Annotated in this window: 34 protein-coding genes, 1 tRNA gene and 2 pseudogenes (1 of these 37 running past the window's edge); 20 read left to right on the forward strand and 17 right to left on the reverse strand. The window is 44.8% G+C overall.

Annotated features, from left to right (window positions below):
• Positions 1-146 (reverse strand): annotated as a pseudogene (locus tag QUB52_RS14780) (photosystem II q(b) protein); the annotation flags it as partial.
• Positions 147-510: 364 nt separating this feature from the next.
• Here QUB52_RS14780 and cofG point away from each other — a divergent pair.
• Complete coding sequence (gene cofG / locus QUB52_RS14785) at positions 511-1,476, forward strand: 7,8-didemethyl-8-hydroxy-5-deazariboflavin synthase subunit CofG (RefSeq protein WP_332973403.1); 966 nt, start codon at positions 511-513, stop codon at positions 1,474-1,476.
• A 68-nt stretch (positions 1,477-1,544) separates the two neighbouring features.
• On the opposite strand, the gene QUB52_RS14790 is transcribed toward cofG, so the two are convergent.
• The 3 genes from QUB52_RS14790 to cpdA all read right to left on the reverse strand — a co-directional run bounded on the left by QUB52_RS14790 (position 1,545) and on the right by cpdA (position 5,383).
• Positions 1,545-2,321 carry an SDR family oxidoreductase gene (locus QUB52_RS14790; protein WP_332973404.1) on the reverse strand — a complete coding sequence of 259 codons (777 nt, stop codon included), beginning with the start codon at positions 2,319-2,321 and terminating at the stop codon, positions 1,545-1,547.
• A gap of 199 nt (positions 2,322-2,520) precedes the next feature.
• Complete coding sequence (locus QUB52_RS14795; protein ID WP_332970519.1) at positions 2,521-3,999, reverse strand: alpha-amylase; 1,479 nt, start codon at positions 3,997-3,999, stop codon at positions 2,521-2,523.
• A 433-nt stretch (positions 4,000-4,432) separates the two neighbouring features.
• Positions 4,433-5,383 carry a 3',5'-cyclic-AMP phosphodiesterase gene (cpdA, locus tag QUB52_RS14800; RefSeq protein ID WP_332973405.1) on the reverse strand — a complete coding sequence of 317 codons (951 nt, stop codon included), beginning with the start codon at positions 5,381-5,383 and terminating at the stop codon, positions 4,433-4,435.
• 14 nt (positions 5,384-5,397) lie between these two features.
• Between cpdA and QUB52_RS14805 the strand changes: the two genes are divergently transcribed.
• The 5 genes from QUB52_RS14805 (at position 5,398) to QUB52_RS14825 (ending at position 12,934) form a co-directional block, all read left to right on the forward strand.
• A tRNA-Cys gene (locus QUB52_RS14805) sits at positions 5,398-5,468 on the forward strand.
• A 151-nt stretch (positions 5,469-5,619) separates the two neighbouring features.
• Positions 5,620-8,241: a site-specific DNA-methyltransferase gene (locus QUB52_RS14810; protein ID WP_332973407.1), complete on the forward strand. Its 2,622-nt coding sequence runs from the start codon at positions 5,620-5,622 to the stop codon at positions 8,239-8,241.
• 111 nt (positions 8,242-8,352) lie between these two features.
• Positions 8,353-9,501 carry an AAA family ATPase gene (locus QUB52_RS14815; protein WP_332973408.1) on the forward strand — a complete coding sequence of 383 codons (1,149 nt, stop codon included), beginning with the start codon at positions 8,353-8,355 and terminating at the stop codon, positions 9,499-9,501.
• Positions 9,498-10,109: a hypothetical protein gene (locus QUB52_RS14820; protein ID WP_332973409.1), complete on the forward strand. Its 612-nt coding sequence runs from the start codon at positions 9,498-9,500 to the stop codon at positions 10,107-10,109. The genes QUB52_RS14815 and QUB52_RS14820 overlap by 4 nt, the downstream gene beginning before the upstream one ends.
• A gap of 20 nt (positions 10,110-10,129) precedes the next feature.
• Entirely contained in the window at positions 10,130-12,934 is a 2,805-nt protein-coding gene (locus QUB52_RS14825) for a BPTD_3080 family restriction endonuclease (protein ID WP_332973410.1), read from the forward strand.
• Between the two features lie 77 nt (positions 12,935-13,011).
• On the opposite strand, the gene QUB52_RS14830 is transcribed toward QUB52_RS14825, so the two are convergent.
• From QUB52_RS14830 to QUB52_RS14840, 3 genes are all read right to left on the reverse strand, one after another.
• Positions 13,012-13,626, reverse strand: coding sequence for a type II toxin-antitoxin system PemK/MazF family toxin (locus tag QUB52_RS14830; RefSeq protein ID WP_332973411.1), 615 nt, complete (start codon positions 13,624-13,626; stop codon positions 13,012-13,014).
• A gap of 4 nt (positions 13,627-13,630) precedes the next feature.
• Positions 13,631-14,113 (reverse strand): type II toxin-antitoxin system antitoxin SocA domain-containing protein, encoded by a 483-nt coding sequence (locus QUB52_RS14835; protein WP_332973412.1) that lies wholly within the window; start codon positions 14,111-14,113, stop codon positions 13,631-13,633.
• Positions 14,114-14,421: 308 nt separating this feature from the next.
• Positions 14,422-14,892, reverse strand: coding sequence for a DUF4079 domain-containing protein (locus QUB52_RS14840; protein ID WP_265234209.1), 471 nt, complete (start codon positions 14,890-14,892; stop codon positions 14,422-14,424).
• A 96-nt stretch (positions 14,893-14,988) separates the two neighbouring features.
• Between QUB52_RS14840 and QUB52_RS14845 the strand changes: the two genes are divergently transcribed.
• Entirely contained in the window at positions 14,989-16,470 is a 1,482-nt protein-coding gene (locus QUB52_RS14845) for an ankyrin repeat domain-containing protein (RefSeq protein ID WP_332973413.1), read from the forward strand.
• A gap of 237 nt (positions 16,471-16,707) precedes the next feature.
• On the opposite strand, the gene QUB52_RS14850 is transcribed toward QUB52_RS14845, so the two are convergent.
• Both QUB52_RS14850 and purH read right to left on the reverse strand, forming a co-directional pair.
• The gene (locus QUB52_RS14850; RefSeq protein WP_265234211.1) at positions 16,708-17,658 is read right to left on the reverse strand and encodes a 2OG-Fe(II) oxygenase; all 951 of its coding nucleotides are present in this window, start codon (positions 17,656-17,658) and stop codon (positions 16,708-16,710) included.
• A gap of 78 nt (positions 17,659-17,736) precedes the next feature.
• Positions 17,737-19,281 (reverse strand): bifunctional phosphoribosylaminoimidazolecarboxamide formyltransferase/IMP cyclohydrolase, encoded by a 1,545-nt coding sequence (gene purH, locus QUB52_RS14855; protein WP_332973414.1) that lies wholly within the window; start codon positions 19,279-19,281, stop codon positions 17,737-17,739.
• A 451-nt stretch (positions 19,282-19,732) separates the two neighbouring features.
• Between purH and QUB52_RS14860 the strand changes: the two genes are divergently transcribed.
• Positions 19,733-21,643, forward strand: coding sequence for a PAS domain S-box protein (locus QUB52_RS14860; protein ID WP_332973415.1), 1,911 nt, complete (start codon positions 19,733-19,735; stop codon positions 21,641-21,643).
• A 59-nt stretch (positions 21,644-21,702) separates the two neighbouring features.
• On the opposite strand, the gene glcD is transcribed toward QUB52_RS14860, so the two are convergent.
• The 3 genes from glcD to QUB52_RS14875 all read right to left on the reverse strand — a co-directional run bounded on the left by glcD (position 21,703) and on the right by QUB52_RS14875 (position 24,535).
• Positions 21,703-23,178, reverse strand: coding sequence for a glycolate oxidase subunit GlcD (gene glcD / locus QUB52_RS14865; RefSeq protein WP_265234214.1), 1,476 nt, complete (start codon positions 23,176-23,178; stop codon positions 21,703-21,705).
• 13 nt (positions 23,179-23,191) lie between these two features.
• Positions 23,192-24,076 carry a DUF6671 family protein gene (locus tag QUB52_RS14870; RefSeq protein ID WP_265234215.1) on the reverse strand — a complete coding sequence of 295 codons (885 nt, stop codon included), beginning with the start codon at positions 24,074-24,076 and terminating at the stop codon, positions 23,192-23,194.
• Between the two features lie 66 nt (positions 24,077-24,142).
• A complete protein-coding gene (locus tag QUB52_RS14875; protein ID WP_265234216.1) occupies positions 24,143-24,535 on the reverse strand; it encodes a transporter in 393 nt (130 codons plus the stop codon).
• A gap of 159 nt (positions 24,536-24,694) precedes the next feature.
• On the opposite strand from QUB52_RS14875, the gene QUB52_RS14880 reads away from it, so the two are divergent.
• Positions 24,695-25,873 (forward strand): glycosyltransferase family 2 protein, encoded by a 1,179-nt coding sequence (locus QUB52_RS14880; RefSeq protein ID WP_332973416.1) that lies wholly within the window; start codon positions 24,695-24,697, stop codon positions 25,871-25,873.
• 129 nt (positions 25,874-26,002) lie between these two features.
• Complete coding sequence (locus QUB52_RS14885; protein WP_332969848.1) at positions 26,003-26,683, forward strand: class I SAM-dependent methyltransferase; 681 nt, start codon at positions 26,003-26,005, stop codon at positions 26,681-26,683.
• A 260-nt stretch (positions 26,684-26,943) separates the two neighbouring features.
• On the opposite strand, the gene QUB52_RS14890 is transcribed toward QUB52_RS14885, so the two are convergent.
• Positions 26,944-28,893, reverse strand: coding sequence for a hypothetical protein (locus QUB52_RS14890; protein ID WP_332973417.1), 1,950 nt, complete (start codon positions 28,891-28,893; stop codon positions 26,944-26,946).
• 776 nt (positions 28,894-29,669) lie between these two features.
• Here QUB52_RS14890 and QUB52_RS14895 point away from each other — a divergent pair.
• Positions 29,670-29,939 (forward strand): hypothetical protein, encoded by a 270-nt coding sequence (locus QUB52_RS14895; protein ID WP_265234221.1) that lies wholly within the window; start codon positions 29,670-29,672, stop codon positions 29,937-29,939.
• A gap of 380 nt (positions 29,940-30,319) precedes the next feature.
• On the opposite strand, the gene QUB52_RS14900 is transcribed toward QUB52_RS14895, so the two are convergent.
• Together QUB52_RS14900 and QUB52_RS14905 are read right to left on the reverse strand one after the other, a co-directional pair.
• Positions 30,320-31,015, reverse strand: coding sequence for a potassium channel family protein (locus QUB52_RS14900; protein ID WP_265234222.1), 696 nt, complete (start codon positions 31,013-31,015; stop codon positions 30,320-30,322).
• Between the two features lie 138 nt (positions 31,016-31,153).
• Complete coding sequence (locus tag QUB52_RS14905) at positions 31,154-32,488, reverse strand: TrkH family potassium uptake protein (RefSeq protein WP_265234223.1); 1,335 nt, start codon at positions 32,486-32,488, stop codon at positions 31,154-31,156.
• 217 nt (positions 32,489-32,705) lie between these two features.
• Here QUB52_RS14905 and QUB52_RS14910 point away from each other — a divergent pair, with 217 nt between their 5' ends.
• The 3 genes from QUB52_RS14910 (at position 32,706) to QUB52_RS14920 (ending at position 44,712) form a co-directional block, all read left to right on the forward strand.
• Entirely contained in the window at positions 32,706-33,617 is a 912-nt protein-coding gene (locus tag QUB52_RS14910) for a methyltransferase domain-containing protein (protein WP_265234225.1), read from the forward strand.
• A 140-nt stretch (positions 33,618-33,757) separates the two neighbouring features.
• On the forward strand, positions 33,758-34,759 hold the full coding sequence (locus QUB52_RS14915) for a homogentisate phytyltransferase (protein ID WP_332973418.1): 1,002 nt from the start codon (positions 33,758-33,760) through the stop codon (positions 34,757-34,759).
• A 194-nt stretch (positions 34,760-34,953) separates the two neighbouring features.
• On the forward strand, positions 34,954-44,712 hold the full coding sequence (locus QUB52_RS14920; protein ID WP_332973420.1) for a tetratricopeptide repeat protein: 9,759 nt from the start codon (positions 34,954-34,956) through the stop codon (positions 44,710-44,712).
• Between the two features lie 87 nt (positions 44,713-44,799).
• Here QUB52_RS14920 and QUB52_RS14925 read toward each other — a convergent pair whose 3' ends face one another.
• Complete coding sequence (locus QUB52_RS14925) at positions 44,800-48,021, reverse strand: glycosyltransferase (protein ID WP_332976207.1); 3,222 nt, start codon at positions 48,019-48,021, stop codon at positions 44,800-44,802.
• Positions 48,022-48,200: 179 nt separating this feature from the next.
• Here QUB52_RS14925 and cobA point away from each other — a divergent pair, with 179 nt between their 5' ends.
• From cobA to QUB52_RS14955, 6 genes and pseudogenes are all read left to right on the forward strand, one after another.
• Positions 48,201-49,766, forward strand: a complete 1,566-nt coding sequence (gene cobA, locus QUB52_RS14930; protein ID WP_332973423.1) for a uroporphyrinogen-III C-methyltransferase — start codon at positions 48,201-48,203, stop codon at positions 49,764-49,766.
• Between the two features lie 145 nt (positions 49,767-49,911).
• Positions 49,912-50,100, forward strand: coding sequence for a DUF2281 domain-containing protein (locus tag QUB52_RS14935; RefSeq protein ID WP_332973424.1), 189 nt, complete (start codon positions 49,912-49,914; stop codon positions 50,098-50,100).
• A gap of 16 nt (positions 50,101-50,116) precedes the next feature.
• The gene (locus QUB52_RS14940; protein ID WP_332973425.1) at positions 50,117-50,479 is read left to right on the forward strand and encodes a type II toxin-antitoxin system death-on-curing family toxin; all 363 of its coding nucleotides are present in this window, start codon (positions 50,117-50,119) and stop codon (positions 50,477-50,479) included.
• Positions 50,480-50,623: 144 nt separating this feature from the next.
• Positions 50,624-51,814: a tetratricopeptide repeat-containing serine protease family protein gene (locus QUB52_RS14945; protein ID WP_332969858.1), complete on the forward strand. Its 1,191-nt coding sequence runs from the start codon at positions 50,624-50,626 to the stop codon at positions 51,812-51,814.
• A 297-nt stretch (positions 51,815-52,111) separates the two neighbouring features.
• Positions 52,112-52,315 (forward strand): annotated as a pseudogene (locus QUB52_RS14950) (Uma2 family endonuclease); the annotation flags it as partial.
• On the forward strand, positions 52,279-52,911 hold the full coding sequence (locus tag QUB52_RS14955) for a restriction endonuclease subunit R (protein WP_332973426.1): 633 nt from the start codon (positions 52,279-52,281) through the stop codon (positions 52,909-52,911). The pseudogene QUB52_RS14950 and the gene QUB52_RS14955, both read left to right, overlap by 37 nt.
• 203 nt (positions 52,912-53,114) lie before the next feature.
• Here the strand turns inward: QUB52_RS14955 and QUB52_RS14960 are convergent, their stop codons facing one another.
• Positions 53,115-57,671 carry the 3' portion of a CHAT domain-containing protein gene (locus tag QUB52_RS14960; RefSeq protein WP_332973427.1) on the reverse strand. Its footprint extends 570 nt past the window's final position, so 4,557 of the gene's 5,127 nt are visible here — the last part of the coding sequence; the start codon falls outside the window, past its right edge; its stop codon occupies positions 53,115-53,117.

Genomic DNA, 57,671 nt, shown 5'->3' on the forward strand with positions numbered 1-57,671 from the left:
ACGTAACAGATTGTTGCAGTTAGCAAGGTAGGAATCATCAAGACGCCGAACCAACCTACATAGAGGCGGTTGTCGGTCGAAGTGACCCAGTTGCAAAACTGCGACCACAGATTGGCGCTTTCGCGCTGCTGTAAGGTTGCTGTCATTGTTTTATGATTGCTTTATTTGGTTTTCAACGTTCGTGACGGATTTGTGTTCCGCCATGTAAATAAACATAAACCTTTTATTTCAATTTGTAAAGGCCCTTTAAGCACATTTTTTGTAATGAGTGTTATAAGCATAGCTAATATAACGCTGTGATGGTTGCTGTATAAGGAAAATAAAAGCAGGCTGGAGAATTTGCGGGCGATCGCACCAACAAAAAAAATGCTCATAATTTAGCTGGTAACCAGATTCGGGACAGGCATGAGTGTTAAGATACATGAAGTAGTGCGATCGCCAACCGCAAAACTCACATTGAGAGATACATATATGTTGTTGGTCAAGTTCGATCGATAAAAGTCCCAACCAATGTCCCGCACCATCACCTACAGCCCCGCTTATACTCTGGTTCCCACCTACGAGTGTTTCAACCGCTGCACCTATTGCAATTTTCGTGCCCAACCGCTGCAAAGTCCTTGGCTGACACTCCCAGAAGCAGAAACACAGCTTAAGTTGCTGCTTCCTCAAGGTGTAATTGAAATTCTGATCCTCAGCGGCGAAGTACATCCCCAGAGTCAACGGCGCAAAGCTTGGTTTCAGCGGATTTACGATTTGTGCGAACTGGCACTTAGTCTCGGATTTTTGCCCCATACTAATGTAGGGCCGCTCAGCTTTGAGGAGATGGCGCAGTTAAAACAGGTGAATGTCTCGATGGGGCTGATGCTAGAACAGTTGTCGCCCGATTTGTTACAAACTGTTCACCGACACGCACCGAGTAAAGTGCCGGCGCTGCGGCTACAACAGCTAGAATTGGCCGGGGAATTACAGATTCCGTTTACAACAGGTTTGCTGTTGGGAATTGGCGAAAGTGAGGCTGATTGGATTGAGACTCTGGAGGCGATCGCCCGGATTCATTCGCGCTACAATCACATTCAAGAAGTTATCTTGCAGCCTCACAGTCCGGGAAATCAGCAAAGTTGGGACGGTGAAGTTTTTGATGCTACAAAAATGCCACAAGTAATTGCGATCGCCCGCAGCATTTTACCGGCTGAAATTTCCCTACAAATCCCGCCAAATTTAGTTGCAAAACCGGAGATATTGCTGGGTTGTTTAGAAGCAGGTGCGACAGATTTAGGCGGAATCGGGCCATTGGATGAAGTGAATCCCGATTATCCTCACCTGCAACACCAAACTCTAACAGAAATTTTAGCAGCAGCCGGATGGCAGCTCGTGCAGCGTTTGCCTGTTTATCCTCAGTACGATAACTGGCTGCCGCAAACATTACAAACTGCTGTCAAACAATGGAGAGTTAGTCGGTTAACGGTTAACGGTTAACGGTTAACGGTTAACTGTCAACTGTTAACTGTTAACTGTCAACTATTAACTGTCAACTGATTGAGCTTTTAAATCAAAGAACCGCCGCCATCAATCCAGACTTCAGTACCCGTGATAAAACTGGAAGTATCCGATACCAGAAATAACACTAATTTCGCGATATCTAGGCTAGAACCAGCGATATTATCAGTCAAAGGAATCATATCTTGAAGGCAATCGCGATCAACTGGAATGCGATCGAGATGGCGCTTAACAGTGCTTTCATTGATCCCAGTTAGCACCCCGCCCGGACAGATAACATTGACTCTGATGTGACTCGGAGAAAGTTCTAGCGCCAGCATTTTTGCTAAAGCTACTTGGGCAGCTTTGCTGCAAGCGTAAGCTGTAGCGCCAACTTTTTTGAAGCTTCTTGTACCATTAATCGATGAGGTAATCACAATCGAACCTCCTTGTTTTTTTAAATAAGGAACTGCATATTTTACAGTCAAAAATGTTCCCGTCAGATTGGTGTTAATTGTCTGTTCCCACTCATCGAGTGCTATCTCTTCTACCGGCGACCAGATACCGTTAATCCCCGCATTGGCGAACACAATATCAATTCTTTGATATTCGTCAAAAATTGTTTGAAATGCCTGCTGCATTTGCCCAGAATGCCCCACATCTGCGGCAATTGCCAGCCCGCTGCCTCCTTCATTGATTAGTTGGCGGACTGTTTCTTGCGCCGTTTCTAAAGTTAAATCGATAATCGCAACTTTTGCGCCTTCCTTGGCCATTAACATTGCTGTTGCACGACCAATTCCCGACCCGCCGCCGGTAATAACGGCAACTTTTTCTGCAAGTTTCATATTTTTTTATGTAAATATTTTTGGGGCGACGCCTATAAATATAAGTATAGAGAGAGAGGACTGAAGTCATCACTACGAATAGGCTTGACTCATCAAAAACAGCTAAGTAAAAATTTGTTTGATGCGATAATTATAGCGGTAAGGTGCGCCTCGCGCACCCTACTTTAGACAGAGGATTCCGTCAAGATTACCGTCATATTTACTGCTGCGGAACCCAGACAGAAACTGAACCGGCGTTACACCTAAAATCTGCCCAACCATCGTCATTAGTTACGATGGGTTCTTTGACGTGCTCCATGATGTCAATATAAGTTCGATTAGGCTGTCCGACTTCCATAAACTTAGTGCCATCGCCTCCGTTACTTAGTACCACAGCCATGCCACCAGGGTGTTCTTCATTTCCGAGTCGCGTCCAGCCAATTGTGTTAGCGTGGTCGAAGTAATCGTATTGATTGCCGTAGGAATAAGTTTGGCGCGCCCACAACAATTTATCCAAAATCCACTGATGTTTGTCTAACCAAATCTCGTATTCATTGCCATCGTTTGCTGTATCTTTATAGTGATCGCCGTAATAATCCGGGTAAAAAATACAGGGATATCCTTCACGCCGCAGCAGGATTAAAGCGTAAGCAAGCGGTTTAAACCAAGACTCGACAACTGATTCTAACGATTGCAAGGGTTGAGAATCGTGGTTGTCAACCAAAGTAACGGCTAGAGTTGGTTGCTGTTGAACGAGGGTGCCGTCAAAAATTGTTCGCAAGTCGTAGCTGTTGCCGGCTTTGCTAGCAGCGTGGAAGTTATAGTGGAGTGGCGCATCAAATAAGGATACTTTACCGTCCGTTGCTTGGATGAAGTAGTGCAAAGCTTCCACTTCATAAGACCAATATTCGCCGACGGCAAATAGGTCGCGTTTGGCATAGTTACGGACGTGTTCCAACCACTCTTGAAAAAATCCTGCTGCTACGTGTTTGACGGCATCAAAACGAAATCCGTCAACGTTTGTTGTATCCACATACCACTCGCCCCAGTATTTTAATTCCCCGGTGACTTCTGGGTTGTCCATATCTAAGTCGCAACCCATGAGGTAGTCAAAGTTGCCTTTTTCTAGGTCTACTCCCTCATCAAATTCTTTGCCTTTTAGCAGGTAAACTGCATGGGTATCAGTGTCGTAAGCGTTGTAATCAATGGCGTCAAAATGCCACCAATGCCACTCCATACTAGAATATTTTTTGTCGCGGCCGGGGAAAGTAAAATGCGTCCAAGCCTTGATTTTTTGATATTCGCCTATTGGGGCATTCCGGTTATCCATATCGAAGGGTGTGGCTTCAGCTTCTTCTTCTTCATCGGCACCTAATTTGTGGTTGAAGACGACATCGGCATAAATCCGAATTCCTGCATCTTGGGCAGCTTTGATTGCACGCAAATACTCATCTTTTGTACCGTATTTAGTGCGTACTGACCCTTTTTGGTCGAATTCGCCTAAATCGAATAAGTCGTAGACACCATAGCCGACATCCATACCGCCGCCCGTTCCTTTATAAGCGGGTGGCAACCACAGAGATGTAACGCCAATTTTAGCTAAATCTTTTGCTGATTCTGCTAGCTGATTCCACAGGTTTCCGTCGTCGGGGGTGTACCAGTGGAAATACTGCATCATGACGCCATTGACTTCAGACATATTAAGTTTTTCCTGTTTTTTAAAGTTGCCCGATTTATTGTTGTTAGTTGCCGATCGCTCTAGCTATTTCTGCAATCTACGGTCATTACAAATGATAAAATATATGAATGAATAATAAAATATATCTTTTGACAGATTGACAATTTTGTACATTGTATAGAAATATTTTTTAGCATATGTAACAGCGCAAAAAATATGTTCTAGGGCTTGTGATTATGCGATCGCAAACCTGCTTGATATGATGTCAGCTTGAACGCAGACAATTAAATCGGTTTTTACTGAGGATAAATTGGTTTGTAGTGAGGACTTCAGTCTTCTGAGTTTTGAGGCGGACACAAGTCCGAACGATCGAACTTGGTAACGGTTATTTTACGGAAAATAAGATGATTCTTCGATTGGGTCGATCGCACAATCACCTCTTAAGTGTCAAATATCAAGATGTTGCAGGTTCTCCGGCTACTCGCTCAATCTTAGTATCCCAAGTACCGTCGATCGCCAATTCGAGCAATCTAAATCCGGGCCCGATGGTGTCGAGGACAATCGGAGAGGTTTTGGGTAACAGTTGGATGCAGGTACTGGGCGTGCCCAAGTAGGAAACTTCGCCTCGCTGTTGGTGAAATTCTTGGTGAATGTGGCCGCAAAGGACTATTTTGATTTGAGGGTATCGATCGACAATTGCGAAAAATTCATCGGCATTGTGCAACATCATGCCATCCATGATTTCACAGTCGATCGCCAATGGATGATGGTGCAAGGCAATCATAACAGAGCGATCGCCCGTTTGTTGCAGTTGAGAATCCAGCCAATTCAAACTCTCTGGGGAAAGCCGCCCGCCGTCGCATCCGGCTTCGACACTCGAAAGCAGCAGAAATTGCCAGTTTCCCAAGTGAAATGATTTTTCTGGGGAAATTGGCGGCTTATCTAATATTTGGGCCATAACTGGAATGTTGTCGTGGTTTCCCGGTATCCAGTAGGCGGGAATTCCCAGCGGGGCGATGAGGGAGGCGAGGCGCTGGTAAGATTCGGCTGTTTCGTCTTGGGATAAGTCGCCTGTCAGCAAAAGTAAGTCGGGCGGCGGCTGGATCTGTTGGAGGCGATCGAGAACTGTTTCGAGGGTGCGGGCTGTCGATATCCCTTTCCATTGTCGATCGATCTGTGCAAATAAGTGAGTGTCGGTGATTTGGGCGACTCGGAGGGGAGAATCTGGTGTCATGGCTGCTGTTGCGGGCGAAGCGGAGGCGATCGAGCTATTTCTACTGTAGCCTGGGATGGGGTTGTGGGGGCGATCCTCTTCGAGGGCTTCGCTAACGAACTTTGGGCGATGGAAATTTTTGAGATATATGTTGAAATAATCAGGATTTGGTGTATTATCGTATAACGTCAATTTTCTGACGTAACGGCGGCATAGCCAAGTGGTAAGGCAGAGGTCTGCAAAACCTCCACCCCCAGTTCAAATCTGGGTGCCGCCTTTTTTAATTTCAGCCTTGGTAAGTCTCATGGTTGTTATAGCAGTTTTCAATTCGATGCAATACAGCAGGGAAACGGCACTACCGTGTCCTACCCAATATTTGTACTTCATTCAATTGAAAACCGCTATTATCGCCGCTGGGGAAAAGTTTTATGCCAAGACAAAAGAAACCAGACCAAAAAGCGATCGCCCAATATAATCACGAAGACAAGCAACGAGTCAATAACCCACCAGTCGGACTCGTTACGCCAGAAACCGATCCCGATGGCGATCGCAAAAATTATAGCTACGATCCGCACCTCGATCCGCAGTTAGTTTGGGCGGGTAAGGCAGAACATACTAATTTTGCAGTACCAACAGTTTCGCTGCACGTTCACGAACGCATCGATCCTCGGACTATTATAGAAGCAGTTCGCAAGGAAAATCAAAGTCAGGGTGTGCAGTTATCTCTGTTTGAGATACCAGAAGAAAATCCGCCTATTCGACAGGCGATCGAGTTTTACAAGCATCAGCATAATTGGAGTAACCGTTTGGTTGCTGGAGACTCGCTGTTAGTAATGAATTCCCTGTTAGAAAAAGAGGGAATGGCGGGACAAGTGCAGATGATTTATTTCGATCCGCCTTATGGGATTAAATATGGTTCAAATTTTCAGCCGTTTGTGAATAAGCGGGATGTGAAAGATGGGAAAGATGAGGATTTGACTCAAGAACCGGAAATGATTAAGGCGTTTCGGGATACTTGGGAGTTGGGGATTCATTCTTATTTGACTTATTTACGCGATCGATTGTTATTGGCTAGGGAGTTATTGTCCGAAAGTGGTAGTATTTTTGTGCAGATTTCTGATGAAAATTTGCATCATGTTCGGGAAATTATGGATGAGGTTTTTGGAGCAAATAATTTTATCTCTATAATTCCATTTGTAACAACAAGCAGCCAAACTAGCAAGCTTCTAGCAACGATCTGTGACTTCGTTGTTTGGTATGGAAAAGATAAAGATAAAACGAAATTTTATCAAATTTACGATGACAAATTAGCTGGAGAAACGGGAGGAACCAAGTATAATAAAGTTGAGTTATTTAATGGCAATATATTGTCATTAAATCAAGCGTTAGATAAATTCAAGGGAAATCTTCCAGATGGTTCACTAATATTTAGAGCTAGTCCGCTAGTGTCTCAAAATGGAGGAGATAATAGCCGTTTTGAGGTTGAATATCAAGGTAAAAGTTTTAAACCAAGGACAGGTTTTTGGAAAACGAATCAAATTGGAATGCAGAATTTAATTTCTGCTAACCGGATTATTGTTGAAGGTAATAGTCTCGCCTTTATTCGTTATTTGAGTGATTTTCCTGTATATCCTTTTGGAAACTTATGGAGTGATACATGGGGAGTACAAAGTCGCAGTAACCCCAAGGTTTATGTAGTTCAAACTGATACCAAAATTATCCAACGCTGCCTCATCATGACAACTGATCCAGGCGATTTAGTCCTCGACATCACCTGCGGAAGCGGCACAACTGCCTACGTTGCCGAACAATGGGGACGCAGATGGATAACCTGCGATACCTCAAGAGTAGCAATAACCCTAGCCAAACAACGGTTAATGACCGCCACCTTTGACTATTACCAACTGGCAAAACCCCAGGAAGGCGTAGGTAGTGGTTTCAAATATAAAACCGTCCCTCACATCACCCTCAAATCTATCGCCAATAACCCCGAAATCCGGGAAGGCATGAACCGCATAGAAATAGAACAAGCAATTAATAAATACGCCGACCAAGAAACCCTCTACGACCAACCTTTACTCGATAAATCAAAAGCCAGAGTCACCGGCCCCTTCACCGTAGAAGCCGTCCCCGCCCCCACAGTCAAACCCATTGATGACATTATCAATCCCCCCGTAGCTGACAATTCAATCACCCGTTCTGGCGAAACATTGCGACAATCAGAATGGCGCGATGAAATGCTAAAAACAGGGATTCGCGGTAAAAACGGACAATACATTTTATTCTCGCGAGTCGAACCTTTACCAGGCACTCGTTGGCTTCATGCCGATGCCGAAACCAAACCCAATGACCTCGGCGCTAATACCGTAAAAGAAGCTAGTGGTACCTATGATAAACCCACGCGAGTCGTTATTTCCTTCGGGCAAGAACACGCACCCCTAGAACAACGCCAAGTTTCCCAAGCCATCGAAGAAGCCCAAACTTTAGTCCCCAAACCCAAATTAATCATCTTTGCGGCCTTTCAATTTGACCCCGAAGCATCCAAAGACATCGACGAAACTAACTGGCCCGGTGTCACGCTTCTGAAAGCACAAATGAACGCCGATTTACTAACAGAAGACCTCAAGAAAAAACGCGCTAGTAACGATAGTTTCTGGCTGATGGGTCAACCAGATGTTGCACTGCGCCGCATCGATAAAGGGGAAAATCAAGGTAAGTGGGAAGTCGAAGTTTTTGGCTTCGATTATTATAATACCAAAACCGGAAATATTGAATCGGGCAGCGTCGAAAAAATTGCCATGTGGATGTTAGATATTGATTATGATGGTAGAAGTGTTTTCCCCCGTCAGGTTTTCTTCCCAATGGCAGGGGAAAAAGATGCTTGGTCACGTCTAGCCCGCAATCTTAAAGCCGAAATTGACGAGGATTTAATTGAGTCTTATCAGGGTACTGTTTCCTTGCCTTTTGAAATGGGAGAGTATCAGCGGGTTGCTGTAAAGATTGTAGATGATAGAGGGATTGAAAGTTTGAAGATTATTCGGTTAACCTAAGAAACCCGGTTTCTGGAAGGGTGCTATAATGGGTTAAAATTTTTAATTTTAAGAGGGTTTAACTATGACTCTGGCTATCAATAAAAAAGATGTAATTTTTAGGTTAGTGTAATGATTATCTCTCATATTGTTCTCAAGAATTGGAGAAACTTTCGGTTAACAGACGTAGATTTGCGCGATCGCGTCTTTTTAGTTGGCCCAAATGCTTGCGGTAAATCTAACTTTCTCGATGCTTTAAGATTTCTACGCGATCTCGCTAAACCAGGTGGAGGTTTACAAAAAGCTGTCAGCGATCGCGGTGGCGTGTCAAAAATTCGCAGTCTTTACGCGCGTCGATATTCAGATGTTGAAATAGAAATTCATCTTTCAGAGTCGAATGCTGAACAGCCATCATGGAAATATAGTCTGGGAATTAAACAGAGAAAAGGTGGAAAAAATGAGCCCATTGTGGCTTACGAACGAGTCTGGCGAAAGGATGAACAAATTATCGCTCGCCCTAATGAAGATGATATCAAAGATGACTTAAGACTAACTCAGACTTATTTAGAGCAAATTAATACTAATGCTGAATTTAGAGAAATTAGTAAATTTTTAGAACCGATTTTATATTTACATTTAATACCTCAATTGGTTCGCCATCCCGAAGCTTTTGCTATCCCTGGACTTGCGGAAGATCCTTTTGGCAGAACTTTTTTAGAACGCATCGCTAAAACTTCGGAAAAAACCAGAAAATCGAGATTAAAAAAAATAGAGGAAGCTTTAAGATTTGCGGTTCCACAGTTAAAAAATCTCACAGATATGAAAGATGAAATGGGAGTTCCTCATTTGGAAGCAATTTATGAACATTGGCGACCAGGAGCAGGAAAGCAACGAGAAGACCAATTTTCTGACGGCACTTTACGCTTAATTGGTTTGCTTTGGTCACTATTAGAAACCGATTCATTATTGTTGCTAGAAGAACCCGAACTTTCTTTAAATGCGGCTATTGTTAGTAAGCTACCTGCTCTAATTTATCGTTTGCAACGTCAGAAAAAACGGCAGGTTATTATCAGTACCCATAGTGCCGATATACTATCCGACAAAGGTATTGGCGGTGAAGAAGTTTTACTAATGACTCCTAGTGCAGAAGGTACAAAAGTAGAATTAGCTTCTTCAATTGCAGAAATTAAACAACTATTAGAAGTCGGTTTGAGCGTGGCTGATGCTGCGCTACCCCATACGGTTCCCCCAAATATTGAGCAACTAACTTTGTTTAAATGACTGATATTCCCATCAATTTAGCAGTTGAAGATGCCCTCAGTGAAGCAGTTCTTAAAGAAATGTTGAAACAAACCGATCGCCCTTTTTCAATAGGAACTTGTTTGAGTCGTGGAGGATATGGCTATCTCAAAAAAATTACACCCGGACTAAATCAGGCGGCTGCTGGAATGCCATACTTAATCTTGACTGATTTAGATAATGCAGAATGTCCTCTCGCCATAATTTCAAGCTGGCTAACTCAACCCAAGCATCCAAATTTGATTTTTAGAGTGGCGATTAAAGAAGTAGAATCCTGGTTACTTGCTCATAGAGAAGCTTTTGCCGAGTTTTTAGGTATTACCGTTAGTTTAATTCCAGCTAATGTTGATGAAATTGCAGATCCAAAACAACTTTTAATCAATCTAGCTCGTAAATCGAGAAAGCGAAAGTTGCGGGAGGCGATCGTGCCAGAACGTAACAGCACTGCTAAAATAGGGAAAGATTATAACGGTCAACTCATCGATTTTGTTCAAAATTATTGGCAAGTTGAATCAGCACAAGTCAATTCCCGCAGTCTGCAACGAGCGATGAATGCACTGATAAATTTTCAGCCAACCTGGGAAGCATAAGCAAATCAAAATAAAATAATATGTCATCAAAAAACATCGACCAACTTATCATCAATTCTCCCTACGAAGAACCCAAACAATATTGGCATTACGATCGCACTTCTCGCCTATTTAACCTTACAGATGGGAGAAGACCCGCAGGCTATATCATTGCTTCCGAAAACTCCAAAACCTTCGACGACCCCGGTAAATTCGTTGAAATACCTTTAGTTAACCAAATCCGTCCCCGCGTCAAAGCTTGGAGTAGTCAAGGATACCCAGGAGTTACAGGCGTTACCAAGCGTCTCCTAGAACACTGGAACAACCGAGAAGAACGCAATAATCCTTTCTTTTTCTGTCAGTTAGAAGCCATAGAAACCTTGATCTGGCTAACTGAATCTCCACCGTCCGAAAAAGTTGGCATTGATATTCCTTCAGATGGTGGAAACTTCAAACGTCTTTGCTCGAAAATGGCAACAGGTTCGGGGAAAACGATCGTCATGGCGATGTTAATTGCATGGCAAATATTAAATAAAATTACTTATCCCCAAGATACCCGTTTTTCTAAAGCTATTTTTATTGTTGCACCGGGACTAACAGTTAAGAGTCGTCTGCAAGTTCTAATTCCATCTGCGGAAAATAACTACTACGAAGTTTTCAATGTTGTTCCGATTGGTTTGTTCGACAAACTCCGTCAGGGTAAAGTTATCATCTGCAATTGGCACGCCCTGAATTGGGAAACAGAGGAACAAATTAAAAAGAGAAAGGGCGTTGATAAACGCGGTGCTAAAAGTAATGAAGCTTACGCCCGCGAAGTGTTAGGAGAAATGGCAAATTCTCACAATATTGTTGTCCTTAATGATGAAGCGCACCACGCATGGCGGATTTCTGCGGAATCTAAAGTTAAAGGTGTTAGTAAAGAAGAATTAGACGAGGCGACAAAATGGGTAGGTGGACTCGATCGCATTCACCAAGCTAGAAAAATCATCACCTGTTTCGATTTCTCGGCTACACCCTTCGCCCCTTCTGGCAAGAAAAGCTCAGAAGAAGCCCTATTTAGCTGGATTGTCAGTGATTTTGGCTTAAATGATGCGATCGAATCAGGGTTAGTCAAAACCCCTCGCGTCGTAATTCGCGACGATGGTAAACTCACAAAAGATTACAAATCTCGTCTCTACCATCTCTATCGAGATCCCGAAGTAAACGATGATGTGAATCGTAAAGCCAAACCCAACGAATCTCTCCCAGATTTGCTTAACAACGGCTACCTTTTACTCGGAAAAGACTGGCTAGAAACTGCTCAAGCATGGAAAGAAGCTGGGCATAAAGTTCCACCCGTAATGATTTCTATTGCCAACCGCACTGAAACGGCTGCCCGAATCAAGTATGCTTTTGACCATAACAAGATTCATATTGAAGAACTTTGTATTTCAGAACGTACTCTGCACATAGACTCTAACGTGATGAAAATGGCAGAATCTCAGGAAGAAACTAGCGAAATACAAGACCAAACATCAGACGATAACGAAGATGATACCTCTGATGATGAACCAATCCGCAAACTTTCCAAGAAAGAACAAGCAGAATATTTAAGAAAAACCGTTGATACAGTTGGTCAAATTGGAAAACCAGGGGAACAGATTCAAAATGTGATCTCAGTGGGGATGCTTTCTGAAGGATGGGATGCCAAAACAGTCACTCACATTATGGGGATTCGCGCATTTTCTAGTCAACTTCTCTGCGAACAAGTGGTAGGGCGAGGTTTGCGAAGAACAGCTTATGAAATCAACCCGGAAACTAATTTATTAGAAGCAGAATATGTGAATATTTTTGGTGTTCCCTTTACCTTTCTTCCCCACGAATCCGATGAAGGAACACCACCCCCACCACCTAAACCTAAAACGGAAATTAAACCCGATTCTGACAAGCAGCAGTTTGAAATTAACTTTCCCAATATTGTCCGCATTGATTACATTTATCAACCCGAACTAAAGCTGAATATGAGTCAAATTGAGACTTTAGAATTAGATGCCTTTGATAATAGCACACTGGCAGACTTAGCACCGATTGTTGATGGCAAACCAGATGTGACTAAAATTAGGGCAATTGACTTAGAAGATTTAGGGCGCAAACAGCGGATGCAAAAAATTGCCTTTGAGGTTGCGATAGATATTTTTGAGGAGATGAAACCCGGTTGGAAAGGTAATCGAGAATACTTACTAGGCAAATTAATTCGATTAGTTGAAGAAGTTATCCATTCAGATTTAATTAAAATTACACCGCCATTATTTGGTGTAGATGAAATCAGGCGACGCATTCTGATCACCCTGAATTTGAAAAAGATAGTGCAGCATATTTGGCAGGCAATTTACTTAGAAAACACAGAAAAACTTGAGCCTATATTTGATACAGAACATCCCATCCGTTCAACAGGTGATATGCGTCCTTGGTACACCGGAAAACCCTGCGAATACACCCAAAAATCCCACATTAACTGTAGCACCTTTGATAGTACATGGGAAGCGAGCGAAGCATTTGAACTCGATCGAAATAAAAATGTTGATGCTTGGGTAAAAAATGACCATCTGGGATTTGAGATTCTCTATATTTTTGATGGTATTGTCCGCAAATATCGACCTGATTTCATAATCAGATTGAGCACGGGAAATTTTTTAATCTTAGAAACTAAAGGACAACCAAATCGCCAAGATAAGGCAAAATGGGGATTTCTGGATCAGTGGATTGAATCTGTTAATCAGCATGGGGGATTTGGTCATTGGCAACGGGATGTATCAACTAATCCGGCTGATGTTAGGATGATTTTAGATCAAGCTGCTTATCGCTAAAGGGGAAACTGTCAGCTTTTAATACTGCCCAATTTCGGTGGGTGAGGCGAGTCGTAATATTAACGCTATTCATTCACTCACCATAATTCTAGATCACTTATGACTTTTTCTAAATCAATATTTTTAGTCATATCCTTCGGCAAATAATCAAAAACTTTCTCTAAAACTTCCATAGACACATTGTTTATCAACCAATCATCACTAGAATCATCCCCAAGATTCAAAAAATACTTTAAACGTTCCTCTATCGAATCCTTATCTCCTTTATCCACTTGTCCAACTCGCTCAAACCAATTCCCTTGGGAGTCTTTAAAGGAATTAGCATCAATACTACATATCTGATGCACTAAAGCCAATGAATTATGATCGAGACCATTTTTGCTAGTCGAGTTAATCGGATAGGCTGTTGGCAAACCTTTACAGGTTTCTTGGAAGGTTAAGGGAATCACCGTAAAAGTTTGTAGGCATTCAGCGTCATCTTGAAATTGGTCAATTTCCCAAAACAGATAATGATGCTCTCCCCGCAAAAATCTACTAGAATTAATTATCATGGTGCAATGAACAGTCTTGCATTCAATCTCCCCTGGTTCACTTAAATCATAAATGTGATTGTGATTGTGTAGGCAACGAAGAGATACTTTCTGGGGATCTACTAAATAAATCCAACCTTGACGAGGTGTTTTTCCAGCCACGTTATCACCCTAATTCATCGATTAACTTTTGTCTTTCTGTCTCAAGATTCAGCCTCACCACTTGCTCTAGTTGATGGCTATCTTTAACCTCAATCATTGGCGCAGTGCTGTACACATACTTTAGTAACTTCTGGATTTTATCCTGTCCTGATCCTGCCCATTCTCTGCGAATGTTGTCCAGCATTAGTTTTAGTCCTACAGGTAATTCTAAATCATCGACATTACCTGCTTCGGCACCAAGTCGGATAAATATGGTTTCTCCGACAGATTCTTGCACAATTGTTTTGCCATTCATTTGATTTAAGGCAACAATGATGTCTTCGTTCCAAGGGCTATAGTGATAATAACGCCAATTTAGCTCCGTAAGCTGTTTGTTTGTCCATTTGACAGAATAAAGGTCGGCCAAATACAAAAACTTGATTAATTGCGTTTTTGTAATGTGGCCTTTTGTGGCGAAAACAAAATACTTGATGAGGGTTTCTAGCATGGCTTTGATTGTTTGTAGGGTGCGTCGCTATAAAAATTCATGAATTCCATCGATAATCTCATTGCGACGCACTTTGCGACTGTTGGGAAAGAGTAAAAGAGAGGGTTGTTTATTCAACCGTTGAATAACCAAGGTGCGTCGCTGTGAGATTGTGGATTTTTATCGAGGGATTGTCGATCGCGACGCACCCTACGCACTGCGATTAAAGAAACCGGGTTTTTTGCAGAATTTACGTCTACAATGCGTCTTTTCGTGAAAAACCCGGTTTCTGGACACCCGCGCGCAAGTCCTGAATCGTACTTTAACGGTTACATCTTGCTGATAATTCTTTGCACGATTTCGACGCCTGTTACCGCTTGCCAGCCAAACAGCCCTAAGAGCCCCACATTCAGAAAGATGTGAGTGTATCTGGCAACATTGTTACCTTTTTGCATCAACGGAGTCAGAGAGGCTGAAATGGCAATTATTGCGGTCATTCCCAAGCCGGCTAGCAAGTGGGCTCCCACAAATAGTTTGCCGTTGTTGATGTAGGTGACGGCCATTCCGCCGATCGCCCCTGTTACCATCAAGGCTAGCAGCAAAGATCCCATCTGGTGATGCTTAATGTTGAATTTGCCCTTAATTAACTCTTTTTTGACCTCACCTTCGGCACTTCTGGTACGGCGGATTTGAACGCCGAGATACAAAGCATACAATGAGATTGCCAGCAATACCCACATTAAAACTGGGTGGAAGAATTGGCTCCAAACTTTTACTGACTCAGGAATTTCAAGATTCATGGTGTTCTCAGGATTTTTCAACTTACTTCATAAAACTTAGCATACCAGTCATGCCGTCTCATGCGACGGTAAAAATATACGGTATGAGAGACTATTATGCCTGCCACTAAACAAAACGCTGTATTGATTCAAGCTGCCAAGACTGGTAACATTATTCACGTCCAAGCTTTACTCGCTAAGGGTGTTGACGCTAACGCCAAAGACTCTGAGGGGACGACGGCTTTGATGTTTGCGGCCCAAAAGGGCTATACGGAAATTGTGCGTATTTTACTAAAAAATGACGCTAATGTCAACCTCGCGAGCAGGCGTTTTGGCCTGACGGCTTTGATGTTGGCTGCGGCTCACAAACAGGCTGATGTTATGCGGCTGTTGTTGGCTGCGGGTGCTGATGTTGACGCTAAAAATGATGATGGGAGTACGGCTTTGATGGCGGCTTCTCTCAAAGGCGATATCAATGTTGTGCGGCTTTTACTTGCTGCTAATGCTGATGTGAATGTGCGAGATCAAGATGGAGATTCGGCTCTGAAAATAGCTGCTTTGTCCGGGTACGAAGCTGTTGTTCAAGCTTTGGCTGATGCGGGTGCTATTGCTGATAATTCTATGTTGTTTTCAGCTATTAGTCAAGGTAGCGCGCAAATTCTCAGAATTTTGCTGAACTGCGCTGCGGATGTTAATCTTAAAAATCTACAGAGCAAAACTCCTTTAATGCAGGCTGCTACGGCGGACAATTTGGCTGTTGTTGAGGCGCTGCTAGCCGCTGGTGCTGATTTGGAAATTCGCGACAAAGAGGGCGAAACTGCTTTAACTTTGGCTGCGGATTGTGGCAATGTTGATGCGGTGCGAGCTTTGCTGGCTGCGGGTGCTAATCCGAATGTGAAAAGTGGAGATGGGGGCACGGCTTTGATGGCGGCGGCTGCTGGGGGAAATTTCGCGATCGCACATATATTACTAGATGCTGGCGCGGATATCAACGCTAAGGACAGAGATGACGAAACTGCGTTGAATTTTGCCGTGGTTGAAGGCTGCGAAGATGTGGTGGAATTGCTGTTAAACCGAGGTGCTAGTGTGGGTGCGAGAAATCGGTTGGGCGATACGCCTTTGCTGGTGGCGGCTGTTCACGGTCATAGTGCGATCGTATCAGCTTTGCTGCAAAAAGTAAACTCTAATCAGGCTGATTTCCTGAATGCTAAAAACTTTGGGGAGACGGCTTTGACTCTGGCTGCGTTTCACGGACATACTGAGACGGTGAAAGCCTTACTTGACGGCGGTGCAGATCCGAATATCCCGGCGGATTTGGGGAAAACTGCTTTAATGAAGGCGTGCGATCGCGGTTATTTGGCGATCGTCCAAATATTAGTCGAAAAAGGCGCAGATGTCAACTTGCTCGATGAGTCCGGCGCAACCGCTGTGATGTGGGCCGCCCATCGCGGTTATACTGATTTAGTCAAGATTTTAATCGCTGCTGGTGCAGAATTAAATCACAAAAATCCGGGCAATTATACAGCTTTAATGTTAGCTGAGTTTAAAGGTTATTCCACTGTGGTGAAATTGCTCAAAAATGCCGGAGCACAAGAGTAAATATAGCATCGCGGGAGACGTAAACGGCGGTTGAAACCGTACGTCCTATCTGAGGAAAATGCGGTGTCAATAAAAAAAATCATGTTAACCGTCCATTCTTCAACCCACGGAGGCGGGTTTTGTTTTTGTAGGCGCGGTTTCAACCGCCGTTTTATCTTGAAATTATCTGCGTTTATCTCCGTTTATCTGCCTTAAATCTGCGGTTGGGCTATTCATAAAATATTTATGCAACAAGTCTCAATCAGCTTTACGCACCCAGCCATTAATAGTAAAACGACTATCAGCAAAAGCTTTCGAGGGACAGCTAACTGTCAAAACTTCGTGCATATAGCGGCTTAGGAAAAATACGATGCTATTATTGCGAGGTTCCACGGTTCTGAATGTCTCATCTGCAACATAAAAATTGTTCTCGACTTTGCTATCGTAAATCAGCAATTCGCCACCTGAAAAAGCCTTCGGTTCTCGATTGAAATAATAAACGTAAGTAAAAAATCGGGTGGCGGTATCTGGTGAACCGCTATCGTTGTGAAGTTTATAAAAGTTGTTGTCATTGTGCAGAGTTAGCTGAGCTTCTATGTCACCAAGCGTAAATGATGGTAGATTTAATTTACGCAGCACATCGGGGAGAATTGCTTTGATGCGATTTACCATCAATTGCGAAAATTCGGGGAAGGAGTGGAGTACCATCGAACGTCGGTAATCTTCGGCATTTGTTGAGGTGCTGGTACTCACAAATTCCGATTCTTTTGCTAAAACATATTTGATGAGTTTGTTCTTTTCGGCGGCGGTGAGAAAGTTGTCAATTTGGGCGTATCGAGATATTAAGTCATCATTTACAGGCGCAGGGGCGGGAATTTTTGCGGGAATTTCTACAGGAATTTCTACAGGAATTTCTACGGGAATTGCTAGCTGCTGCGGCTGTATTTGCTGCAATAAAATTGGGGGTTCTGTGACTAATCCGACTAGGTGTTCGGCGGGAAAGGAAAGGCTGGAACGCCCGTCGTCTATGGGGATTTGGAATAAGGTTGAAAACCCTACTGTCTGTTGCGTGCGATCGACTAATGTTTTGACTAGGCTGTGCAATAATGGTGTGTCGGATTTGAGAATGACGGTGCACTGATGTCCGCCGGTGAGCAGGATTTTAACTTTTACGTCTTGGGGTTGAATTTGCTGTTGACTGTAAGTCATAATTTTTAAAGGACGCAATTTGGGAAGCAATTCTGGAAGGACACAACAGTGTTGTGTCCCTACTATAGGGTATTATTCCTAATGCAAGAAGTGGCGGATATCGGTAAACATCATTGTGATTCCGAGTTGGTTAGCCGCCTCAATGGAATCTTTATCGCGCATACTACCTCCCGGTTGGACGATCGCAATTATGCCAGCCTCAGCAGCCGTTTTTACCGAATCATCGAAGGGGAAGAAGCCGTCGCTGGCCAAAATCGCTCCTTTACTCTTCTCTCCCGCTTGTTCCAATGCTAGTTTAACCGATCCCACGCGGTTCATTTGTCCGGCGCCGATACCGATTGTAGTGCGATCGCGCGTTACAACGATCGCATTAGACTTAACGTGTTTCGCTACCTTCCAAGCAAACAGCAATTCTGCCAACTCTTCAGCCGTCGGCTGCTTCTCAGTAACTGCGCGCCATTTGCTAGTTTCTTCTACTACATTATCCGAGTCTTGCACCAGCAAACCGCCTGCGATTACTTTCACAGTTTGTGCTGGGCCTTGAGTCAAATCTGGCAAAATTAATACTCTAACTTTCGCCTTTTTCTTGATAATTGCTTCCGCTTCCGGTTCGCAGCCTGGGGCGACAATACACTCTAAAAATGTCTTAGTTAACGCCGTTGCGGTAGCAGCATCAATCGGGCGATTGAGGGCGACAATTCCACCGAAAGCTGAGACTGAATCAGTGTCAAAAGCTTTTTGATACGCTTCGGAAATAGTTTTTCCCAAGGCTGTGCCGCAAGGATTTGTATGCTTCAGAATAGCTGCGGCGGGAGTCTCCGGGAATTCTACAATCAGCCGCCTTGCTGCTTCTAAATCTACTAAATTATTGTAGCTTAATTCTTTGCCTTGCAGGATGGTGCTAGTTGTCCAGCCTGTGGGTGTAGTTCCGCTTTGATACCAGGTGGCCGCTTGGTGGGGATTTTCGCCGTAGCGGAGTGTTTGCAGCTTTGTTCCCGATACATTAAACTGTTCTGGTAGCTTCGATTCAGCCTCGGATTGGCTGCTGAGATAATTGGCGATCGCGCGATCGTAGTTTGCTGTATGTTCAAATGTTTCTAGCGCGCGCTCTTGCCGGAATTTTAAGGATGCTTCCCCGCCATTTTGCCGAAGTTCTGCTAAATAAGTATTGTACTGGTCAGGATTGCACAAAACTGTCAAATGAGCGTGGTTTTTAGCTGAAGCTCTCAGCATCGCCGGCCCGCCGATATCTATCTGTTCAATTGCGTCTGCTAGAGTAACTCCCGGTTTAGCAATTGTCTGTTCAAACGGATACAAATTCACTACAACTAGATCGATCGCCCGAATTTGATTTTCGGCTAAATCTGCGATATCTTGCGCTACATCGCGGCGCGCTAAAATACCTCCGTGGATTCGCGGATGAAGTGTTTTGACTCGCCCGCCCAAAATTTCGGGAGAACCAGTATATTCCGCAACTTTGGTGACGGGGATTCCCGCTTCTTTGAGGGCGCTTGCTGTCCCGCCGCTGCTAATTATGTCAAATTCAAATTCTTCTACTAGACTGCGCGCTAAGTCGATTAGCCCGGTTTTGTTGGATACGCTCAGAAGTGCTAGACGTGCCATTGGTTTGAAATTGCGATCGCAAAAATAGACAGGTTATATTCTATATCAAATCTGGCGGTAGGGGAATAATTTGGTAGTTTTTGACTATGATTACATTATCTAAAGATGACTTGGCTTGTTGGCAGCATATTTTTTTAGAAAATATTTTTTTTTGCAGTTGATTATAAATATTTATAACGGGCGCGTCGATCCTGTTAGATTGTCCGCTGTCAGCGGGATTGAAGCCATCTTTCCCCTTAACTGCCGTGTCCCGCGCCAGGGCCGATGCTGTTGAAATTACTTACTCAAGTGTAATAGATAATTCGATGGCGATCGCTCTAGAATCTTAAGGATATTTTAGGATTAATTATCAAATTGATGTGCTAGCATCGGTTATAAATTGTTCTATCCCTAAATTAGTGGAAAAATTGGGCGAGAGCGATATCTTAATAAAAAAATAGCAGGTTCAAATATGTTTTTTCAAGAAGCAGATTCAGAAAAGAAGCTCAGTAATATTAGCAGTAGGCCGAAACAAACTGCTAACAACCTCACCGATCGAACAAACTATCAAGAGATGCCCCAAAACATAACCGAGAATTCGACACAGACCAACATTTCAGAAGCTTACAGTCTGAGTTTGTGCGAAATGCAGCAGATGCAGCGAGCAATAGAACAGCTAAAGCAGGATTTGAAAGCTAGCGAATCTCGGTTTCGGAATGCGATCGAAAAGAATGCAGACGGCATGGCAATTGTCAACAAATTCGGACTTGTGTCTTTTGTAAACCAGTCAGCAGAAGCGCTGTTCAACTGCACAGCGGAGGAACTTTTAGGTCAAGAATTTTTTGGTGGTTTGCTAGTAGAATGTTCTGCTTGCGATCTGGAGATGAATGCAGATATTATTCCCCAAATTGGCAAAGTAGCTACAGCAGGAATTCGTGTCGTGCAAACAGAAGTTAAAGTTATTCGCAAGCAGCAAGAAAATGCTGTGGTAGAAATGCGGTTGGTGGAAACGGAATGGGAAGGAGAAATGGCTTATTTAGCGACGCTGCGGGACATTACCGATCGCAAGCGCGCCGAAGAAATACTTTGGTTGTACGATCGGGCTATGGCAGCTACCAGCACCGGAGTTACGATTTCTGACGCCACTAATCCCGAACATCCGATTATTTACTGCAATCCCGCCTTTGAAAACATGACAGGTTATCGGCGGCCAGAAATTCTCGGAAAAAACTGCCGATTTTTGTACGGAAGCGACACCGATCCCGCAGCAGTAGAAATAATTCGCCAAGCCTTACAAACAGAGAGCGAATGCAAGGTAATATTAAAGAATTACCGCAAAGACGGAACCGCTTTCTGGAATTGTTTCTCAATATCTCCGGTGCGCGATCGAACAGGCAAATTAACTCATTTTATCGGCGTACAGAGAGACATCACCGATCGCAAAAAAGCCGAGGAAGCCTTACAAAATTCCGAAGCACAAAGCAGAGAACAAGCAGCTAAACTAGCAGCAGCACTTGACGAACTCAAAGCGACTCATTCTCAATTAGTGCAGAGTGAAAAAATGTCTAGTTTAGGATTGCTCATTGCCGGAGTCGCTCACGAAATCAACAACCCCGTCAGCTTCATTCACGGCAATCTTGCTCACCTGAAAAATTATACTAGAGACTTGTTTAATTACCTCGAACTTTACCAACAACACTATCCCAATCCAGTTGCAGAAATTCAACAAAAAATAGAAGAGAATGAGCTCGATTTTTTAGTTGAAGATTTCCCCAAAATCGTATCTTCAATGAGCGTCGGTATCGAGCGGATTTGCCAGATTGTCCAGTCGTTGCAGAATTTTTCGCGGCACGACGATTCACAGATGAAACCCGTCAACCTCCATGAAGGTATTGACAGCACGCTGTTAATACTAAATCACCGTTTGAAAGGAAACGGTGAAATGCGGCCAATTGAAATTGTTAAAAAATACGGAAACTTACCGCCTGTGGAGTGTTTTGCGGGGCCGCTCAATCAAGTTTTTATGAATATTCTCAGCAATGCGATCGATGCTTTAGGTGATGGGAATAGTCAGCGAAGTTTTCAAGAAATGCGTGAGAATCCCAGCCAGATTAAGATTTGCACAGAAGTTACGGAGAATTTTGTAGAAATCAAAATTGCGGACAACGGGCCGGGAATCACTGAGGAAGTCAAGCAGCGCATATTCGATACATTTTTTACTACCAAACCCGTTGGTAAAGGCACGGGAATGGGTTTATCTATTAGCTATCAAATTATTGTAGAAAGACACAACGGCCAATTATATTGTACTTCGGAATTGGGCAAGGGCACGGAATTTATGATCAAAATGCCGATCGCACATTCGTGTAGTTACCCACAATAAAAATTGTTTGTAGATGCAGATGCAGACGGCGGTTGAAACCGCCGTCTGCATCTGGGGAATTAAAAAACCTCCACACCCTCCAACTTCTTCATAGTTTCAACCTTGGCATTAGCCGCTTCCCCGCAAGTTTTCGGCGTCGGAAACATCTTTCCAGGATTCGCCAAACCTTTCGGATTAAACACATGACGCACCCACTGCATCGTCTCCAAATCTACCTCCGAAAACATATCCGGCATAAAACACTTCTTATCAGCACCGATCCCGTGTTCCCCCGAAAGACTGCCGCCGACTTTCACGCACAGCCTGAGAATTTCTCCGCCCAATTCTTCCACCTTTTCCAGCGCACCTTTTACCGAGTTATCGTACAAAATCAGCGGGTGCAAATTCCCATCTCCCGCGTGAAATACATTCGCAATTCGGTAGCCGTATTTCTCGCTCAAACCCTCAATTTCTTTCAAAACATAAGCCATTTGCGTGCGCGGAATTACGCCGTCTTGCACATAATAATCCGGGCTGAGATGACCCGCCGCCGCAAAAGCAGCTTTCCGCCCTTTCCAAATTTTCAGCCGCGTTTCCAAGTCATGGGCCGTAGTGATATTTCGCGCTCCATTTTGCTTGCAAATATCAGCGATTCGCTGCTTATTCGTAGCAACTTCCACTTCTAAACCGTCTATTTCTATCAGTAAAATTGCCGCCGCATCGCGGGGATAACATCCTGTTGCTACTACATCTTCCACAGCATTGATGCTGATATTGTCCATGATTTCCATGCCGCCGGGAATAATCCCAGCGCTGATAATATCGGAAACCGATTCGCCCGCTGCTTCAATGCTGGGAAAATCCGCTAACAGAACACAAATCGATTCCGGCGCTTTCAGAATTCGCAGAGTCACTTCTGTAGCGATTCCTAAAGTGCCTTCGGAACCGACAAATACACCAGTTAAATCGTAACCGGGCATTTCGGGAATTTCGCCGCCGACATCGACAATTGAACCGTCAGGAAGTACCAATTTTAATCCTAAAACGTGATTGGTCGTGACTCCGTATTTGAGGCAGTGCACGCCGCCAGAATTTTCGGCAACGTTGCCGCCAATCGAGCATATAATTTGACTGGAAGGGTCAGGTGCATAGTAGAAACCTGCGCCGCTAACTGCTTGCGTTACCCAGTTATTAATTACTCCCGGTTGTACGACTACTTGCTGATTTTCTAAGTCTACTTTCAGGATTTTTCGCATCAGGGCTGTGACAATCAGCACGCAGTTTTCTACGGGTAAAGCGCCGCCGGAAAGCCCGGTTCCTGCGCCTCTAGCTACCCAGGGAATGGAATTGCGATCGCATATTTTGACCGCATTTGCCACTTCCTCGGTAGTTCGTGGCAATACCACCAGGGCGGGGCGCTGGCGGTAGCTGGCGAGTCCGTCGCACTCGTATACAATCAATTCTTCACGGCGCTGCACTACGCCGTTTTTGCCGACTACAGCCTCAAATTCTTTAATAACGGGTTTCCAGTTGCGTTCGGTTGCTACGGCTATCATTAGTAACTTAATTTTAAGGGTTGCAATACTGACACTGAGCTGGATCGGCAGTCTCTCGACCGTCGGGAAACAGTTCTTCTTTAGTATAACCGCAGTTTTTGCATTGATAAATTGTCGATCGCACTAACTGACTCGGAAAATAGCAAAGTCCGCAGGGCAACCCGATTTTCCTCTCAGCAATCTCGAATCCCGGCCAACCGCACTCCGGGCAGAATTGCTGGAATTTTTTAACTAAATCGAGAGTTGCATTTTGGATATTTTTCATCCGAGTTGGATTGTACATCGCCCGCATATCTGTTTCGACATGAACTCGACCAGTTGAAGACTTGTTTAAGCCGGCTGATACAGCATCAAAAAGTTGTTTTTCTGTCGTAATGCCCTTGACAATTTCACCATTACCGAGTCCTGCCTCGCCAACTATAACCACCATTCCGTGTTCGGGAAATCCAGCTTGTTTAGCAAAATTATCTGCTTCTTCTATACTCGAAACTAACTGGTGACTGTAATTAGTTTCCACCGACAAAGATTCACCGATTAGTTCTAGATTGTTGTCTCGATCTAATAAAATTACGATTTCTCTATTAGCTGCCAGATACGGCATCATTGGATGAGGGCCGAAAGTGCCTTCGCTAGCAAAAGCCAGAGTTTCGCCCGCAATCTCTAGAGCTTTTTCTGCTTTCAACCGTGCTGCTTCTATTTGAGTACCTAAACGTTTAACTTCTCTGGTGAAGGTGCCGAAGATGTCAGTATCAAAATCCGCAGGTACTAGGATTGTTACGCCTAATTCTCGTTCCAAAATAGGAGCAATCACCCGTTCTTTTTGGTGCATCGTAGCAAGAACAGCCGTGCGATTTATTAATAATTCACTGCAATTCACATACTCAGAAATATTCGACATAGAGCAGCATCATTTCATAACACAAGACTCAGATACACCCCGATAAATTTCAAATCTCAAATGGTATTAATTACCTCCAGCCACTCCCCCAGCTTGACCTCTGAGTACAAAAATTACTCCCGTCATAATTAGCCCCACGCCTACCAACCGCAGCGGTGGCAAAGGTTCATGGAATACAATTTTACCGCCCAAAACAGTAAACAAGTAACTAATTGACAGCAAAGGCGAGACTATGCTAATGTTGGCGCGAGACAAAACTACGATAAAGCCGATCGAAGAAACTGCATACAAACACAGGCCTGCAACTATCAAAGGCTGAGTTGCCATTGCGAGCACTTTTTCCACTAAATTAGCAGCGCCAATGGGCCCTAAGATTTTTGCTCCTGCTTTCAGACTAAATTGACCCACCACACTGCACAAAATAGCAGCGAGCAAAACCAGAAAAACGCCTCTATTCATAAGTTCACTAACCTATATTACTACAAGCAAAAATTGCCATTCCCAAAAACCTGGAAAACTTTAATTAAGTTTTGTTGAGTTTTCTTCACCACTAATAATTTAAGCATACATACTGGAAAAGTAAGTATTGTCGATCGCCAGCAACAGTAAAACAAACATATGGCAGAGCAGACCAACGCCAGCGGGGAATACACTCTCGAACTCTCGATACTCATGCCCTGCCTCAACGAAGCAGAAACTTTAGAAATCTGTATCGAGAAGGCGCAGAAGTCTCTGCGCGAACTTGATATTGCCGGCGAAGTAATCATAGCAGACAACGGCAGCACTGACGGTTCTCAAGATATCGCTACCAGAATGGGGGCGCGAGTCGTACCCGTAGCAGCCAAAGGCTACGGCAGCGCCCTGATGGGGGGCATCATCGCAGCGCGCGGAGTTTATATTATCATGGGCGACGCTGACGACAGCTACGACTTTTCCAACCTCGGCGCCTTTGTCGAAAAATTGCGGGGAGGCTGCGATTTAGTCATGGGAAACCGCTTTCAAGGAGGCATCAAACCGGGCGCAATGCCGCCGCTGCACAAATATTTAGGAAATCCGGTGCTGACATGGGTTGGGCAGTTATTCTTTGCAAGTCCCGCCGGGGATTTTCACTGCGGATTGCGGGGTTTTAGGAGAGACTCAATTTTGAAACTCGACTTGCAAACAACGGGTATGGAATTTGCCAGCGAAATGGTTGTCAAGGCATCTCTGTACAAGTTGGGAATCACTGAAGTCCCAACGGTACTCTCTCCCGACGGCCGCACCAGGCCACCGCACCTGCGAACTTGGCGAGATGGCTGGCGGCACCTCAGATTTTTGCTGCTGTACAGTCCCCGGTGGTTGTTTCTGTATCCCGGTGCAGCCCTGATGATTTTGGGTCTAATTGTTAGCATTTGGCTGTTGCCCGGTACTCAAAAAATCGGGAGTATCAACTTTGATGTAAATACACTGCTGTATGCTGCGATCGCAATTATCGTCGGTTTTCAAGCAGTAACTTTCGCCTTCTTCACCAAAGTTTTCGCCATCAGCGAGAAACTGCTACCCGAAGACCCCAAACTCAACAAAATATTTCGCTATGTCACCCTAGAGACAGGATTAATATTCGGAGTCACGCTAATATTAATCGGAATAGTTGGCTCGTTCTTGTCATTAACTATTTGGAGCGATACAGCTTTCGGTTCTCTAGACCCTTCTAAAACTCTCCGTTTAGTTATTCCTTCGCTCACTTGCCTGACAGTAGGTTTACAGATGGTTCTGTCCAGCTTTTTTCTCAGCGTGCTGGGCTTGAAGCGCAGATAAAATAATTAAATCTCAAATCTTGTTACAACTTTCATAAAGATGATTTGAATAGCTAAAAGGCTGTGTTAAATCTGTCGATAAAAATCAGGATTTACCCATGTTGCCAGTACATCCAAAACCTCAAATCCTATGACAGTAACCGAAAAAAACTCCAGCGAGTATATTGGCCCAAAACTAGGCGGTTTCGCAACTAAACTATCTTGGTACGCCCGCCAAAAAATGTTCGATTTGCTGATGGCATTAGCCAATCCCAGCGGCGACACAACTGTGCTGGATGTAGGAGTAACTTCCGACCGCCGCGAAGATTGCAATTTCTTTGAAAAACTCTATCCGTACCCTCAAAAAATTACCGCAGTCGGCATGGAAGATGCTGCCTTTTTAGAACAAGAATATCCCGGTTTAAAATACGTCCGTTCTGACGGGTTAACTTTACCATTTCCCGACAAAAGTTTTGATTTAGTCGTGAGTTTTGCCGTAATCGAACACGTCGGCAATAGGACTCAGCAAAAAGCTTTTATTCGGGAACTTTGCCGCGTCGGCAAAACTTGCTGCATCACCACTCCCAACCGCTGGTATCCAGTAGAATTTCACACTGCTGTTCCCCTAATACACTGGTTTCCCGCCTCTTGGTTTCGAGCTTTGTTGAGATTGCTCGGCAAGCACTTTTTCGCCAAAGAGGAGAATCTCAACCTTTTATCCGAGAAAGATGTGTTAAAGATGCTGCCAGCAGATGCTCAAGTTTCTACCAGACATTTCCGGCTTCTCGGTTTGATATCCAATCTGCTCTTTTATGTAAAAAATCCCATTTGATATCATGTCCGAGTTTATCTCGCAATACGCTTGGGATCAGAGATTCCAACAGGGAAAACCTATGAAAAATACACACTGCGATTGCTTCGTTCCTCTCTTCGGACAATCTTAAATGAACCGTATTGAGTTATCTCCTCGATACGGCGGTACTACCATATTACGGTTAATTGACCGGACATGATATAACACTTCGACTACGCGAACGTGCAAGCTGTCAACTGTCAACTGTCAACTGTCAACTCACTAGGCACTTTACTTGATCATTTAGTTCCCAAATCCAGCACAAAATTTTCTCCGTCTTCATAAAGTTTTTTTCGAGTTTTTGCAAGTTCCTGCACGTTATCCCGAAAGTCGTGAGAGAGTTGTGCTTGCAGTCGAAACCAAGATGACAATCCAGGCCCCGAAGTATCTACATCTGCGGGATGATTGAGACTCCAAGACGAATAAGCTATGTATCGAATAGATTTTGAAACTAAATAGTTTGCCAAGGCTTCAGGGCCTTTGAATGCAGGCATACCGGGAGGCAAACTCGCTCCCCCCGGCCAGTCTGCTAGGAAAATTTGATTGCGTTTGAAATCGAGGATAAAAGGTGCATCTAATCTTGTTAAAACTGTTTCTCCCTGTGGCACAGACTCCTGCATTGCTACGTACTGCGACTTTTGCTTTGCTGTAACTAACGATGGATTTGTTAGCCCAAATTGAATATTTTTCACATAAGCTGAATAAGTCTGTTTAGTGAGAGCCCAGTCATAGCTAATTGCCAACCCCGCACAAAATACAGCAACAATAAAAAAGTTGGCTACTCCGTTTTTATTTAATGCTCCCGTGTCGGTCATTGCTACCGTGATCAATATTAAAATTGCTGGGAAAAGGTGAGAAAACGAATAGCGAAAAGGGTCAGCATTTTCAGTAAGTATGCCTACAGCAATTGTCGCCAATCCCGCTGCAATTGTCATAGATAAAACTGCTTGGCGGTTCGAGAACGAGGGTTTTTCGGGTAAATTGCCAAAATTTAGAGGTCGGATGCTCAAGCTCAAACAGCCGAGCAATATCAGTATAATAATGTAAATGCCTCGGAAAGATGCGATCGCAGTTTTAGCAATACCCAATAGTGTCGAACCTGATTTGAAGGTAATGCCGTAGGCGGAGGCGTGATAGCCTTTTCCCAAAATAGGATACATTAAAGTGCCTGACGATTGATACATAGAAATCATCCAAGGCAACAGAAATATTCCGACTAACACTGTTGTCAGCACTAATTCAAGTACAATTTTTTGTTTTGATTGAGAGCTAAAAAAGGATAAAATGTAACTCGCTCCCAACAGAAAGACACAGGCGGGAATTAGGGATGATTTTAAGGCACAAAGTGCCGCACCAATTAAAGCTAATATACAAGCATTGGCCGCCCAATGGTTGCGCTCTATTTCTTTGCTATCAAGCGTCCTAAACAAACTTACAAATAATGCGACTGGCAGCATCATACTTGTAGTATTAGCTTTGGGAACTGCAATCAAAAGCAAGAATAAAATAGTGAATAAGATCCGTTTGGTTGAGGCTTTATTTTCTTTGAAAAATCCCAGAATTAGTCCGACAGTAATTATCAGGGGCAAAGCGGGGTCGATGAGGTTTAAATTAGTGTCGGAAAGCCCGCTTAAAATCAATGTATGGAGAAATGATTGCCCACCCAAAGATGTTATTCTTCGTTCGCTGAAAGGGTCTGGACCCATCGAACCGAGTTGCAGCATTTTGTGGGGAAATACTAAGTAGGCGTGGTAGTCGTCGCTGGTATTAAATCCGTCAGCATAGACCATGTTTGCAAAGTTGAGTCTACCTGTATAAAGCCATCCAGCATATTGGATTAAAATCAGTAGACTAACTATGGCAATGCCTGCTAAGATGATTTTATCTTGGCGGCATTCTTGAAATAGCTGCAAGATATTGCTAATAATTAATTGTCTATGATTTACTAAATCTACTAGACAGTAAATGAGTCCTAAACCTAAAAAAATTAGAATTGTGGTTTGGGAAATAGTCCAGGTTGCATTTAAGATGCCGCCAATTATAACGCTAAAAGCTAGACCCCAAGCGGCTCTTTGTCCCCAGTCAATTCGCTGGTTGGGAAACAGGATGTGGTTGAGGACTTTTCCCCAACCTATGAGGGATAGTAGCAGGCAAATACCGTAGGAAAATGAGATGAGGTATGACATCATTGCTCGTAGGAGTTTTATCTATTAAATAGTTAACTTTTGAAGTGATTAGTTGTCAAGTATTTGCGGTTTTGCTCTGGAGCGTTTTTGATTATACAATACGGTGTTATTATCGTCAATTTATTGTCAATACTTCGGACAGTTTTAGATCTAGTCGAGTGTCCGCAACCCAGACTGGCTATATTGTGGACTATTATTTCAAGGTTTAAGTGCAGCGCTAAGTTTCCTAAAATGCGTTAAAAATGGCAGGGCTTCCTCGCCCTCGGCTTACAGGGCCGTTAAAAAACTGTCCGAACTATTGTATTGTGGATTATTTATATTAATTAATGGTGGGAAAAAAGGCGGTTAATCGCTTGGGAATTTATTTTTAAGTTAGAGATGGGGAAGAAAAGACCGATCGCACACTCGAACACAAAAAAGTCGATCGCCCGAACAGCAATCTCCTCTGTTGTTTGATCGAGGGAAAGGCTAGCGGGGCGATCGCATTTTACTGATTTTCGTCGGCTGTTGAGTCTGCCGGATCAAAGCGATCCTCTTCGTTGGATTCGCCCTCGTAGGGCGGGCTTTTCTGCCGTTTTACGGCGTGGGAGCATCATTACTTCTGCCGAAAGCAAAATTCCCAAATTCTGCCTTCAGCGGAGCTACTTTATGCCTTCGGAGAGAGTCAAAGCTAAAAATTAAACAAGTCTTGCCACAGCGGATCAATTACCTAACATTAAATTTTATCAGAATTAATGGTACATTTCCGAATCTTTGAGGTATCGTTACAATATGCTCAGATGCCATATGTAAAAAAAATTGATGGGGTAAAAACCATGATCGCAAGTTGCTTAATTCCGTTTACGCTCTGCTTGATTGCTGGGCTGGTGACTGCTGGGACTGATAACAAAACGCTAGACGGGATTCCGGCTCCCATAGCTGCAATTATTGGGGTGTGTTCGTTAATTTGGTTTTTCGCGGTGTGTCCTTGGCCTGTTGAACTCGCTCTAGTCTTGGCGGTGCTGGTTTTGGGCAAAGCTTACCTGCAAGATATTTTGAAAGTAGACTGAATTCTCAGGGCTAGCGATCCTCAAGTTGGGGGAGGGTTCACGGGTGCTTCTACTTCCTGGAAAAAATTCGCTTTTGGTGATTGTTTCGGTTGTGTTTTCAGAGGAATCTGCAACTGCAAAAGCAACCCCAGCATTGGTAAAATTCAATTTAGGATCGCGAATTAAATCACTTACAATTTAAATTGTGATTGTGGGATGTCCCGCCCGTCCAGAAAGGGCAGAAAGGGCGGGACACCCCATAAACTTGTGTGAATTATTTAATGCGCGATCCTTAGATATTTCGGTTGAAAATTTATAAGATCAATGTGGTTGTTCGATCGCACATAATATAAGGTGCGCAATGCGCACCCTACATATCGAGCAAGTCAAATGGCGAGATGTTAAATTGGCAAGCGATTGATATCTTTATTAGAACCAATTACTACCATCACTTCGCCGTTTTTCAAGCGTTCGTTTGGCTGGGGATTGATCTCGAACTTGTCGGCGCGACCAACTGCTAGCAAGTTCAAACCGTACCGGCGCCGGAGATCCAAATCGGCAATGGTTTTGCCGTCAAACTTTTCAGGAACGAGCAACTCGACAATGCTGTGATCTGGGTCGAGGTCAAAGCGTTCTAAAATGCTGGGTTTTGTAAGAATCCGAGCCAAAGAGCAGCCCATTTCTCGTTCGGGAAAAACTACATGATCGGCGCCGACTTTTTTCAAAATTTTCAAATGAGTTTCCGAGGAAGCTTTGGCTATTACGTGAGTTACCCCGCCTTCCTTAAGATTTAGGGTGGTGGTAATGCTTTCTGCTAGGTAATTGCCGATCGCCACAATCACTGTTTCAAATTCAAATATACCCGCTCCCCTAAGAGCGCTAGGCTCAGTAGAATCTAACTGCACAACGTGAGCAGCTATACGATCGTTCAAAGCTTGAGTTACTTTTTTTTCGTCGGTGTCAACCCCGAGGACTTCGTAACCCAAGTCATGCAAGGTCGAACACACAGCTTTGCCGAAGCGTCCCAAACCAATAACGGCAAACTGCTTGTTTTCGGCGCGCAAACCGCTAAAAAAATTCAAAGATGACAGGTTCACTGAATATCCAGCGCTGAGCGTCTTGCTGTTTAAATTGTAGCAAAGACAGCGCCGCCTCCTTTTGATTTTTAGGTAAATAGTAAAAGTTGATTTGGGTTGTCACCCATTGTTTAGATTATCAGCAATAAGGCAAATTTTTTATCCAACTAACAAACTTTCCTCAACATATTTAAAAGCTCTGGGTTTGGGGTCGCCGACAGCGGCACTCATCAGCAACAGCACCCCAACCCGACCTATGTACATTGTAGCAATCAAAACCAACTTGCCTAGCACTGAAATCTTAGCTGTAATCCCTGCGGAAAGACCGACAGTGGCAAAAGCTGACACGGCTTCAAGCAAAACTTTGATAAAGTCTAGTTCGGGATTGGTTAGCTGAATTAAAATTGCAGATGTGAAGGTGACTAATAGGGAACCGAAGACTACGCTAATGGTTTTCAAAATCATTGCTGGCGGGATTTGACGCTGATAGCACTGCACATCTTCCTGGCCTTCGAGAACTGCTGCGGTACAGCTAAACAAGATCCTAAAAGTTGTGGTTTTGATGCCGCCGCCGGTGCTGCCGGGACTGGCACCGATAAACATTAGGGCGATCGTTATAAATAGCGCTGCGTCGCTCATTTTGCCAATGTCAATTGTATTAAACCCCGCCGTGCGGGGAGTAACAGATTGAAACCAAGCTGCCATTACCCTTTGCGGAAAATTCAGAGAACCGAAAGTTGCCGGATTGTTGTATTCCAGTACCAAAAAGATTAGCGTTCCTAAAATTAAAAGGGCAACAGTGGTACTGGTAACAACTTTGAAGTTTAGGGAAAAAACTGTGCATACCGGGCTTTTGTTGAAGCGAGCGCGCAGCCACAGGTACATTTCCATAATTACTTGATAACCGATTCCCCCAAATATGATTAAACCGGTGACTGTGAAGTTAATCAGAGGCGAACTGACGTAGCGAGTAAAACTATCTGAGTAGAGGCTAAAGCCGGCGTTGTTAAAGGCATTAACGCTGTGGAATACGGCAGACCAGAGACCGTCTTTAAATCCGTATTCTGGGACAAAAACGGACATTAGCAAAAAAACTCCAGTTAATTCAAACAAAACGGTTGTTGCTAGAATTGACTGCACGAGTTGCACTACGCCGGCTAGCCCGGATTTGTCAAGTGATTGTTGCAGGGCAATTTTGTCTTTTAAGCCAAAGCGGCGGCCCAATAACAGTAGCAAGAAGGTTGTGGCTGTCATGTAGCCCAAGCCTCCTATTTGCACCAATAAAACTAGGCACAGTTGCCCCCAAAAAGAGTAATATTTTCCGACATCCACAACCGACAAGCCTGTGACGCAGACAGCGGAAGTAGAGGTAAAGATTGCTGTGACTGGATCGCTCCAAGTTCCATCACTTGTGGAAAAGGGCATCATCAGTAATAGAGCACCTAGGATAATGACGGCGAGAAAGCCCAAGCAAATGGTTCGCGAGACAGTCATTCGATTTTAGATTTTAGATTGGGGATTTTGGATTTTTTTGATTGGCGATTTGAGAGGGGATCTGCAAATCGATAAATCGATTTTTTTGATTGGCGATTTGAGAGGGGATCTGCAAATCGATATCTGTTTGCGGTTTTGTGCGATCGCCCAAAACCGGAAAAGATGACAACATCGGGAAAATAACGGTAGAATTCCTTTAATAACTTGCGATCGTGCGATGACATCAACACTTTACCAGCAAATTCAGGAACTCTACGACGCTTCTAGCGGTTTGTGGGAGCAGGTGTGGGGCGAACATATGCACCACGGCTACTACGGCGCAGATGGCAATTTGAAAAAAGAGCGCCGACAGGCTCAGATAGATTTGATCGAAGAACTGCTGGGTTGGGCTGGAGTGCCGTCAAATCAGGCACTCTGTGAACCTTACCGCATTTTGGATGTCGGTTGCGGGATTGGTGGCAGTACGCTGTATTTAACCGAAAAGTTTGGTTCGATCGCGCAAAATAATTTAAAGTCGGATGGTGGGGTCGATCGGGTGACAGCCACCGGCATTACGCTGAGTCCGGTACAGGCCAATAGAGCGATCGAACGTGCTAAAATCGCTGGACTGGAAAGTAATGTTAACTTTTTGGTAGCAGATGCTTTAAATATGCCTTTTCCTGACGGGTCCTTCGACTTGGTTTGGTCACTCGAAAGTGGCGAACATATGCCCGACAAAATTAAATTTTTGCAGGAATGCTGTCGCGTGCTCAAGCCGGGAGGAACTTTGATGTTAGCAACTTGGTGTCACCGCCCGGTGGGAGAAACGGCGGGAGAATTAACTGATGCAGAGAGAAAGGAATTGGCAGAAATTTACCGGGTTTATGCTTTGCCTTACGTGATTTCTTTGCCGGAATATGAGGAAATTGTCCGCAGTTTGCCTTTTACAAGTATTCGCAGCGCTGATTGGTCAAAAGCAGTTGCTCCGTTTTGGGATGTGGTGATCGATTCTGCTTTGACTCCGAGCGCAATTTGGGGTTTGCTGACGAGCGGTTGGACGACTATTCAAGCTGCTCTTGCTCTCGGATTAATGAGCAGGGGATATCAGAGCGGATTGATTCGTTTCGGGCTGATTTGTGCTGTAAAATAAATCAGAAGGAAGAGGGAAGAAGGAAGAAGGAAGAGGGAAGAGGGAAGAAGGAAGAGGGTATTTCTGGCTGCAAGTTCAATTAAGTAAGGTGGATAATTTACACCTTACTTAATATTATTTTTGGTGCGTTTGTAGGATTTATGGAAAACGATTCGATTGGTAAGTCTGGGATTGATAAAGATAAAAATGGCTCGGCTCCGCAAAGCTGGGTGAGGGCATTTTGGGAGTTTGCTCGGCCGCATACGATTATCGGGACTACGTTGAGTGTAATGGCTTTGTACGCGATCGCCCAAAGCACCAGTTCCTTTGCGAATCCGCTATTTTTGCCGCTATTTTTTGCTTGGTTTGCTTGCATTTGCGGCAATATTTATATTGTGGGATTGAACCAGTTAGAAGATGTTGAAATTGATAAGATTAATAAGCCGTATTTGCCGATCGCCTCTGGAGCGTTTTCTCGCAAAACTGGCGAATTAATTGTAAGTGTAACCGGAATCCTAGCAGTTGTGACTGCTATTTTACAAGGCCCGTTTTTGCTGGCTACAGTTGGGGTGAGTTTGGTAATCGGGACTGCTTATTCTCTGCCGCCAATTCGGCTGAAACGGTTTCCTTTTTGGGCGGCGCTGTGCATTTTTACGGTGCGTGGGGCGATCGTCAATTTAGGTCTGTTTCTGCACTTTAATTGGGTTTTGGGCTTGGGAAAGGCGAAAAACGCTTTCTCTGGCTGGAGTTTGGATAGCGCGTCTTTGGCAATTCCGGCGGAAGTTTGGGTGCTGACGGTGTTTGTGATTGTGTTTACTTTTGCGATCGCCATTTTCAAAGATATCCCTGACATGGAGGGCGACAAGCAATACAATATTACTACGTTTACGATCGAGCTGGGCAAACCGGCTGTCTTTAATTTGTCTCGCTGGGTGTTGACGGTTTGCTATTTGGGCGCGACTTTAGCCGGAGTAGTCACATTGTCTAATGTTAATTTAGTATTTCTGGCAGTTGCTCATTTCGTGGCTTTGGGTTTGATGTGGTTTTGGAGTGTCAAAGTTAATTTGGACGAGCAGAAAGAAATTGCCGATTTTTATCAGTTTATCTGGAAGTTGTTTTTCTTAGAATATTTGATTTTTCCCGCTGCTTGTTTGTTAGGATAAAAGAAGGAAGTTCGGCAGCGAGCAATGTACGGGATGTAACGGATTTCATGGAGGTCATTTCAGAACCCTTTTTGTAATCACTTTAATAAATTTAACGAATTTAAAGAGGTTGAGGGAAGAAAGAAGGAATAGTTAACAGATTGAAATAAGTTGGTAATGACAAGTTAGCGAACTCCCAAATAACAAAGACAACTATGGCTTCTAAGAAAAAATCGCAAAAATCTGCCGTCAAAATGCGTGCTGAAGATTCTTTGAACATAGCTTGGACACATCATCAAGCGGGGCGTTTGTTAGAAGCTGAAAATTTGTACCGGCAAATCGTGGAAGTGCAGCCGGAGTCAGCAAACGTGTTGTGTTTGTTGGGAATAGCAGTCAGACAGCAGGGAAAAGTGGCTGAGGCGATCGACTTTTACGATCGCGCGATCGCCCAAAACCCCGATTTTGTAGAAGCACATTTAAACAAAGCCCATGTTTTGATGGATGTCGGCGAAACTCAAAGGGCGATCGCCAGTTACGAACAAGTCATCCAACTTTCACCAAATACCGCACTAGCATACAATAATTTGGGCTGGATCAAACAGCAATTGGGCGAAATCGACTCGGCAATTTCATATTATCAAACAGCGCTCAAACTCGACCCAAACCTGGTTGAAGCCGCCCACAATTTAGGAAAAATATTTACAGAAAAAAATCAACTCAACGATGCAGCAGCCTGTTATTTACACGCTTTAAAAATTAATCCTAAATTGACATATTCTCTGCTAGGCTTGGGCAGAGTTTTGCAGCAGCAAGGTAAATTAACCGAAGCTTTCAACTACTACCAGCAAGCTTTAGAAATAGAACCGCACAATCCCGACGCGCAAAACAATATCGGAGCATTTTACCACGAACAAGGCAATACAAAAACAGCCATAGACCACTACCGACAAGCATTAAGCTTAAAGCCCGACTTCGTGGATGCTATTAACAACCTCGCCCACGCTTTAGTAGATTTAGGAGAATTTCAAGAGGCTTTTACTTGTCACCGTCGAGCCTTGGAATTGCAGCCAGACAACGCCATCGCACACCTGGAATTAGCCTTAAGTTTGCTATTGTTCGGAGATTATCAGCGCGGTTTTGCTGAATACGAGTGGCGGTGGCGCACTCCGACACTACAACCGAGGCAATTTCAACAGCCGCTTTGGGATGGTTCCGATTTGCATTCTAAAACTATTTTACTCCACGTTGAGCAAGGTCTGGGCGATTCGATTCAGTTTATTCGCTACGCGCCGATTCTTCGCAGCCGAGGCGCTAAAGTCATCGTGGCTTGCTATCAAGAACTGATGCGGTTGTTTGCGACTGTTGCCGGCATTGAATATTTATCAGTTAGTTTTGAGGGTTTACCAGTATTTGACTTTCACGTACCGCTGATGAGTTTACCCAGAATTTTGGGGACAACTCTCGAAACAATACCCGCAAATGTTCCTTATTTGAGTCCGCCTGCTGAGTGCAAGTTTGCGCTGGCTTCTGATGCAAAATTTAAGGTGGGAATTGTGTGGGCGGGGAGTCCAAAACGGCGGAAAGATAATCAGCGCTCTTGCAATTTAAGCGATTTTATTCAATTTTTGGATGTGCCAGGAATCGCTTTTTATAGTTTACAAAAAAACTTGTCGGAGTGCGATCGCACTTTATTACACCAGCATCTAGTCCCGGATTTGAGTCCGCATCTGATCGATTTTGCTGATACGGCTTCTGCTATATCTCAATTGGATTTAGTAATTACTGTTGATACATCGGTGGCGCACTTGGCTGGTGCTTTGGGAAAACCGGTTTGGGTGCTGCTGTCTTTTGCTCCTGACTGGCGCTGGCTGCTGGAGCGCGAAGACAATCCTTGGTATCCAACTGCAAGGCTTTTTCGCCAAATTCAGCCGGAAAGTTGGCAAGAATTGTTTGATGATGTGCACGCGGCTTTGAGTTTATTTGCGATCGCAAATTCTGGTACTTTTGCCGATATTTCTGTCGAGGATGCTGCGAAAAATCAGCCACTGGAATTGACAGCTACCAGCCCAGTTGAGGAGAGTAAACAAGTATTTTCGATCGCGGGCGAAGCGTTAGCGACTGACTCACCAGTCAAGGATTCGCAGGGGATTGAGACATCTCTGGCGATCGCAAATTCGCTGATTTTAGAGGATTTATTGCGACAAGCAGAACATTTAATGGAAACAGGCGATAAGCAAGAAGCGATCGCCCTTTATGATCAAATAATATCTCTCGATCCAAATTGCGTGCAAGCGCGGATTAACTTTGGTTTTCTCAAACAAGAAAATGGCGAATTAGATGCAGCTATCCCGCATTATCAAGAAGCTTTAGCGATCGCTCCAAACATCCCTCAAACAGCTTACAACTTAGCCAAAATTTTTGAGGAACAAGGTAAAGTGGAAGATGCGATCGCGCATTACGAACAAGCTCTGATTGCTGAACCGGATTTCGTGCCTGCACTGATTAATTTAGCGGTGGCGCTGCAAGAAAAGGGGGAACTTTTAAGGGCGCTCGATCTGTACCGGCGGGCGCTGGAAATTCATCCCCATAGCTGGGAAGCTTACAACAATCTGGCAACTGTTTTGCAAGAACAGGGCAATTTAGAAGAGGCACTGGAGTATTATCACAAAGCTCTGGAATTGCTGCCGGACTTTGTGGAAGCTATCAACAATTTAGGCAGAACTTTTCTGGAAAAAGGCGTAGTTGAAGATGCGATAGCCTGCTACAGACGGGCGATTTATTTGAATCCAAATCATGCTAGCGCTCACCTGAATTTGTCCTTGGCTTTGCTGTTGGTCGGAGACTTGGAAAATGGTCTCACCGAATATGAATGGCGCTGGACAATTCAAGAATTTAAAACTAGCCATTCCTGTTTTTTGACGGCACAGGGAAATACACTTTCAGCAAGAGAATACCGGCCACTGTGGGATGGTTCCGATTTGCAGGGAAAGACTGTTTTACTGCACGCTGAACAAGGTTTAGGCGATTCGATTCAGTTTATTCGCTACATTGCGATCGTCAAACAGCAAGGTGGCAAGGTAATTGTTGACTGTTATCCACAATTGCGCCGTTTGTTTGCCATGATTGATGGCATTGATTTGCTCATAGTTAGAGGTGAACCTCTGCCGGAATTTGATGTGCAAGTGCCGATGTTGAGTTTGCCCTATGTTCTCGGTACAACGCTCGAAACAATCCCGGCAACTACTGCTTATTTATCTAAGCCGGCGGGTGCTGAATTTACGCTTTTGCCCGATCGCAATTTGAAAGTTGGGATTGTCTGGGCGGGGAATCCAAAACACCGCAAAAATATGCAGCGTTCTTGCAGTTTAAGTCAGTTTCTGCCGCTTTTGGACGTTTCGGGGGTAAGTTTTTACAGCTTGCAGAAAGAGGTTTTAGAGGCCGATCGCGCGCTGTTGCATCAAACGCCGATCGTCGATTTGAGCCCGCATTTTGGGGATTTGGCCGATACTGCGGCTGCGATCGCCAAACTGGATTTAGTGATTACTGTCGATACCGCTGTCGCCCATTTGGCGGGCGCTTTGGGCAAACCAGTGTGGATTTTGCTGGCGTTTTCCCCGGATTGGCGGTGGCTGTTGGAGCGCGAAGATAGTCCTTGGTATCCCAGTGCAAGGCTGTTCCGCCAACGGGAAAGGGGGGACTGGCAGGGGGTTTTTGAGCGGGTGGCGGAGGCTCTAGGCGCTGTTTCCGCAGCATTTGTGCCGTCGGATGCGGCGGATGCAGAGTTTCGCGAGGGCCGAGATTTGCAGATGCAGAGCAATTTTGCCGGTGCGATCGAGTGTTATCAGCGGGCGATCGCGATCGATCCAAATTACGCGGCAGCCCACAGCAATTTAGGCGTTGTCAAACAGCACGTCGGGCGGTTGACAGAGGCGATCGCGCACTACCAACAAGCGCTAGAAATCGACGGGAATTTGGCGGAAACTGCGAGCAATTTGGGCAGCGCGCTGGCGGAAGCAGGGGAGACAGCACAGGCGATCGCACAATACCAGCGGGCGCTGTCTTTGAACCCGAATTGCGCCGAAGCGATGATTAATTTGGGGCTACTGCGGGAAGAAGAAGGGAAGGTGGTGGAGGCTTGTTCGCTTTACCAGCAAGCGATTAAAGTCAATCCTGATTGCGCAGCGGCTTATTTGAATTTGGGCATTGCTTTGGAGACACAAGGGGAGGAAACGGGCGCGGATTACGATCGCGCGATCGCGAATTACGAAAGGGCGATCGAGCTCGATCCCAACTATTTGGACGCTTTGCACAACTTAGCATACGCCTCGATCCGTCAGGGCCGAGTTGCAGATGCGATCGCCTATTACGATCGAGCTCTGGCGCTGCAACCCGATTTGGCAGCAACCGATCTGGCGATCGGGAGTTGGCTGTCAAACCAAGATCGGTTAGATGAGGCTCTAGCCTTTTGCCAGCAAGGGATTCAGAAATATCCAGCCCGTGCGGGCGCTCACTGCAATCTGGCAATTGTCTTGCAAAAACAAGGTAAAATTCAAGATGCGATCGCCTGCTATCAGCAAGCTTTGAGCCTGAAACCCGACTTTCCCGAAGCTTTGAACAATCTCGCTAAAGCTTTTGAGGAAGCCGGAAAAACGACGGAGGCGATGGATTGTTACAATCGGGCGATCGAACTCAAACCCGGTTATATCAATTCCCTCAACGGTTTGGGAAACATTTTGCACCAAAGCGGACAATTTGCCGATGCTGTCACCTATTACGATAAAGCAGTTGAATTCAATATCGCCAACCCCGAATCTCACCTAAATTTAGCTTTAGCATTGCTGCTGGCTGGAGATTTTAAACGCGGTTTTACAGAGTACGAATCGCGGCTGGTAGTTGAAAAAAAACAGTTCCCGCAATACAACTTTTTCCAGCCGATTTGGGACGGCAAAGATTTGGAGGGTAAAACAATTTTGCTTTGCCCGGAACAGGGTTTAGGCGATGCAATTCAATTTATTCGTTACGCAGAATTAGTCAAGCAAAAAGGCGGCCAGGTAATTGTTTGGTGTTTGCCGCATTTGCAGCGATTGTTTGCACGAGTTGCGGGAATCGATCAGTTAATAATTAGTCCAGAAGCAGCGCCGGATTTTCAAGTTCGCGCGCACCTCATGAGTTTGCCGCACCTTCTGGGAACAACTTTAGAAAGTATACCCGCCCAAGTTCCTTATTTAGCTCCGCCTCCCGACGGGGAATTTACTTTGAGGCAAACTGCCAATTTGAAAGTAGGCATTGTCTGGTGTGGCAATACTAACAATTCCCAAAATAAACTGCGATCGTTCCCGCTCAATTTGTTAGCCAAAATATTAGATATTCCCGGAGCAGATTTTTACAGTTTGCAAAAGGAAATAACAGCAGAAGAACGCGCTTTGTTAGAGCAAATGCCTGTCACAGATTTAAGCTCTTATTTGCACGATTTTGCCGATACAGCGGCCGCAATATCGGCTCTGGATTTAGTGATTTCGGTGGATACTTCTGTGGCGCACTTGGCCGGTGCTTTGGGCAAACCTGTGTGGATTTTGCTGTGTTTTGTGCCGGATTGGCGGTGGATGTTGGAACGGGAAGATAGTCCTTGGTATCCGACGGCGCGACTGTTTCGTCAGTCAACAGCGGGGGATTGGGAAGGCGTTTTAGAACGGGCTGTATTGGCGCTGAAAGAAAAAATTAGCCAGCATCAAGAAGCTCGCCCGCCAATAGCAACTCAGCCCAATATTCAGTTGGCTAAGAAACAGTTCGATCGCGGAAATCTGCTGAAGTCGCAAGGAAGGCTTGCTGAGGCGATCGCATATTTTAAGAATGCTTTGGTTTTGCAGCCAGATTCGATCGAGTCCGCTACTAATTTGGCAGTGACGCTGCACCAAACAGGGGATTTAGCCGAAGCTGCGACGTATTATCAGCGCGCGATCGAAATTGACCCGAACTGCGCTCAAGCGCAAAATAACTTGGGTATTTTGCTGCAAGATCGGGGGAATATAGCCGAGGCTGTAGTTTGCTTTCAAAAGGCGATCGCCCTAAATCCCCTTTACGTCAAAGCGCTGAACAATCTCGGTGCGACACTCCAGCAGCAGGGCGAGTTGCAAAGTGCGATCGCCTGTTTTAATCAAGCACTTTCCATCAATGCCAATTACGTGCCGGCCATCGTAAATTTGGGCGCGGCAATGCAAGCAACAAATCAGCTAGAAGAAGCTAAACGCCTTTATTGTCTGTCAATTGAGATAGAACCTGACAGCGCCGCAGGACATTATCACCTGGGAAATTTGTTCTTAGAAATGCACCAATTCGATCGAGCTGCGGTTAGCTTAGAAAAAGCCATAACCTTACAGCCAAATTATGTAGAAGCGCTGAATAATTTAGGCACGGTTTTAGAAGCAAATAACGAAATAGACCGGGCAATTTTATGTTACAATCAAGCTATTAGTTACGATCAAAATTGTGCGAAATCTCACTTCAATTTATCCTTGGCGCTGCTGTTAACAGGTGACTTGCCTCGCGGTTTTGCAGAGTACGAATGGCGCTGGCAAACCGATCAAGCAAAGAAAATACAGTGGTTGAATTTCGATCGGCAGATTTGGGACGGTTCAGATTTGCACGGAAAAACTATTTTGATTCGCTGCGAACAAGGTTTGGGTGACGCAATTCAATTTGTGCGCTACGCGGCAATCGTGCAGCAAAAAGGCGGCAAAGTAATCCTTTCTTGCTATCAAGAACTCAAGCGTTTATTCAAGCAGATTCCTGGCATCGAACAAGTGGCGGTGCGGATGGACGAATTGCCCGATTTTCAAGTGCAAGTACCGCTGATGAGTTTGCCGCATATTGTGGGAACAAATTTAGAAAATATACCCGCAAATGTTCCTTATTTAGCAGCGCCTCCAAATTGGCAATTTTCCCTAAATGCCGATAGCAATTTCAAAGTGGGGATTGTGTGGGCGGGAAGTTCGGAACATTTGAAGGATTTTCAGCGATCGAGTTATTTAAGCTATTTTCTGAAATTGTTAGATATTGCGGGCGTAAGTTTTTATAGTATTCAGAAAGAATTATCTGCGGGCGATCGCATTTTGTTAAATCAAACTTCCGTAATAGATTTGAGCGAAAATTTGAACAATTTCGCTGATACTGCGGCGGTGATATCACAACTGGATTTAGTAATTTCTGTTGATACTGCTGTGGCGCATTTAGCCGGTGCTTTGGGCAAACCCGTCTGGATTATGCTCTCTTTCGTACCCGATTGGCGGTGGATGTTGCAGCGCGAAGACAGCCCTTGGTATCCCACTGCGCGGTTGTTTCGGCAGGAAACAGCGGGTGATTGGGAGGGTGTTTGCGATCGCGTAAAAATAGCTTTACAAGAGTTAACAAAATCCTTGATGGTTGCGAGTGAAACATCGCCATCGCCCAGTCTCGTCTCTACCAAAAAACTGACAGCAGTTGATGTGGATTTTCACATAGCAAATGCCTTGCGAAAACAAGGGAAACAAGCCGAAGCAGCCAGTCGTTACGAGCAAGTAATTGTCGCCTCACCAAACCACGCAGGAGCTCACAGTTATTTAGGTTATTTCAAACAGGAAAACGGGCAAATAACCGAGGCTATTTCCCACTACAAGCAAGCCCTAAAAACAAATCCGAATCTCAGCGAAACTAACTTATATTTGGGTTCCGCCCTCGAAGAAGAGGGAAAAGTCGCAGAGGCGATCGAATTCTACAATAAAGCAATTCAACTACGTCCCGAATCGCCCAATTGGCGTTTGAGACTAGCCTTAGCTTTGCTCTTAACGGGAAATTTTGAGCGCGGCTTTGCGGAGTACGAATCGCGCTGGCAAACTCAAGAATTGGAGCCCCGATATTTCGATCAACCGCTTTGGGACGGTTCCGATTTGCAGGGGAAAACAATATTATTGCACCCAGAACAAGGTTTGGGCGACACGATTCATTTTATCCGCTACGCATCTTTAGTTAAGCAAAAAGGTGGCAAAGTTATTGTGGCTTGTCATCAATCGCTGAAGCGTTTGTTTGAAAAAGTTGCAGGGATAGATATTGTAGCAACAAAGCCGCAAGATTTGCCGGATTTTGAAGTACAAGCGCCGCTAATGAGTTTGCCCAGAATTTTGGGAACGACTTTGGAAAATATGCCTGTAAATATTCCTTATTTGACAGTGCCAGAGGATTGTAAATTTTCCCTAGAATCAAACAATCAGCTAAAAGTAGGTATTGTGTGGGCTGGTGGGCCGCTGCACCGCAAGAACAATGATCGATCGTGTAAGTTAAGCGATTTTGTGAAGTTTTTAGATGTTCCGGGAGCGAGTTTTTACAGCCTGCAAAAAAAATTAGCAGCGAGGGATTACGCTTTATTAAATCAACAGCAAGTTCAAGATTTGAGCCAACATTGCGTTGATTTTGCCGACACCGCAGCGATTATTTCCCAACTGGATTTAGTAATTTGCGTAGATACTTCTGTGGCGCATTTAGCCGGTGCGTTGGGGAAACCGGTGTGGATTTTGCTGTCTTTCGTGGCCGATTGGCGGTGGATGCTCGATCGCGAAGATAGCCCTTGGTATCCCACTATGCGGTTGTTTCGCCAGCAAAAACCCGGTGATTGGGATGCCGTGGGCGATCGGATAAAAGCAGCACTGCAAAACCTAATTTCTAATTCTAAAAAGGCAGAAGCGACAACGCCCCTACAAACCCTGGCCGGGGCGGGCACGGGGGCACCGCCCCTACAAATTCCCCCAGAAACCCCGCCAAAAATAACAGGAATCGGCATCAGTTGGCCGCTCAGCCTCACCAGCGGCTGGGGAATTTACGGCATGAATTTAACACTGCAACTGCTGCGAAATCCCGCCTGGGAAGTGGCACTTTTAGTCCCGCCATCCATCACCTCAGAATCGCTCAATCCGCTGCACAAATCGCTGTTATTACCCCTAATAGAAAAGCAGAAACATTTTCAAGAATTAGTAACCGCGAATTATGACAAACAAATCGCTTTTAACTTTCCCGTACTTTACGGTTTGGGGAATAATTTAGTAACGTCAGGAGTAGAGAATCAACTTACCAGCGCTTGTCAAGTAGGAGTCATATTTTTTGAAGACACGCGCATCACAGCAGAAGCCGTAGAAAAAGCGAAAAAATATAGCGTAATTGTCGCCGGTTCTAACTGGAATGCGGATGTTTTGCGAAGCTGTGGCTTAACGAATGTGGCGATGGTAAATCAAGGAATTGACCCGACAATTTTCCATCCTGCACCCAAATCTAATCTATTTGGCGATCGCTTCGTGATATTCTCCGGCGGCAAACTAGAATATCGCAAAGGCCAAGACATAGTAATTGCCGCTTTCAAACAATTTCGCGCCAAGCATCCAGAGGCATTATTACTAACAGCTTGGCATAACTTTTGGCCTCAATATATGCTAGGAATGGAACAAACCGGAAACGTTACCGGACTTCCCAATATTAACCGCGATGGAAGTTTAGGAATTTCCCAATGGTTAGCCGCCAACGGTTTACCGATTGACTCTTTTATCGACATCGGCTTAATACCCAATCACCTCGCTGGACAAATTTTGCGAGAAGCCGACTGTGCTGTTTTCACCAACCGCTGCGAAGGCGGCACTAATTTAGTCGCAATGGAAAGTATGGCCTGCGGAATTCCGACTATTTTATCAGCAAACACTGGTCATTTAGACTTGATTTACAGCAACATTTGCTATCCTTTATCGCATCAGGGACAAGTTAAACCGACTGCTCATTTTGCTGGTGTCGAAGGTTGGGGAGAGTCTGATGTTGCAGAAGTTGTTGATGCTTTGGAGCAACTTTATACTAATCGCGAAGTTGCGAAAAATCGCGGTTTAGCTGCGACGAATTTTATGCTAGATTGGACTTGGAAAAAACAAGTTAATCGGTTTCTTAATGTTATACTAAATCTGAAATAAAATCTGTTGATGAGAGTTCGCGGTTAAAAGCGCACACAAACGAAGATAAAACCGGGCATACACACACAAAATTCGTGCAACACGAGACTAAGAAATGGCAATATTTTTCAAAAAATTTTCAGCATTCTTAACACTTTCCAGATCGTAAATTTCCTTGTTATAATAAACAACTTGTGCTACCAATTTCTGATGATATTGTTGAGCTTTTTCATTCCTAGAAGAACCATGAACACGACGATAATTAATAATTATTTCTCTCGTTCCAAAAAAATGAATGTTATGTTTGTGACAATTAACCCAAAATTCCCAATCCTCATAACCTTCTTTCATCTCTGCTTTGTAACCATTGACCAAATTCCAAACTGATTTGTGATACAATGAAGACGCGCAAATCATATTAAATTGCTTGATATTTTCCGGCGAATACAAATCGTAACTGGCTACGGTACCATGTTCATTGCCAAACAGTTGATAAGAACCAAATACTATGCAAGGTACTTTTGATTTTAGACATATTTCCAAAAGACAAATCAACGCATTTGGAGTTAAAATATCGTCGCCATCTAAGGGCATTATGTATTCGCCGTTTGCTGCCGCTATCCCAGTATTTCTAGCCCTTAATATCCCTTGATTAGCTTGTTCTATTAGCCTGATTTGATACTGGGGATTTGCTGCGATCGCATTTTTTGCTACTGTACTCGTAGTATCTAAACTGCCGTCATTAACAACGAGTATTTCCCAATTTTTATAGCTTTGATAGATCACACTGTCGATTGCTTGCTGCAAAAAATGAGATTGATTGTAACAGGGAATAATCACAGATATTAAAGGTTGATGTTCCCAATCTGGTGAAGCCATAACTTGCTTGACAGTTTCTGAGTGTACAGTTTGTGCCAATTTATTAGCCGTTTGCAAGCTATAAAAATAAATCTTGGGATGGACGATAGCTAATTGATTCAATTCTGTATTTTGGTACTCATTGACTAACTTCGGATATCTCGATAATTCTTCTTGTTTAACAAAAATTAAGATATTTTGAGCGTACCAAGGCTCTACTAGGTCATTGTTCCAGACTTTTTTTCTCAAGCCGTCAATAACTATAAAACCGTTTTTATTAAAATAATTAACCCAATATTGCGGCCACTGTTCGTTAAGGTGTTCGACACCTCCTTGCAATGGTATAGCAGCCGAAAATAAAATTATTGGTGCTAGTTGAATGAGAGACTTAACAAAGGTTTCAGCACAGGTGGCGGGCAAATGTTCCGCAACTTCTAGGGATACTGCTAAGTCAAATTTTCTGTTTATTTGTAGCGGTTGCTTTAAATCGGCGGCTTGGAACTGATTTAAGGGAATTTGTAAAAGAGTGCGATCGACATAATCGCCATCTATTCCCAAACATTCAGTAATTCCCAGCTTTTGAAATGCAGCTAACCAACCTCCCGTACCGCAGCCCACATCCACCACATTTTTAGGTAAAATCGGTTGCAGCAAGTCTAACAACAAAGGAATAATTTCTGTAGCAGAACTGCGAGTTCCTGCGTCGATTGCTTGGTAAAAATCTCTTGTATAAGATGACTCTTGTTTTTGATTTTCTGGGCGGGATGTGGGCGAATCAAGAGCCTCAAAATGGCTAATATTATAACCCTGTAAATGGGCGGGTAACTGCCAGGAAATATGGGGGTCTGGTTGATGTTGGACGGGCGTAACATTGCCACGCCAAGCTGCCCCCATAATTTGCATTGTTTGATATACTACAGTATGCCAACCTCTTTCTTTCAAGTAATCCAAACCTTGAGCAACATCAGGAGCGGCTAAATCATGAAATAAAATTATTGCATCTTCCTCTGCCAATTGTTCGCAGACAATGGCATCATTTAACGGGCCCGGCGCTCCGTGTTCTCCGTCAATAAAAATTAACGACCATTTGCGGTTGAATTCGTTTGCTAATTGTTCAACTCTTTGGGGGCTGTAACCAGGTACGAGCTTCACGGAAGTTTGCACGCCAGACGCATTGAGAGCGCCTTGAATTGAATCGATGACGCTTTGTCGAATGTCTTCTCTTTCTAACAGCGGATCGATTACATCTAATTCAACTCCTGCGAGGGCTAAGTGACAGGCAGACCATCCCAGCCAACAGCCTATTTCTAAGGCTTTTTTTCCGGCAAATTGCAGGGCTGTATTGTAAAGAATGTGTGCTTCGTCGCGGCTGAGAAATCCGATGTATGGATAGCGCTTGTCTGCATACCAATTATGCGGAATTTCCCGGCGTAAATAAGGCCAGCTACTCACAGTTGGATCGGCAACTATCATATTAGGGAAATAAGAATCTGGAATAATTGTTTTGAATCCTGGCGAGACATAATCTCCTGATGTTGATAAATTATTTTCGCTAATTTTATTAGGTTGGTAATTCATATTATGTTTTTGAAATATTTGTATTGCTTCTTGGTTTTTGGGTTGGTAACGAACGCTCATTTCCAGTATATCGCCGTCTGTTGCCATCAATTTTATTCGATCGAAGTCCTGGCGACCAGCTAAATGCAAAATGCCGATCGCCTCCTGGGGCAAATACGGCTCCACAAAACAGCCTCGCTGCTTGTCCCAAACCGGAAAACCATTGAAAATCCAATTACACCAAGCTGGGAGCATTTCAGTCAGATTGAACAATTCGCCACTATAAACAGCGAGGTTGAGGGCAAATTGATCTGTCATGACACAGCCGGAGCTCTGCAATCCTTCATTAAGTTTTTCTGCCCATATTTCCCAATGCAAAGCGTCTTTTCGGAGAGCAAAAACTCCGGCATTTAATATCGGATAACTGTAAAATTTATCGGCTATTTCTTGACCAAAATTAGCTGTATATTGTTGATGAACCCATTGCCAAAAATGAGGAAGTTGCCCGTACTGCTGCAAGCTCGCTCTGTGAACTTCTGGAACGATTGCTAGTCCCCGACGCGCCGCTCCTTTAGTCAACAAATCAATTGCTCTCCAGTCTTGAACCCAAGCATCGGCATCAATCCAAATGTATATGTCAAAATTAGGAAAATACTTTCGCAAACAAGGTCTAACTAACAGTCCTTTTAAATGTTCGGGAGCTTCGTTTTTACCGGGAAAGTCAAAGTCCCAATCAGGTTTTTGAATGAAATTAACTTGTGTTTCCAGCCACTGCAATTGTTCGGGAGTACAGCCGAGATCGAAAAAGCCGATCGCAATATTTGCACCCTCTGATTTTTCCCGCACCGATAAAATAGTACCTCGCACCAGTTCAAAGTAATTTGCATCGGCGGCCGTGATGATGATAATCTGCATAAATATAGGATTTCTGGTTAAGGATTGGGCATCGGGCATTGGGCATCGGGCATTGGGCATCGGGCATTGGGCATTGGTTAAATACTTCCCTCTTCATGACCTCCGTTACATCCCGTACATTGCTCGTTGCCGAACTTTCTTCTTCCTTCTTCCTTAAAGTATACTATTGAGGATGACTTATGAAAAACCCAAGAGGAAAAGTTTATTTAGTTGGTGCGGGGCCCGGAGATTGTAACTTGATGACAGTGCGATCGCAAAAACTGCTCTCCCAAGCCGAAGTCTTAATCTACGATGCTCTCATCGACATCCCACAACTCGAATTAATCCCAGTAACTTGTCGGAAAATCGAAGTTGGAAAACGCGGCGGTAAACCTTCCGCTCAGCAGCAAGAAATTAACCGCTTGCTGGTAGAACATTGCAAATTAGGTAAACAAGTAGTGCGATTAAAAAGCGGCGATCCGTTTATTTTTGGTCGCTCCAGTTCCGAAATTCAAGCATTGATAACAGCAGGCTGCAAGTTTGAAGTAGTACCCGGAATTTCATCAGCATTAGCCGCCCCAATACTAGCAGGAATTCCCCTCACAGATCCGGTGATGAGCCGCTGTTTTGCAGTGATGAGCGCCCACGAACCGGATGCTCTGGAATGGGAAGCATTAGTGCGGATTGAAACTTTGGTAATATTGATGGGAGGGCGCAATTTAAGCGAGATAATTTGGCAATTGCAAAAACACGGACGATCGCCCGAAACTCCGATCGCAATTATCCGAGATTGCAGCCGCCCCGAACAGAAAATCTGGATTGGCACTCTGTTGAACATCGTACAGCAAACAGCAGGTCAATCTCTATCGCCTTGCGCGATCGTCATTGGAGAAGTAGTCAGATTGCGCGAATATTTAATCGGATCGGAAAGTACAAACATGAGCGATACACCAGTTATTTCTAACAACAGCCTGCCGCTAGCAGGAAAAACGATTTTAGTCACCCGCGCAGCTTCCCAGTCCGGTCAATTTAGCGATCGACTCCAGCAACTAGGAGCCCGCGCGATCGAAATGCCCGCCTTGGTAATTGGTGCGCCGTCCACTTGGGAACCATTAGACAGGGCGATCGCCCAAATGTCAAGCTTTCACTGGTTAATTCTCACATCCCACAACGCTGTAGATTGCTTTTTTCAACGCTTACAAGCAAAAGGCAAAGACGCCCGCAGCTTATTTGGCATTAAAATCGCAGTTGTCGGCAAAAAAACAGCAGAAAGTTTGCGATCGCACTCTCTACAACCAGACTTTATTCCCCCCAACTTCGTCGCCGACTCCCTAGTCGAAAACTTCCCAGACAAATTGCAAAACTCCAAAATTCTATTTCCCAGAGTAGAAAGCGGCGGTAGAGAAATTTTAGTTAAAGAATTCACCGCCAAAGGAGCGCAAGTAATCGAAGTACCAGCTTACCAATCTTGCTGTCCCGAAACTATCGATCCGATCGCCCTAGCAGCACTCCAAAATCAAGCCGTAGATATCATAACCTTTGCCAGTTCCAAAACCGTGCATAACTTTTGCCACCTCATAGAAACAACTCCCGAACTTTCCTTGTCTCAGGATTGGCTAGAAAGCGTTTGCATCGCATCTATCGGCCCGGAAACTTCCAAAAGCTGCCTAAAATTATTGGGTAAATTAGACGTAGAAGCCACAGAATATACGTTAGATGGGTTGACTGAGGCGATCGTCCAATGGGTAACAAAAAATAAAAGATAAGCCCGGCGGTTGAAACCGCGATTATACAAACAAAGATAAGATAAGCCCGGCGGTTGAAACCGCGGCTACACAAACAAAGTCCGCCTTCGCGGACTAAGAATGCGAGATAAGTTGTAAAATGGTTGTAAAATAACGAGGAGGAAATATGACCGCAAAAGACCAACTTCTTCAAGAACTTGACCAAGTACCAGAATCGGTGTTGCTGAAAGTGCTTGAATTTGTACTTTCCTTGAAAACTGATGAAGAACAAAAACTAGAATCCAAAACATGGCAGGCATATCTAGATTCAGAACGCGAAAGAAAGGAGGTTTATCGTCGCCTTGCAAACTCCTAATTTTATCATCACAAGTATGGTGTTAAGTATCCACGCCAGACAGATAGAAAGATTTGGTGGTACTTCCGGTGTTAGAGATGAAGGCTTGTTAGAGTCAGCTTTGGCTCAACCTCAAGCAACTTTTGGCGGTCAACTTTTGCATCCAACAATTAGCGAACAAGCTGCCGCCTATCTCTATCACCTAGCGATGAATCATCCATTTATTGATGGCAATAAACGAACCGCTTTTGCGGTGGCAGATACCTTTTTGCGTTTGAATGGCTGCAATCTGAATTTGATGGACGATCGAGCTTATGATTTAGTCATGCAAGTCGCACAAGGGACAATGACTAAGGAAGAACTAAGTACCGAGTTCGAGTCATGTATTGTTGAGTTTTAATAAGTTGGCAAATCTACTTTGAGATCAAGAAGGTGCGCACACCCTACAACTGACTCTGGACATAGGAAATCGCGGAACAAAAAAGCGAGTAAAATGATCAGTAAATAACAAAGCCGATCGCCTTTACGTCAAATTACCAATACCATGAATATAAATTTTTCTCGTTTCGACACCTTAAGCACCTTGCTAGCAGGAACCACCGCAGCCTTAACCATAGTCATTAGCCAACCTGCGATCGCCAAAACACCGCAACAAGTCGCCAGCATCGCCGGGCCACTGACAGTACAAATTAATAGTTCCCTAGGAGACGGTTCTGGCGTAATTATTGCCAAAAATGGCAAAACTTACACAGTTTTAACCGTCAATCACGTTGTAGAAAAGGCAGAAGTGAAGTATACCGTTCGCACATCGATCGGCAAAAACTACCAAGCAACCGCAGTCACTCGCTTACAAACAACCCCAACAGACCCAGATTTAGCCATAGTCAAATTTGAAAGTCCCGAAGAATATCCAGTCGCGACGCTTGCAGATTCCGATCAAGCCGTCATCGGCACTCAAATCTTCGTTTACGGCTATCCCGCTACCGGCGGACTTTTCGGCGCCGAACGAGAACCCGAACTGTCTCCCGGACTTGTTACCAGCCGCCCACGCAGCCGATCGGAAGGTTACACTCTGCGGTATCAGGCCGTAACTTGGAGTGGCATGAGTGGCGGGCCAGTTTTTGACTCCGAAGGCCGAGTCATCGGTTTACACGGACAAGGCGAATTCGGTTTTGCCCAAACCAGTTCCGGCGAAGTCGCGCCGATTAAAACTGGATTTAATGCAGCAGTTCCAATTAATACTTTTATCGGAAAACTGGTAGCGGCGGGAATGAACAAATCCGAGTTGAAAGTAGACAATACTCCCTCAACTAGCGGCCCCGTATCCACCGCCAATCCGCAAGATGCCCAAGCCTATTATTTTCGAGGACTTTCGCGCTTAGATCAAGGAGATGCTTGGGAGGCGATCGCCGATTTCAACAGAGCACTCGCTTTCAAGCCCAAATATACCCCAGAATTGTATTTTAATATCGGTAATGCCCGCACTTTCATCACTTCCGGCTTGCCCCAAACCGAACCCACCCGCGGTTCCACTGCTATTCAAGCATACACGCAGGCGATCGCAGCCAATCCCGGTTTTGCTGATGCCTATTACAACCGAGCTTTAGCTTACCTAGCAACAGAAGACAAACCGAAAGCAATTGCCGACTTTCAAAAAGCAGCAGAACTTTACAACCAAGGCGGCAGAACCAGTGCATATCAAGACGCGCTGAACAGAATCAAACAAGTGCAGTAACAGTTGACAGTTGACAGTTGACAGTTGACAGCGAAGTTTTTAGGCAGGGGATTTAAGCCCCAGCCTAAAAACAATCCACCTAAAGGTGGGAGCTTAAATCCCCTGTGCAGTAAAATTAGAAGTTAAGGATTAAGAATTAAGAATTAAAAATGGGATAATTCATTTTTAATTTTTAATCTAGTTCATACAAACAGCAGGTAAATAAGAATGACTGCTATCACATTAAACCTCAATTCCATTATCAAAATAACTTCCGAACAGTTCTACCAACTGTGCGAATAACACCGCGATCTACAATTAGAACGCAACGCCAATGGACAATTGATCGTCATGCCACCAACCGGAGGAAAAACAGGAAAAAGCAACTCAAGATTTAACTTACAAATTGGACTTTGGAACGAACAAGCCGAACTCGGTGAAGCCTTTGATTCCTCTTACAAAAGATTTGGAATTAGTTTAAAATTATGGTTCAAACAATCCAAGCTAAAAATGTCACATTAGCAGAATTAAAAACACTTTTTGACCTGCAACTTGTCACAGACGACCAATTTTTTCGAGAATGGCAAGACGAGTTGCCAGAAATCACTGAATTTCAACAACGACAGCTAGATCAGATCAAAGCGGGTTACTTCAATTTGCTGGAATATCCGCCGATGCTGGAAAAAACCATCAGTTTGTCGATCGTCTCTCCGCTGTTATTTGCTGGCGAGTTTTACCTGCATCCTTTCTACATTAAACCAGAAAAATCTGTCGAAATTTCCGAAGAAGACGAAGGGGTAATCATCAAAGGTAGCATAGACACTTTAGTTTTGAAAGACCAGTTTTGGCTGATGGTAATTGAGTCGAAACGAGTTGCGTTTTCCATCGAAGCGGGATTGGCGCAAATCTTAGCTTATATGCTGGCAAATCCCAATTCCGACAAACCCAGTTACGGCATGATTGCTACAGGCGGCAGTTTCATCTTTGTTAAATTAGTCAATGGAGAATCACCGCGATATACCACATCTAAAGGGTATCTCACTCGCAACCCCGGTAACGAACTTTATGATGTCCTCCGCATCCTCAAACGCTTGAGTCAAATAGCAGCTAGCAATTAGTCATTAGTCAGTAGTCATCAGTCATTAGTCATCAGTCATTAGTCATACCAATTTCATAAAGTAGCGCTAGATATTACCCCCCCAACCCCCCCCGCGAGTTCGGGGTGGCTCAGAATTCATCAATAGCATATCTTTAGAAAAATGGTATCAGTTTGCACGATCGCACCATTCTTCCTTCTTCCCTCTTCCTTCTTCCTTCGCAATTACCAAGGCGAACCAATCATCGTAAAAGCAGCCCAATAATAAGGATGCGACAAATTTTTATCGCCCCTGGCGGCCAATTCCGCAGGCAAAGGCAGAGCTTGATTATTACCCGATCGCACCAAATAACCATCCTGCAACCGCACTTCCCCGCGCAGCATCGCCAACTGCGCTTGCCGCAAAGCCTCAGCCTTAATCGGCGCCGTGCGCAACTGCTGGTAAAACTCAGTCATCAGCCCCAAAGTTCCAGCATCACTGACATACCACAAACTCGCCAAAGCCGATTTTACCCCAGCGTGCACCGCCAACCCCGCAAACCCCAACTCAGCTTGTTCGTCACCCACCGCCGTAGTACACGCACTCAAAACCAACAACTCCACCTGCGGGTTAGATAACTTCAACTCACTCAACTGATTTAACCGCAACTTAGTATCCCAAAACTGAATGTAAGAATTTTCCGATCCCCCTGGCTGAAAATCGCCGTGAGTAGCCAAGTGAATAATTTTGTATTGCGGTTGATTGCGCTTATTCTTCAAATTTGCCAAGGTAAAAGCTTCATTGAGAAAAGACGCACCAGGCCAAATCTTGCCCACAATTGTTGATATTTCCAGGGGCACAGCAGGCAAAGGATTTTGATCGTATTTTTCGGGAAACTTCGACGCACCCATCGCCAAAACTTCAGAACCTTTAACATCGGCATAGCGAGTATCAGTCAAACTCAAACTGGGAATCAACCCCAAACTATACTTTTCTACCAAGAACTGTTTGCCATCAAAAAGAGCAGCTAAAGGCAAAGTTCGCAAACCGGCATCCATTGAAAACACCAAGGTGTCAATTTTGTTAGCCTCCAATTCCGCTTGCATCGGTGCAATTAACCACTGATAAAGTTCCTGGCCAGGTTCCTTGTAATCAGTAGCATTCAATCTCTTAGGAGATCTCACAGCATTAGTGAATTCTTTAGCAACTTGCAGAACTGTTTCGCGGCTTGCAGACACAGTTTTAAAAATATTTTTGCCGTCTGGCAATAACAACACAAGTTCTAAATGTTGCTCTTTCGCCCACACATAAACGATCGCGGGTTTAACCCCAGTCAATCGATTGACACTGCTGAGAGTATCTCGGATACTTTGTGGTGTGACTGACTTTTGATCGAGATTGCCACCAAAATAACGTTCAAATTCCCGGCCCTGAGCTCTATCCCTTTGCTGCACTGCGTCGATCGGACTTATTTGCATCGCACTCGATCGAGAAATCTCAGGAAACCTCAAATTCCCGACATTTTCTGAATTTCCACCACTCGCGGGCTTCTGTGCCGTTGCCACAGTGCCACCGTTTTCTGTCGCCACAGGTGTGCCCAGATTGTCTTTTAACACAAACGGCGATAGCAGTACCGACCCGGTTGCAGTCTCATTCGATCCCCCCTCAACAGGTACAGCAGTCCCTCCTGGCGAGACATTTACGATACCGCTCTTTGACTCAGACACTGCGGGAGTCTGAGTGACAATTTGTGGAGAATTGCCTGTAGTTTTTAGTGCCACGGTGGTGGTAGTTGTTGCTGGACTCGGCAGACTGAGCACTGGGCTGGTAACACTTGAGGTGGCAGAGTTCGACTTCGAGTTTCCCGTGCCAACAGTTGCCACCGTGCAGGCTCCTAACGGGCAAGAGCTTTGTAGCAGAGTCAGCGAACCCGATCGCACCTGCCCATCTGTAGAAATGCTAACGCTGGCGCGATCGGCAGTCGTTCCCGTTCCCGCAGCCCGAAACGTTCCCCCAGCATCGATTGCCACATCGCCGCCCGTATTGCCATTAGCTTTGATCGAAACAACTTCCACATCTTTCTGCCCATTAATCTTGCTCGAACCGGCACTTCCCGACTGCGAACTCGAATTGATCACTCCTGTCACGATCCGGCCCGGCGCCACGATCGAGATATCTCCGCCACTTTTTGCACCGAAAGCATTGACATTGCCAGATTCTACCGCACCCGCGCTGCGGATGTTGATATCGCCCGCCGTCCCGTTTGCCGATCGAGATGACACAACACCAGCAGTCACATTACCTTGACTGCTAGTGATGTTAATCCCCGCATTCGAGGTAACGTCTCCGACTGTCACAGTACCGCCCATCAGAGCGATGCTAGCGTTATCAATTCCCACGATCGCACCCGTTCCCATGATCGCACCCATTCCCAAGGGCGAGCGAATCGTCGTCGGATCTTGAAATGTCACCGCCGGCGTTGAATCTGAGGCTGTGGTTGCCGGAGTAATCACAATTTGGCCGCTACCGTCAGCACGCCCGATTGCTACGGAAGCAAAGCCATTCCGCAGCGAGTTCAATTCCGCAGCAGTCAAATCCAAAGCCTCAGTCTCAGCAGCACCGGCAATCGTCACATTTTGAGCCGGATCGGACGGTTGCAGCACCAGATTGCCGTTGCTGCCGATCGAATTATTGCCACCAGTCAAATCAATTTCATTGCCTGTCAGAGTAATATTTCCCCCTGTTTCCGAGCCGCCAGCTTGGATCGCCTCAGCAGTCACTCCGTTGCGCCCTGTTAGCGTCACATTTCCCGCGCGATCGCCCCTCGTGTCGATCGCAGCCACTGTTACCGTACCCTCTGCGGTAACGCTTACATCACCCCCCGACGTGCGTGGCACTTTGGCAGAATTGACAGAAGTGCTGATGCTGGGCGGATTTCCCGTGCGTAGCTTAGCCGTAGTGACATTACCCGCCGTGCTCGTGATCCGAATTTCCTGATTGTTGGTAGTGATATTTCCCGTGCGGATATTGCCCTCAGCTTTCAGAGTAATTGAGGCATTGTCCGCCCCTGTCAGGGAACTTGTGCTCGTGATTGTTCCCAAACCCGCCGGCGATTGAATCATTAGCGGGTCATAAAATGTGAAATCATTAGCAATCAGAATCGAACCAGTACCGTTGCGGAGGCCGATCGTAATTCCAGCAAACCCATTTTGCAAACTTCCGAGATCGCTTGCCGTCAGATTCAGATAAGTAGTAGTCCCGACATCTCCTGAACCAGCGATTACAATATTTTGACCAGGGCTCCAAGGTTGGAGTACCAACAAGCCCGTGCCACTGACCGAATTTTTGTCGCCTGTCAAATTAATTTCATTACCAGTCAAAGTAATATTTCCCGAACCCGCTGCGATCGAACTAACTCCCAGAACATTCCCAGCCGTCAAAGTTACATTTGCCGACGATTTAGAACCGCTAGCATCAAGTTTTTGGGCCGTGACATTCAGGCCTTCGAGCAGAATATTGCCACTGCTACCGCTGCTAGGATTCGATGCAGAAATATTGTTTGCAACCGTCGTTCCCGGACTAATCAAACTAATATTTCCGCCGTTGCTTGACAAATTGCCCGCAGTAATTTGACTTCCCGAAATGGTGATCGCGCCACCTTGAGTGCTAATTGTATCTTGAGCATTCATCGAAAAAACACCCGCACCATTGCGATCGGCATCTGCTCTCAATGTCACCGATCCAGTAGTTGCCGAAAAGCTCAACTGATTGTCCGCCAAATCAGCAATTTTAATATCATTCAGCGCTTCCAGAACCAGATTTGTCGTCGCCGAGATACTTTCCAAAGCTCTTCTGGAAATTGTCAGCGAAGGATCAGAATTGTCTTGCTGCTGTCCTGATGGCGTTCCGGTTGCCAAAATATTACTGTTAGCAATAACTGCCGCATCCCCCGCAGCTTCTGAGGAATCTGTAATTAAAATATTTTCCGGATCGAACAGCAAAGTCCCCAAACCATTTGTCCCGGAAGTATCGACAGTGCCATTAAAAATCAATCTTTGCTTACCGGAAATTTCCACAAATCCGCCAACACCTGTGCTGGAAGTTGCAGAAACACCAGTCGCGCTGATGTTGCCGAAAAATGCTGTCGTGTTGTTCGCCCAGACAAAAACTCTGCCACCATTACCTGTGCTAGTTGCGTTGGCTGCGATCGAGCTTTTGCCATCCACATAAGTCATCGTGGCATTCGGCACCGTTCCCTCGCCACGGTAATCTCCCCCGATCCGCACCGTGCCGCCGCCATCGGGCCCCGAAGCCTCAATCTTCGCTCCCAACAGCCCTACCTTGTCGCCCAACACGTTCACAGTGCCTCCCGCACCCCCCCTGGCAGACACGTCCGCAACACCCGATACTAGAGCAGTTCTGGCACCTGCCGGTACTGTTGTGCCGCCGGTCAGTACGACTTCACCGCGATCGTTCGTAGTTAAACCAGTAGCGTTAGCCACGCCGGAACCCGATAGTAGCTTTGGCAAACTCAGAGGAGAGAAGGGAAGAGCTTCCGAACCAGGCACTCCCGCAGCCGGAGTAACTTCCAAACTCAGCAAAAGTCCATTTTGACTCAACCGCACCAGATTTTCGCCCGGAACCGCCGCCACCGTAATTTGACCACCGGGCGCCGAAAGTTTCCCCGTACTAATCACCGTACCGCTGAGCAAAGTCAAATTTTGACCAGTCTCCACAGCCAAGTCACCGGCATTGACAATACTCCCCGGCTGTGAGCCAAAAGCAAAAGTATTCGGTGTGCC

The sequence above is a fragment of the Microcoleus sp. A6-C6 genome (assembly GCF_036705955.1).
Taxonomy (GTDB): domain Bacteria; phylum Cyanobacteriota; class Cyanobacteriia; order Cyanobacteriales; family Microcoleaceae; genus Microcoleus.

Coding starts and splice junctions, on each gene's coding strand:
- cofG (WP_332973403.1), top strand. CDS start 511: ATGTCCCGCACCATCACCTACAGCCCCGCTTATACTCTGGTTCCCACC.
- QUB52_RS14790 (WP_332973404.1), bottom strand. CDS start 2,321: ATGAAACTTGCAGAAAAAGTTGCCGTTATTACCGGCGGCGGGTCGGGA.
- QUB52_RS14795 (WP_332970519.1), bottom strand. CDS start 3,999: ATGTCTGAAGTCAATGGCGTCATGATGCAGTATTTCCACTGGTACACC.
- QUB52_RS14810 (WP_332973407.1), top strand. CDS start 5,620: ATGCCAAGACAAAAGAAACCAGACCAAAAAGCGATCGCCCAATATAAT.
- QUB52_RS14815 (WP_332973408.1), top strand. CDS start 8,353: ATGATTATCTCTCATATTGTTCTCAAGAATTGGAGAAACTTTCGGTTA.
- QUB52_RS14820 (WP_332973409.1), top strand. CDS start 9,498: ATGACTGATATTCCCATCAATTTAGCAGTTGAAGATGCCCTCAGTGAA.
- QUB52_RS14825 (WP_332973410.1), top strand. CDS start 10,130: ATGTCATCAAAAAACATCGACCAACTTATCATCAATTCTCCCTACGAA.
- QUB52_RS14835 (WP_332973412.1), bottom strand. CDS start 14,113: ATGCTAGAAACCCTCATCAAGTATTTTGTTTTCGCCACAAAAGGCCAC.
- QUB52_RS14840 (WP_265234209.1), bottom strand. CDS start 14,892: ATGAATCTTGAAATTCCTGAGTCAGTAAAAGTTTGGAGCCAATTCTTC.
- QUB52_RS14845 (WP_332973413.1), top strand. CDS start 14,989: ATGCCTGCCACTAAACAAAACGCTGTATTGATTCAAGCTGCCAAGACT.
- QUB52_RS14850 (WP_265234211.1), bottom strand. CDS start 17,658: ATGACTTACAGTCAACAGCAAATTCAACCCCAAGACGTAAAAGTTAAA.
- purH (WP_332973414.1), bottom strand. CDS start 19,281: ATGGCACGTCTAGCACTTCTGAGCGTATCCAACAAAACCGGGCTAATC.
- QUB52_RS14860 (WP_332973415.1), top strand. CDS start 19,733: ATGTTTTTTCAAGAAGCAGATTCAGAAAAGAAGCTCAGTAATATTAGC.
- glcD (WP_265234214.1), bottom strand. CDS start 23,178: ATGATAGCCGTAGCAACCGAACGCAACTGGAAACCCGTTATTAAAGAA.
- QUB52_RS14870 (WP_265234215.1), bottom strand. CDS start 24,076: ATGTCGAATATTTCTGAGTATGTGAATTGCAGTGAATTATTAATAAAT.
- QUB52_RS14875 (WP_265234216.1), bottom strand. CDS start 24,535: ATGAATAGAGGCGTTTTTCTGGTTTTGCTCGCTGCTATTTTGTGCAGT.
- QUB52_RS14880 (WP_332973416.1), top strand. CDS start 24,695: ATGGCAGAGCAGACCAACGCCAGCGGGGAATACACTCTCGAACTCTCG.
- QUB52_RS14885 (WP_332969848.1), top strand. CDS start 26,003: ATGACAGTAACCGAAAAAAACTCCAGCGAGTATATTGGCCCAAAACTA.
- QUB52_RS14890 (WP_332973417.1), bottom strand. CDS start 28,893: ATGATGTCATACCTCATCTCATTTTCCTACGGTATTTGCCTGCTACTA.
- QUB52_RS14895 (WP_265234221.1), top strand. CDS start 29,670: ATGCCATATGTAAAAAAAATTGATGGGGTAAAAACCATGATCGCAAGT.
- QUB52_RS14905 (WP_265234223.1), bottom strand. CDS start 32,488: ATGACTGTCTCGCGAACCATTTGCTTGGGCTTTCTCGCCGTCATTATC.
- QUB52_RS14910 (WP_265234225.1), top strand. CDS start 32,706: ATGACATCAACACTTTACCAGCAAATTCAGGAACTCTACGACGCTTCT.
- QUB52_RS14915 (WP_332973418.1), top strand. CDS start 33,758: ATGGAAAACGATTCGATTGGTAAGTCTGGGATTGATAAAGATAAAAAT.
- QUB52_RS14920 (WP_332973420.1), top strand. CDS start 34,954: ATGGCTTCTAAGAAAAAATCGCAAAAATCTGCCGTCAAAATGCGTGCT.
- QUB52_RS14925 (WP_332976207.1), bottom strand. CDS start 48,021: ATGCAGATTATCATCATCACGGCCGCCGATGCAAATTACTTTGAACTG.
- cobA (WP_332973423.1), top strand. CDS start 48,201: ATGAAAAACCCAAGAGGAAAAGTTTATTTAGTTGGTGCGGGGCCCGGA.
- QUB52_RS14935 (WP_332973424.1), top strand. CDS start 49,912: ATGACCGCAAAAGACCAACTTCTTCAAGAACTTGACCAAGTACCAGAA.
- QUB52_RS14940 (WP_332973425.1), top strand. CDS start 50,117: ATGGTGTTAAGTATCCACGCCAGACAGATAGAAAGATTTGGTGGTACT.
- QUB52_RS14945 (WP_332969858.1), top strand. CDS start 50,624: ATGAATATAAATTTTTCTCGTTTCGACACCTTAAGCACCTTGCTAGCA.
- QUB52_RS14955 (WP_332973426.1), top strand. CDS start 52,279: ATGGTTCAAACAATCCAAGCTAAAAATGTCACATTAGCAGAATTAAAA.